The 56875-nt window shown below is 53.2% G+C and carries 35 protein-coding genes; 27 read left to right on the top strand and 8 right to left on the bottom strand.

Translation table 11 applies throughout. The annotated features are described in order from the left end of the window. Nucleotides 1–383: 383 nt before the first annotated feature. From modA to B1748_RS32035, 14 genes are all read left to right on the top strand, one after another. Nucleotides 384–1202: a molybdate ABC transporter substrate-binding protein gene (gene modA / locus B1748_RS32095; protein ID WP_373271316.1), complete on the top strand. Its 819-nt coding sequence runs from the start codon at nt 384–386 to the stop codon at nt 1200–1202. Nucleotides 1203–1207: 5 nt separating this feature from the next. After that, entirely contained in the window at nt 1208–1873 is a 666-nt protein-coding gene (gene modB / locus B1748_RS32090) for a molybdate ABC transporter permease subunit (RefSeq protein ID WP_373271317.1), read from the top strand. Between the two features lie 70 nt (nt 1874–1943). Continuing rightward, the gene (locus tag B1748_RS32085) at nt 1944–2750 is read left to right on the top strand and encodes a polysaccharide deacetylase family protein (RefSeq protein WP_256976073.1); all 807 of its coding nucleotides are present in this window, start codon (nt 1944–1946) and stop codon (nt 2748–2750) included. 14 nt (nt 2751–2764) lie between these two features. Beyond that, nucleotides 2765–2896, top strand: coding sequence for a hypothetical protein (locus B1748_RS37725; protein WP_256976072.1), 132 nt, complete (start codon nt 2765–2767; stop codon nt 2894–2896). 118 nt (nt 2897–3014) lie between these two features. After that, nucleotides 3015–4793, top strand: a complete 1779-nt coding sequence (locus B1748_RS32080) for a sensor histidine kinase (RefSeq protein WP_087572046.1) — start codon at nt 3015–3017, stop codon at nt 4791–4793. Beyond that, nucleotides 4790–6460, top strand: a complete 1671-nt coding sequence (locus B1748_RS32075) for a response regulator (RefSeq protein WP_087572045.1) — start codon at nt 4790–4792, stop codon at nt 6458–6460. The genes B1748_RS32080 and B1748_RS32075 overlap by 4 nt, the downstream gene beginning before the upstream one ends. 167 nt (nt 6461–6627) lie before the next feature. Beyond that, entirely contained in the window at nt 6628–7590 is a 963-nt protein-coding gene (locus B1748_RS32070; protein ID WP_256976071.1) for an ABC transporter permease, read from the top strand. Between the two features lie 13 nt (nt 7591–7603). After that, nucleotides 7604–8500 carry a carbohydrate ABC transporter permease gene (locus B1748_RS32065; protein ID WP_087572043.1) on the top strand — a complete coding sequence of 299 codons (897 nt, stop codon included), beginning with the start codon at nt 7604–7606 and terminating at the stop codon, nt 8498–8500. A gap of 56 nt (nt 8501–8556) precedes the next feature. After that, nucleotides 8557–10200 (top strand): type 2 periplasmic-binding domain-containing protein, encoded by a 1644-nt coding sequence (locus B1748_RS32060; RefSeq protein ID WP_087572042.1) that lies wholly within the window; start codon nt 8557–8559, stop codon nt 10198–10200. Between the two features lie 113 nt (nt 10201–10313). Next, nucleotides 10314–13334, top strand: coding sequence for an FAD-dependent oxidoreductase (locus tag B1748_RS32055; protein WP_179215927.1), 3021 nt, complete (start codon nt 10314–10316; stop codon nt 13332–13334). Further along, a complete protein-coding gene (locus B1748_RS32050) occupies nt 13223–15595 on the top strand; it encodes a heparinase II/III domain-containing protein (RefSeq protein WP_087572040.1) in 2373 nt (790 codons plus the stop codon). Before B1748_RS32055 ends, B1748_RS32050 begins: the two co-directional genes overlap by 112 nt. Before the next feature lie 24 nt (nt 15596–15619). After that, nucleotides 15620–21334 carry a GDSL-type esterase/lipase family protein gene (locus tag B1748_RS32045; protein ID WP_179215925.1) on the top strand — a complete coding sequence of 1905 codons (5715 nt, stop codon included), beginning with the start codon at nt 15620–15622 and terminating at the stop codon, nt 21332–21334. A 21-nt stretch (nt 21335–21355) separates the two neighbouring features. Further along, entirely contained in the window at nt 21356–22585 is a 1230-nt protein-coding gene (locus tag B1748_RS32040; RefSeq protein ID WP_087572038.1) for a glycoside hydrolase family 88 protein, read from the top strand. Nucleotides 22586–22629: 44 nt separating this feature from the next. Further along, nucleotides 22630–24054 carry a family 20 glycosylhydrolase gene (locus tag B1748_RS32035; protein WP_087572037.1) on the top strand — a complete coding sequence of 475 codons (1425 nt, stop codon included), beginning with the start codon at nt 22630–22632 and terminating at the stop codon, nt 24052–24054. A 90-nt stretch (nt 24055–24144) separates the two neighbouring features. Here the strand turns inward: B1748_RS32035 and B1748_RS32030 are convergent, their stop codons facing one another. Then, complete coding sequence (locus B1748_RS32030; protein WP_256976074.1) at nt 24145–25290, bottom strand: ROK family transcriptional regulator; 1146 nt, start codon at nt 25288–25290, stop codon at nt 24145–24147. A 289-nt stretch (nt 25291–25579) separates the two neighbouring features. Here B1748_RS32030 and B1748_RS32025 point away from each other — a divergent pair, with 289 nt between their 5' ends. The 12 genes from B1748_RS32025 to bshB2 all read left to right on the top strand — a co-directional run bounded on the left by B1748_RS32025 (nt 25580) and on the right by bshB2 (nt 43198). Continuing rightward, entirely contained in the window at nt 25580–26167 is a 588-nt protein-coding gene (locus B1748_RS32025) for a YdcF family protein (RefSeq protein WP_087572035.1), read from the top strand. Nucleotides 26168–26360: 193 nt separating this feature from the next. Further along, nucleotides 26361–27827: an ABC transporter substrate-binding protein gene (locus tag B1748_RS32020; RefSeq protein ID WP_087572034.1), complete on the top strand. Its 1467-nt coding sequence runs from the start codon at nt 26361–26363 to the stop codon at nt 27825–27827. Between the two features lie 115 nt (nt 27828–27942). Then, on the top strand, nt 27943–28878 hold the full coding sequence (locus B1748_RS32015; RefSeq protein ID WP_087572033.1) for a carbohydrate ABC transporter permease: 936 nt from the start codon (nt 27943–27945) through the stop codon (nt 28876–28878). A 29-nt stretch (nt 28879–28907) separates the two neighbouring features. Continuing rightward, entirely contained in the window at nt 28908–29744 is an 837-nt protein-coding gene (locus B1748_RS32010) for a carbohydrate ABC transporter permease (RefSeq protein WP_087572032.1), read from the top strand. After that, nucleotides 29741–30505, top strand: coding sequence for a Cof-type HAD-IIB family hydrolase (locus B1748_RS32005; protein WP_087572031.1), 765 nt, complete (start codon nt 29741–29743; stop codon nt 30503–30505). The genes B1748_RS32010 and B1748_RS32005 overlap by 4 nt, the downstream gene beginning before the upstream one ends. A 45-nt stretch (nt 30506–30550) precedes the next feature. Further along, nucleotides 30551–31657, top strand: a complete 1107-nt coding sequence (locus B1748_RS32000; protein WP_087572030.1) for an SGNH/GDSL hydrolase family protein — start codon at nt 30551–30553, stop codon at nt 31655–31657. A 45-nt stretch (nt 31658–31702) separates the two neighbouring features. Beyond that, nucleotides 31703–37885, top strand: a complete 6183-nt coding sequence (locus B1748_RS31995; RefSeq protein WP_256976070.1) for a CehA/McbA family metallohydrolase — start codon at nt 31703–31705, stop codon at nt 37883–37885. Nucleotides 37886–37924: 39 nt separating this feature from the next. Beyond that, nucleotides 37925–38656 (top strand): glycerophosphodiester phosphodiesterase, encoded by a 732-nt coding sequence (locus B1748_RS31990; RefSeq protein WP_087572029.1) that lies wholly within the window; start codon nt 37925–37927, stop codon nt 38654–38656. 91 nt (nt 38657–38747) lie between these two features. Continuing rightward, on the top strand, nt 38748–39551 hold the full coding sequence (locus B1748_RS31985; RefSeq protein ID WP_087572028.1) for an MgtC/SapB family protein: 804 nt from the start codon (nt 38748–38750) through the stop codon (nt 39549–39551). Between the two features lie 100 nt (nt 39552–39651). Beyond that, entirely contained in the window at nt 39652–42117 is a 2466-nt protein-coding gene (locus tag B1748_RS31980; RefSeq protein WP_087572027.1) for an ATP-dependent helicase, read from the top strand. Between the two features lie 77 nt (nt 42118–42194). After that, nucleotides 42195–42551 carry a YojF family protein gene (locus B1748_RS31975; protein ID WP_087572026.1) on the top strand — a complete coding sequence of 119 codons (357 nt, stop codon included), beginning with the start codon at nt 42195–42197 and terminating at the stop codon, nt 42549–42551. A gap of 2 nt (nt 42552–42553) precedes the next feature. Further along, nucleotides 42554–43198 (top strand): bacillithiol biosynthesis deacetylase BshB2, encoded by a 645-nt coding sequence (bshB2, locus tag B1748_RS31970; protein WP_087572025.1) that lies wholly within the window; start codon nt 42554–42556, stop codon nt 43196–43198. A gap of 122 nt (nt 43199–43320) precedes the next feature. Here bshB2 and B1748_RS31965 read toward each other — a convergent pair whose 3' ends face one another. The 7 genes from B1748_RS31965 to B1748_RS31935 form a co-directional block, all read right to left on the bottom strand. Continuing rightward, the gene (locus tag B1748_RS31965) at nt 43321–44832 is read right to left on the bottom strand and encodes an ABC transporter substrate-binding protein (protein WP_087572024.1); all 1512 of its coding nucleotides are present in this window, start codon (nt 44830–44832) and stop codon (nt 43321–43323) included. Nucleotides 44833–44861: 29 nt separating this feature from the next. Further along, on the bottom strand, nt 44862–45623 hold the full coding sequence (locus tag B1748_RS31960) for a response regulator transcription factor (RefSeq protein WP_087572023.1): 762 nt from the start codon (nt 45621–45623) through the stop codon (nt 44862–44864). Then, a complete protein-coding gene (locus tag B1748_RS31955; protein WP_087572022.1) occupies nt 45598–47361 on the bottom strand; it encodes a sensor histidine kinase in 1764 nt (587 codons plus the stop codon). Before B1748_RS31955 ends, B1748_RS31960 begins: the two co-directional genes overlap by 26 nt. A 160-nt stretch (nt 47362–47521) precedes the next feature. Beyond that, the gene (locus B1748_RS31950; RefSeq protein WP_087572021.1) at nt 47522–49018 is read right to left on the bottom strand and encodes an ABC transporter substrate-binding protein; all 1497 of its coding nucleotides are present in this window, start codon (nt 49016–49018) and stop codon (nt 47522–47524) included. 97 nt (nt 49019–49115) lie between these two features. Continuing rightward, on the bottom strand, nt 49116–50045 hold the full coding sequence (locus B1748_RS31945) for a carbohydrate ABC transporter permease (RefSeq protein ID WP_087572020.1): 930 nt from the start codon (nt 50043–50045) through the stop codon (nt 49116–49118). Nucleotides 50046–50057: 12 nt separating this feature from the next. Next, nucleotides 50058–51014 (bottom strand): ABC transporter permease, encoded by a 957-nt coding sequence (locus B1748_RS31940; protein ID WP_087572019.1) that lies wholly within the window; start codon nt 51012–51014, stop codon nt 50058–50060. Between the two features lie 256 nt (nt 51015–51270). After that, a complete protein-coding gene (locus B1748_RS31935; protein WP_256976069.1) occupies nt 51271–54873 on the bottom strand; it encodes a glycosyl hydrolase family 18 protein in 3603 nt (1200 codons plus the stop codon). Nucleotides 54874–55335: 462 nt separating this feature from the next. Here B1748_RS31935 and B1748_RS31930 point away from each other — a divergent pair, with 462 nt between their 5' ends. Next, nucleotides 55336–56343 (top strand): RluA family pseudouridine synthase, encoded by a 1008-nt coding sequence (locus B1748_RS31930; protein ID WP_087572018.1) that lies wholly within the window; start codon nt 55336–55338, stop codon nt 56341–56343. Nucleotides 56344–56875: the final 532 nt, after the last annotated feature.

Raw genomic sequence — 56875 nt, 5'->3', positions numbered from 1 at the left:
TCCGCGAAGCCGCACGCGCTGCAATAGCCCGACTTTTTCGGGCTATTGCACTCCGCGAAGCCGCTCGCGCGCCAGTAGCCCGACTTTCGAGACTGCCTAATCGATTAAAAACAATGTTACTTTTTCACCGACTGGGAACTCTCAATAAAAATTGATCGGAGAGAAGGACTGTTGGAATTAATCAACAATCTCGAAAATCAGGCTACAGAAACGCACAACGTTGGCGTGTGGAGCAAAGTAAGGCGTTAGTCCCTCAGCTGCCCTAAAGACATACCTTCGCCAGAGTGATATTACCTCACATGAAGGTTTACATCCAAGCAAAAGCAGAATTATAATTATATCTAGATATAAATAGATATAATTAGATGAAAGGTGTTGGGTGGATGTCGGGGAGAACAGTGAGGTTTCATCCGATTTGGTTATTGGCGTTAGCGATCATGATCATCATGACTGGCTGCGCGTCGGGTTCGAACGAGAAGCAGCAGGAAGCTGCGGGAACGCCAGTCGAGCTGACGGTGTCTGCCGCTGCCAGTCTGACGGATGCACTCGAACAATTAAAAAGCATATATGAGTCCAAAGCTGGAGGCGACGTGAAGATTTTGTACAATTTCGGAGCCTCCGGCGCGCTGCAGACTCAGATCGAGGAAGGCGCGCCTGTTGATCTGTTTTTGTCGGCCGCTACGAAGAACATGAAAGCTCTGGTGGACGGAGGTTACATCGAAGAGGGTCAGCAGAGCAACCTGCTCGGCAACGATCTCGTCGTTGTTGTACCAACAGACAGCAAGCTGGACCTTGCCGCCGTGCAGGACTTGCAGGGAGCTGACGTAAAACGAATCGCGATCGGCATTCCGGAGAGCGTCCCTGCGGGGAGCTACGCCAAAGAGGCACTCGAGCATGCAGCGTTGTGGGATCCCTTGCAGGGCGTAATGGTACAAGCCAAGGATGTTCGCCAAGTGCTAAGCTACGTGGAGACGGGCAATGCGGATGTCGGCTTCGTATACCGAACGGACGCGAAGTCATCGACCGCATCCAAGGTAGCCTTTGCCGTATCGCCGGACAGCTATACGCCGATTCGGTATCCGGTCGGCATCGTGAAGGCGACGGGGCATCCGGAGGAAGCGGCGGCGTTCCTAGAATTTCTGCAGAGCAAGGAAGCGTTGGACGTCTTCGTCCAATACGGCTTCTCCGTTCCGAATCCGTGATCAGCATCGACTGGCAGACATTCTGGCCGCCGATTCGGCTGTCCATCCAGGTCACGCTGCTGTCCAGCATCGTAGCTGCCGTGCTTGGCATCGCCGCGGCATGGTGGATGTCCCGCAGGAAATTCCGCGGACAAACGATGTTGGATACGGCGTTCCTGCTCCCGCTTGTTTTGCCGCCGACCGTTGTGGGCTTCCTGCTGCTTATGCTGCTCGGACGCAGAAGCTGGGTCGGTCAAGCGATCGAATGGCTGTTCTCGTCGCCTGTTATATTTAGCGTGTGGGCGGCCGTCATCGCGGCCGTCGTCGTTGCGTTCCCGCTTGTCTACCAGACGATGAAGGTCGGCTTCGACTCGGTCGACCGCGAGCTGGAGGAGTCGGCGCGATCCATGGGAGCCAGCAACATGCAGGTGTTCCGCATGATTACGTTGCCGCTTGCCTGGCGCTCGCTAGTGACGGCCTATGTGCTCGGCTTCGCCCGCGGCCTGGGCGAGTTCGGCGCGACCCTGATGATTGCAGGCAACATACCCGGCAAAACCCAAACGGTGCCTACCGCGATCTATGTGGCGGTTGACGCCGGCCGAATGACGATGGCATGGGCCTGGACGATTGGCATCGTCATCATCTCGTTTCTATTGCTCCTATTGACGGGGCGATGGAAAGGAAGGCACTAGGCGCGAGCCCCTTGATCCAGTATGATAGAGTTTGATAACGAACAATGCGAGGATGAAAGGGGATAGTCTCTTGGCCACACGCAAAATCAAATTCGATCGTTTCCCGAACGGCAACCAAAAAGCTGTCGTATTCAGCTTCGACGACGGACGCGAGCATGATCGTCGGTTAGTCGAGATGATGAATCGATACGGACTGAAAGGCACGTTTCATCTCAATTCCGGATTTTTTGGACGAGACGGGTATATCCAAGCGGAAGAGGTTCAAACATTATTCGAAGGGCATGAAGTGTCCGCACACACGGTGACGCATCCGTTCCTCGAGCAGTCGCCTTCGGATCAGGTGGCGGAGGAGATTTTGACGGACAGGGCGGCGCTTGAAGCGCTTGTCGGGTATCCGGTTCGGGGCATGAGCTACCCGTTCGGCACCTACAACGACAGGGTGGTGGAGATGTTACCTGCTCTGGGTATCGAGAATGCGCGTACGGTGCAAAGCCACGGCGGTTTCCACATGCCGGCGGACCCATTGCGTTGGCACCCAACCTGCCATCACAAGACGATGGTGGAGAAAGCGGAGGAGTTCCTGGCTTTGCAGTCTCGCCACTCGCGTATGGAGCTGTTGTTTATTTGGGGGCATAGTTATGAGTTTGCCAATGACGACAATTGGGAGTTGGTCGACCGTGTCGGCGAGCTGCTGGGCGGCCGTGAAAATCTTTGGCACACTACAATGTCGGAGCTGATCGCATACCAAAATGCCGTAATCGCACTCCGTTTCTCTGTCGACAGGAGTCTTGTCCACAATCCGTCCGCTACCGATGTATGGATCGGCGTTGACGGGGACTCGGCCATGGTGCCGGCGGGCAAGACGATTAAACTGTAGCAGCTGTTATTGCAATGAACGCCGAAGAACCTCGCCGATCTAATGATCGACGAGGTTCTTCGCTATGGCCGGATTGCATGATCGCGGCCACAATTCCGATTAATCTCGTCAGCTCCGTCAAGTCGTCGGGCCAGATGCCCGGCTAACGATCGGCATGACGGCCGCCGGATTTTTCCAGAGCTGCTTTGACCGATCGTGTCGAACATTGTAGACACCCTTATGGGAAATGCATACAATCAGTAGAAAAAGGAGGGTTGGACGCAGATGAGAACCTTTCAATCCAAGCTGATGCTGTTTTTGGTGCTGGTCACCTTGTTTCCCGTCATGATCATGGGAACCTACGCCTACCATACCTCGGTGAAGACAGTCCGTGCCAACGCTATGCAGGGCATGCAGGCGGCTCTCGAGCAGATCGGCCACAACGTGGATTTCCAGATGACCCTGTACAAGAAGTACATGGACTTCATGGTGGCGTCGGACGAGCTGAAAAAAGTGCTGTTCGGCAATGATTTCGACAAAACGAAAGTGGAGACCCGGAATGCGTATCAGGAGCTGGATACAATTATGAACCGGCTGTTTTTCGAGGAGCAGCTTATCGGCCATGTGGAATTTTACCGCGACCATGAGCTGTTGTACTCCTATTCGGGGACGGGAGGCGTAAGCGGCAGCGGGATCGGAAGTTCGGCCATCTATGACCGCGCAATGGACCAGCACGGCAAGGTATACATGGAGAAGCTGCCATCCGCCGACAATTCCGACGGAGGGTATTACGTATTGGGGCGACGCCTGTACGACAACATGGATCGTCATGAAGACGATTCGTATTCGGCAGGCGTATTCCTGTTCGTACGCGAGACGAATTTCTCGGCGATTATTCGCGAGAGCAACTCGTATACTCGCGGAGCGATGACGATCAGCACGCTGGACGGCATGCCGCTTGCACGTACGGGCGAGCTTGGGATTGCCCAGTCCGAGCTGATCGCGAACGAAACGTTGGGCAATTCGGCAGGGCCTTCGGTAGGCCAACACAGCGTCTCCCTGGGGGGAGAATCCTACATGGTCGGCTACTACCGCCTGCCGCAATGGAATATTCAGATCGTTCAGGTACTGCCTCAGTCCGAGGTGACGGGAGGCATCGCCACGATCGCCAGATCCACCTACTTGTTATGCGCCTTATTGCTCATCGTCTTGCTGACCGCGTCGTGGGTGTTCGCTCGCAAGTTTGCAAGACCCGTGAAAACGATGGTTCATGCGATGAGACAAATTCAGGCCGGCAATTTCAACATTCAGGTCGCAACGAACTTTGATAACGAGTTTGCGGTAATGGCCGGTTCGTTCAACTTCATGGCCGCCAGATTGAAGGAGGTCGTCGGACGGTTGGTCGAAGAGGAGAAGCGGCGGGGCGACACCGAATTCCAGATGCTGCAGTATCAGATCAACCCTCATTTCCTCAACAATGCGCTTGGTTCGATTCGCTTGCAAGCGCTGACACGGGGCGAAAGCGTGCTGGCGGACATGATCCATACGCTCGCGCGAATTTACCAGCGGACGCTGGGCAACGGCAAACGACTCATCCGGTTAAGGACGGAGTTGGCGAACCTGAAGGATTATATCAAGATTCAACAGATGCAATACGCGAATGCGTTACATGTCCAATTTGACGTTGAGGACGAATTGCTTGAATTGTATATACCGGGTCTGCTCATGCAGCCGCTCGTAGAGAACGCGATCTTCCACGGCTTGAACACGGCGGAGAACAATCCGACCTTGCGGATCGGCGCTCGCCGGGAGGGGGAGCAGCTGCTGTTGTCGGTGAGCGACAACGGTGTCGGCATGACGGCGGCCAGAATCAGGGAAGTACTGGCGGAGGACGCGAATATGGCGGATCGGCTGAGCAAGATCGGCGTCCGCAATGTGGATCAGCGGATCAAGCTGCTGTACGGCGAGGATTACGGCATTGTGCTGCATAGCGAAGAAGGCGCGGGAACGGAAGCGGTCATCCGGCTGCCGGCCATGGAGTATGAAGGGAGAGGTTTGGGATGAAAAAAATCATAATTGCGGACGACAACCGGATCGTGGTGGAGTCGGTCGCGCGCCTGGTTCCATGGGAGAGCCACGGCTTCGAGATCGCGGCTACGGCATTTGACGGGGAGCAAGCTCTGGAGGCGATCCGCGAGCGCGGCGCCGATATTGTCATTACGGATATCAAGATGCCGCGCATGGACGGACTTGAGCTGATCCGAAAAATAAAAGAGGAGCTGTCGCTTGACACAAAGACGGTTGTGCTTAGTTCGTATAATGACTTTCAACTGGTGCGAACGGCGATGCGTCTTGGAGCCTCGGAGTATATTTTGAAGACGGAGCTGGAGCCGGAGGCTTTGCTGGAGCTGATGAACGAGCTGTCGGCTGCGCTGGATAAGGAAAGAGCCGACTCCGCCCCATGGGAGGGACGCGAGGACGACAGGGAGGAAGCGGCGTCCGCGTTGCCGGCCGAACTAAGAGAGGAGCTGCGGCAAAGCCGGCGCCATATTCGCAATCAGCTTTTGCGTGAGCTATGTCTTGGTTATGCGAGCGAACAACAATTTATGAAGCGGAAGAAGGACTGGCTCCATATTCGATACCGGCCGGGCGGCCGGCATTATATGCTTTATTTCGCAGTGGATAACTTCCAGAAACTTCTAAATTTGCGTTGGCGAAAGGATGAGCATCTGCTCACATTCGCAATAATGAACGTGCTGGAGGAAATCGCCAACGACTCCGCCGATCTGTTCGACAACGGATCCGGCGAGTTTGCCATGCTCGCTTCCAGCGAAGACGAGAGCGGGACCCAAGAGGCGGAACGCGTATTCGAGCGTCTGGCGCAGGCGCTGCAGCGCCACTTCCAGGTGCAGGTGTCCGCCGGCTTCAGCGAACTGCGCGCGCAGGACGACACGGTTCCGAAGATGTTTATTCGCGCCGTTCAGGCTTGCCAGCTCAGGTTCATGCTGGGCAAGGGCATGCTCATCCATGAACGGGAGCTGGCGCGAAACGGCTATCCGGGCAAACGTCCGGAGCCCGAGCTAGGCAAGGAGCAGGTGGAGCATCTGCGCAATGTGCTGAACAGCTTCCATCCGGTGCTGCTGCGGGAAATGATGAGTTCGCTGCCGGCTCGGCCGGGCGAAACGTCGCGGACGGACTATCTGCGCGTGCTGCGCCAATATGAGAAATATACGTTTGTGCTTGCCGAATTTGCGGACAAGCACGGCTATCAGGATCTCTTCGCGCCCATGCTGGAGAGCTTCAACGAACTGATCTTCGAGCGTGAGTCGATACCTGAACTGAATCGCAGGCTGCTCGAGCTGTTGGAAACGATGGCTAATGCGATGGCGACGGGCAACAGTCTGGTCAGGGCCGTCATTCGCTACGTGCAGCTTCATTACCGGGAGGAAATTACGCTGCAATCGGTAGCGGAGCATATCGGAGTAAGCAGCGCCCATCTGGGCCGGCTTATTCAGAAGGACCAGAACATGAACTTCTCGGAATACGTCAATCAGTTCCGGATCGAGCGCGCCAAAGAGCTGCTGGCGGAGGGACGGCTGCGCGTATTCGAGATTGCGGAAGCCGTCGGCTACAACAGCGTGGAACACTTCGGCCGCATGTTCAAGCGAGTGGCCGGCATGAGTCCGCGGGAATTCGCCACCGGAGAGGGACTGCACAAAAAGCTGCAATAAGAAGCCAGCGATGTACGCAAAGATCAACGATGTACAAAAAGATCAATAAATGTTCGATACGATCATTCAGTCGCCGATTCCGCGATGGTACCATGAGTGCATGGAAAACAATCGAGGACAGGAGTTGCGCCCTGCCCCTGCACCTAAGGAAGAGGAGGAACTGAACCGTGCATACATCAATGGCAGAGACGGGCGCGAATCGGCCGCCTGCCGCCGCGAGCAGGCTGTCGCGCACGATGATCAAGCTGCGCAGGCAAAAATATTTGTTTCTGCTTATGCTGCCGGGCATCGTATATTTTGTAATTTTCAAATACATCCCGATTTACGGCGTTGTGCTGGCCTTTAAGGAATTTAATCCGATGGACGGCATTCTGGGAAGTCCCTGGGCGGGGCTGAAATATTTCGAACGAATTTTCGTCTCCGATTCGGTGCTTCAGGTGCTGTACAACACGCTTCGAATCAGCTTTCTGAAGATCGCGTTGGGCTTTCCGGCCCCGATCCTGTTCGCGCTGCTGCTGAACGAAATAATGAACAACAAGCTCAAGCGAATCATCCAGACGATTTCGTATTTGCCTCACTTCTTGTCCTGGGTCGTCATCTCCGGGCTGGTGTTCCAGCTTCTGTCGCCGAGCTACGGGCTGTATGGCTACATCTACGACCTGATGGGATGGAAGACGGAGGTGCTGCTGTCCAAGCCGGGATCGTTCCTGGCTATCATCGTAACCTCCGACATCTGGAAGGAGTTCGGCTACGGCAGCATTATTTATTTGGCGGCGATCGCCGGCATCAGCAGCGAAATGTACGAGGCGGCCAAAATCGACGGAGCGGGTCGTTTCAAGCAAATTTTCTATATCACGCTCCCCAGCCTGCTGCCGGTCATCAGCATCATGTTCGTCCTGCGGCTCGGCAACGTGCTGGATGCGGGTTTCGATCAAATCTTCAACCTGTACAATCCCGTCGTCTACGGGGTGGCGGATATAATCGATACGTACGTCTACCGCATCGGTCTGGCGGATTTCCAGTACAGCTTCGGCACGGCAGTCGGGTTATGCCAGGGCGTCGTCGCTCTCGTGCTGGTCGTATCGGCCAACTGGATCGTACGCAAAATGACGGATCATTCGATCTGGTAGGAGGAAATTCGCAATGGGCATTCGCAAGAGCAGAGCGGAGAAGCTGTTCGATATCGGCAACGCCGCCCTGTTGATTCTGGCATCCGTGACGATCCTGTATCCGTTCTGGCAGCAACTGGTCATCTCGTTCAGTCAACCGGCGGAAGCGCAGAGAATCGGACTTCACCTGTATACGGCGCAGCCGACGCTGGACGCTTACAAACGTATCTTTCAAGGCAACACGATCTTCGACGCTTATTATTGGACCATTCTCAGAACCGTGCTGGGAACCGTTCTGACGGTGCTGGTTACGTCGATGCTGGCGTATCCGCTGGCCAAGACGTATCTGTGGGCGCGCAAGTTCTGGATGTGGATGGTCGTGTTCACGATGTTTTTCAGCGGCGGACTGATCCCGATGTATCTGCTGGTCAAAAATCTGCATCTGACCAACACGATCTGGGCGCTCGTGCTGCCCGGAGTCGCCAGCGCCTGGAATATCATCATCCTGCGAAATTTCTTCTACTCCATTCCCGAGGAGCTGGAGGAGAGCGCGCGGATGGACGGCGCCAACGACCTGTACGTCTTCTTCCGGATTATCGTCCCGCTGTCGGCGCCGGTTATGGCTACGGTGACGTTATGGACGATCGTGCATCACTGGAACGCCTGGTTCGACGCGCTGATCTACATTACCGGCAATGAAATCAAAGTGCTGCAAATCTTGCTTCGGGAAGTGCTTAACGACGCCAGTCAAATGTCGGGGCTAAACCCGCTGCTGGCGGGCTCCGAGGCGGATATGGACGGTCAGCATTACACGTCGGAGTCGATCAAGGCCGCCATACTGATGGTCGTTATTCTTCCGATCGTATGCGTCTATCCGTTCCTTCAAAAATATTTCGTCAAAGGCATCATGATCGGCGCGGTGAAAGGCTGACAGCTGGTCTTGCATATAAAGGTGCAATCTAAATCTATTACTGAAGGGGTAGACTCATGAAAAAAAGACGGTTGTTAAGTTCAGGTTTGGCCTTATGTCTGACTGCGGGATTGCTTGCTGGTTGCAGCGGCGGCAACGGCTCCTCTACATCAAGTCCTTCGCCGACAGCTTCCGCGACTGCAAGCAACGCGGGCGGCAAGCAAGAGCCGGCTGCGGAAGCCAAAAGTTATACGATCAAGCTGTTCACCACCCGCATACAGCCCGATCCGGGGGCTCCAATTCTGAAGGCGATCAACGAGAAGCTGGGCCACACCGTCGAGGTGACGGCCGTTCCCGACGCTAACTATACGGAGAAGCTGAATTTGTATTACGCCTCCAACGACATGCCGGACATCTTCCAGGCGGCGACGGAGGAGATCCGCAAAAACGGCACCGCGAAGTTCACGGAGGAGGAACTGAAGACGCACATGCCGCTCTCCTACGCGGCGGGGCTGGAGCAATTCGAGGAATACGGCGTGACGAAGGAAGCCGCGATGAAACGTTTCTCGGTAGACGGACAGCTCGCTTCTTTCACGATGGGCTCGAAGGAGCTGATCTATCCGTACGGCCTCGTCATTCGTCAGGATATGCTCGATGATTTCGGGCTGGAGATGCCGAAGACGCTGGAAGACTGGGAAGTTTTTCTGAAGGCGTTCAAGGCGAAGTACCCGGACAAATATCCGCTGACGTCAAGAGGCAAGGACTCGATTACTCAATCGTTTTATCCGTTCCTTTCTGCATTCGGCACGACGTACGGCAACTGGCAGCTTAAGGACGGCAAGCTGGTATACGGTCCGTTTATGCCGGAGATGCGCGACGCGCTGGCGCTGCTCGCCGATTGGTACAAAGCCGGCTATATCAATCCGGAGTGGATCACGATGGACAACGCGGCCGTCAACAACGACTGGATCAACGGCAATAGCGCTTTAATGCAATGGGTCAACCTTGGCAACGCCATATCGGCTCCGTTCTCTCCGGGCTCCATCTTTGAGAGCCTGTCGCTAGGCAATCCGAATGCCAAGATGGCATGGGCGCCGTTCCCGGTCTGGAAGCCCGAGGTGCTGCCAGCCGTGCCGACCTATGAAGGCATTACGAACTACGGCGTAAGTTTCGGCAAACATCTGGAGCAGGATCGCGAGAAACTTTATGCGGCTATGAAAGTCGCGGACCAGTTGGCAAGCAACAAGGATACCTGGATGATGCTGACCTACGGCATCGAAGGCCAGACCTACGATATGGTTGACGGCCTGCCGGTTATCCGCAAGGAGGTCAACTCCAATGAAGGCCGGGTGAAAGAAGGGTTCGGCTGGTACTTCCTGGCGATTCCGGGTCGTAACTGGGCAGTGAATGAAACGACGAAAACCCAGGTGTACAAGGAGCAATTCGGCAAGTACGCGCAGAACGACGACGGCATGTATTCGCGCAAAAATACCGATTGGGCGTTTAATCACGTCAACGGCGTGTTAACCTCGCCGTCCGGCGAGAATCTCGACGTGAAGGGCAAAGCCAAATCCGAGGAATGGGGAACGATATTCGCCAGCGTTATCATCGGCAATAAATCGTTGGAAGATTTCGACACTTTCATCGCCGCTTGGAAGAAGGAAGTCGGCGACGAAATGACGGAAGCCGCCAATCGGCTTTATTTGGAGCAATGGCTATAAGAAAGACATAGACGTTCGGTCCGAATCCTGGGCGGCTAGCGAGCCGCCCGGGATTCTGCCTGAAGGGGATTATTGCAGATCCGGCCATGCAGCCGGGAGAGCAGGAGGAGCATATGGTGAAAACGGTAGACATCGTCGTATTGGGAGGCGGACTGGCAGGCTGCGCCGTCGCGCGAAGCGCCGCCGCGCAAGGGCTGAAGGCCGCAATCGTGGAACGCAGGGCCTCGCTCGGACATGAGCTGACCGCCACGGGGAGAGCATGGATTCGCAACGGAACGTCGGAGAGTTTGCTTCCCTTGCCGGGCGGCAGCTTGAAGAAACGGCTGTTGCAGGAACTGCTGGATGACGGCAATGTTCCGCTATTCTGCGCGGCGCCGGCCGCCGTCGCCATGCGGGAGGACGTCGTGGCGGGCGTCGTCATCGGCAATAAATACGGCTTGCAATGGCTGCCCGCGAGGGCGGTCATCGATACGACCCCCGGCGGCGCGTTCGCCGGGTTGCTTGGCCATGCCCGCAAAAGCGGCGGGGAGACCGTCGAGGTCGCCTATGTGCTGGAGATGGAAGGAGTCGGCTATTATTACGAGCCGGTGCAGCGGGTTCCCGCATCGTTTGGTTTCCTCCGGGACGAGGCGATCCTGCGTGACGGGCTGAGAAACAGGACGTTGCTCGCGGAGTTTGCTTTCACGATGACGCTGCCCCCGGGCATTCGCAACGGGAAGGCCGTCGCGGCAAGCGTGGCGAAGCGGCGAGCCGGCGAGCTTGCCGAATGGCTGCGAGGAAATGTGGAGGCTTTCGCCGACGCAAGGTTAATCCATCTGCCTCCCGAAGCGTTAATCCGAAGCCGGGAGCCGGAGGAGACCGAAGCGGGAGAACCGGCTTGGCCGGGATTGCTTATTCCGCAGAACGGCATGACGGAGGAAAATGGCAGCGAGGGACGCTCGAAGCAGTCGGCCTACGCGGGACTATACGCCCTGCCGGTGTCGATCGGACGCGAGCTGAGCACGCGCGATCTGGAGCGGTTGTCGGAACGGGCGGATCGACTGATCGAAACCGTGTTCCGCGAGCTCCCCGAAGCACAGCCGGAGCCGACCGAATATCGTTTCGGAGAGTCGACGATTGCCGCGGCGGACTGCTTGTCCTCCCCGTTCGAGGATCGGGGGATGGACGTGGCATTGACCCGCCTCTCGATCGACGGCGCGGCGATCTTCGACCGGATGACGGCCCCCGCGCTGGTGGCAGGGCTCGGCACCTCCGGGATGATGGCCGCGAGGGCGCTGATCGAGCAAGGCGAGAAGCCGGTAATGCTGGAGTCCAACAGCGAGCCGGGCGGCACAAGCGTGGTCGGACAGGTGCACGGGTATTGGAACGGCTACCGCGACGGGATCAATGCGGTTCGCGACAAACAAGTGAAGGAGATCGCGCGGCGCATCAGCGGCAAAGGCAATGCGACGGACGGCGTAGCGGCGGTTCTGTATCAGCAGGAGCTGCTGCGGGAACATGCGGAGCGTTGCTTCACGGGGACGCTGCTGTGCGGAACGCTCACGAAAGGCAACCGGGTGACGGGAGCGTTGGCGGTCGACGAGCTGGGATTATTCGCCATCGACGCGGAGGTGACCATCGATGCGACGGGGGATGCGGACGTCGCTTATCTCGCGGGCTGCGAATACGAATTCGGAGATCCGCGCGACGGCGTTACCCAGAGCTCCAGCCAGTGGGGCGAAGAGCATTGGGACATTCGCACGTTCAAGGATTCGCGTTATTTGTCCGACATCGACGTGATTTATCAGGATCGTTATTCCGAGCTGCTGCGCGGCATCGCCCTGGCCCATCGGAACAATAGCGACTATCGTTTCTCCGACATGCTGACGGTGCGGGAATCGAGACGGATCAAGGGCGAATACGTGCTGACGATGAAGGATATTTATACGAGCTCGGTGCCGGACGACTGCGTCGGAGTGACGCTGACGCCGTTCGACAATCACGGTATCGGCTCCGGTTATTTCGCCCAGATGGGGCTGAACGCGGTTCATGAGAAAAACAAGGCGCGAATCCCGTATCGCGCTTACATTCCTAAGAGGCGCGAAGGGCTGCTCGTGACGGGCAAGTCATTCTCCGCCACACGGGACGCCGCCTGCATCTGCCGGATGAACGCCGATCTGCGGCATGCCGGCTACACGGTCGGCTTGGCCGCGGCGATGGCTTGCGGCAATGGCGTCGGAGTGAGGGAGATCGATGTGGCGGCGTTGCAGTCCAGGCTGCGAGAGCTCGGCATCCTGCCGGAATGGGCGCTTGCAAAGTCGACGGAGGACGACGCCGACGCTCCTAATATTGCCGGCGGCCGCTACGATTTCCTGCGTTTGCTGTCCGGCCCGAAGGAGACTGCATTGCCGCGGGGGCGCGAAGCGGTACGCTCGGCGGATGAAAAGACGCGAAGCGGAGGTTTCACGGTGCTGGCCTGGCATGAGGAACCGGATGCGCTGGATGCCGTGGCCGCGCGGCTGGAGTCGGCCATTCGCGCAGGCGGGCTTGCGGCATCGCCATTATCGGAGGATGCCGAGGAGAAGGAGCTGGCCCATACCATCAATCGGGACATCGCGCTGCTGGGCAAGGCCGCTCGGCGCGCGGATGCAAACACGATCCGGCTCGCTCTGGAGCGGTCGAGCGCGGGCGGTTCCGTGCAGTACCTGCCGACGGCGTATCATCGCAGCCGGATCGACGGCTGGCGAGTGCCTCATTACATGAGGCTGATGACATTGGCCCAGGCGTGCGAGCGGCTGGCCGATCCGGCGCTGCTGCCCGGTCTGGAGCGGCTGCTGGAAGAACGGGAGCTGTCGGGCTATATATCGGATACGAAACATGGGGCAGTGAAGCCGTTTTTCTGCTCGTATCTGGAGCTGAGCCTCGCCCGGGCGTCCGCGCGCTGCGCGGGCCGCGCAGGCATGGAACGGCTGATCGGCTACCTGGGAGATGTTCGGTACGTGCTCGGCGATATCGCCCGCAGGGAGCTGACGGACATGACTGGATGCGACTTCGGCTTCGATCGCGAGCGGTGGCGCGGCTGGCTGCGGGAGCAGTCGATGTTGACGGCGGTGCCGTACGAGGGGCCGGTCACCGGTTATACGGAGGTGCATTAGAGTTGAAAGTGATGCGCGTAACACCCATAAATATGGCGGAGGCGATCATCGAGCCGTTCTGGGATCCGGGCTTGAGCGGGCTCGACGGCTGGAGCATCAAGGATGGGAGCGGCCATGGGCTGAAGGTGGGGCAGACCTGGTGCAACGTATCCGTGAACTGGGAGAAGCGGCCGCAGGGCGGACCGGTGCTGCGCATGGAGCGAAGCACAGAACTTGACGTATCCGGCTACGACGGTCTTGTCGTGTCGGCGGCGCTTCCGGAGGACGGAAGGCTGCGTATCGAGGCGATGACGGATCGGGGGACGGTTGGCAAAACCTTCGGACAAGGAGGCAAGGTGGAGGATGTGCTGCCGCTGGAAGGCGCAACTACGCTTCTATGGTTTGCGGTAGAGATTCATGTCGGGCGGCCGCAAGCATCGTCGGCCTGGTTCAACTGGATCGGTCTGCAGCATGCCGGACTGCTGGAGCGTTACAACAAGCAGTGGAGCCGGTTCGATGCGCGCTGGGAAGGCTATCTGGTCGACGAAAGCAGCGAGCCGTCCTTCCTTCCGGCCTACGGCATCGCGATCACGCCGGAGGAGCTGGAGCGGAACAGGGAACGCCACGAGGCGGAGTGGGCGGAGACCGGGACAAGCGGTTATTGGGAGCAGGCGAAGCCGTTCATGGACGTAGCCCCCGAAAGCCAGATTCGGGAGTACGCCCGCTTCTGGCAGGATTCCCGCTTCGCCCGCACGAGAGAGAACGATCAGTTCATCGTGTCGCCGGGGATGAAGCTGCTGCTGTACGCGCTGCTAACCCGCGACAAGAAACTGCTCCGCCTGGCGGCTCGTTACGCGTTGTCGTTATGCATGATCCCGAACTGGAGCGACGGTTTTATTACCCGCTTCCCCGGCGGCATCTTCGACCATCGCTGCTTCGTGCAGTCGCTGGTGCTGACCGAGCTGGCCTTTGCCCTGGACGGGGCAGGCGATCTGTTCACGCCGCTCGGCAAGGAGCTTATAATGCGCCGGATGATGGAAGAGGGGCTGGGCGGCGTCAACTGGACCGTATGGAAACATGATTATATTTTCGAATGCAATCAACTGGCTTGGTTCACCGCGGGAAGAATGCTTGGTTACGCCGTTCTCTCCCGCGAGTATCCGCGAATCATTCCTTATATGGAGCAGGCGTATCGGGAAATCTGCGAAAGCATGGAGAGCGTTGTCGCAGGCGACGGCTCTACCGTAGAAGGGCCGATGTACTTTATGTGTCAACCGGGCATGGGCGGCGCCGGCTTGTATTATTATGCTCGCGTTACGGGCAGGCCGTTCGCGGAGGTCGTGCCGGGCAGTCTGCTGCGCACGGCCGAATATGTCGAATCGATCGTTTCGACGGACCGGGGACGCGACTTCATTACCATTTGCGACAGCGGTCCCAATGCCTCGCTGCGTTCGGCGGCCGTGATGGCGCATCTGATGCCGGACAGCCAGTGGGTGACTGTGGCGCGCAAGGCGCTGAAGCGGGCAGGCGGGCGATGCAACGATTTTATCGCCGAGGATTTGCTGAGGTCGCTTCCTGACGCCGATCCGCCGCCGAAGCCGTTCGTCAGTCTGCCGGAGGCCGGATATGCCGCGTCGACCCGCATGCTGCACGGCCGCCCGGCGAAGCTGTTCGTGATGGGCAACAAGGCGGGCGCCGGACATACACATGAGGACAAAGGCAGCTTCGTGCTGGAATACGCGGGCGACACGTTCGCCATGGACCCCGGCGTCTGCTCGTATAATCTGCCGATGTCCCGCGAGTTGCAGCAATGCCAATGGCATAATATGCTGCTGCCGCTCGGCACGCCGGAGCGCCCGCATCCGTCCCATCCGCTGGAGGTGGACGTCAGGCCCGAGGGAGACGGCGACGAGACGCGCGTGCGCCTGCGCACGGAGCTTGCCGCCAGCTTTCCCGACTATTACGGGAGGTGGGAGAGAAGTTATGGTTCGGAGAAGACGGAGGAGCTGATCGTCACGGACGAATACGAGCTGCTCCGAGGTATGGGCGTTGCGTTTCACGTGCATACCTTGCTGCCTTGCGCGCTGCATCAGGGCAAGGTAGTGCTGACCGGCCGCGAGGCTTTATGCGAGATTGGCGTGCCGGACGGCTGCGAGGCCGATATCGAGGAACTGCAGCATCCCGATCTTGGCGTTATCCGCCGCATCCGCATTCTGCGCGAAGGCACGGCGGGGCGGCTGGCGGTATCGTTCCGGCTGGCGGTGCTTCAAGCCGGGGAATAGAACAGTAAAGGGAGGATGAATGTTATGAGCAAAACATGGGCTTGGTTATTGGTTATCGTTTTGACGGTGAGCGCTTTTCCCACGGCGGCATGGGCGGATGATCCCGCCCCGCTCCCGCGAAGAACGCTCGACAACACGGTTTACAAGCTGGAGCATGACGAAGAATTGACGATCGGCTATATAGGCGGTTCCATTACGTTGGGTTCGGGAGCTTCCAATCCGGCATACAGCTGGCGCGCCAAAACGACGAAGTGGTTCGAGGACGAGTATCCGGCCGCGGCGATTACCGAAATCAATGCAGGCATCGGCGGCTTCGGCTCGATCCCGAACGTGTTCCGGGCCAAGAGCCACCTGCTGTCCGGCGAGCCCGACCTGGTCTTTATCGAAGCCGCCGTCAACGATTACGGGCAGAACGAAGCGACGATCAAGGACAGCATGGAAGGGCTGATCCGCCAAATCTACGATGCCAATCCGTACGCCGACATCGTGATGGTGTATACGCTGAACAAGTCCGGCGCGGAGCTGGATTACGACAACGGTCAGCTGATGAAGACGGTGCAATGGCATGAGGAAATCGCCGAATATTACGGCATTCCCTTCATTAATGTCGGCTACGGCTTGTATCAGATCATCGATGCGGGCGTGAACGGAGCGACCTGGGAGACGATGTTCCGCGACAACGAACATCCGTCGGACGAGGGGTATGCCGTCTATGCGGATCTGGTAAGTGAATTTTTGATGGAGGAGCTGGATCTGGCCACCCCCGCCTTGCCGCTAGCCTATACGCTGCCTGCGAAGCTTCGTGTAAGCGCTCTCGATCAAGCCGATATCGTCGACGGGTACGAGCTGGCCGTACACGGCTTCGAGCAGGAGGAGAGCAGCATGGGCGGCCGCCATCCCCATATGATCGTGAGCAAGGAGGAGAACGCGACGGCCGTCGTCAACTTCCGCGGCAGCTCGGTCGGCCTGTATTGGCTGAAGTCGATCGACGCGGGATATGTGGAATGGCAAATCGACGGCGGTCAACCCCAGCTCGTGTCCGGAAGCGACGCCGCCGCGCTGAGCGGCAGCGCAAGAGGCACATTCACGATGCTGGCCCAAAACCTTGCGGACGGCGAGCACACGCTGGTGCTGCGCGTCGTGGGCGAACACATGACGGGCGCGACCGATACATGGGTGCGGATCGGCGGCATCTTCGTTGCCGAACGTTCGATGATTCCGCCGCAGCCGGTCATTATCGAAGAACCTGGCGAGGAAGAAGAGTTAGTGCTGTTGTTCGAAGAGGATTTCAACGCCGCGCCGGCGGGCTGGACGTTCAACAGCGCCTGGACCCGCATTCAGCGGCCGGACGGCGAACCGGGCGATATGAGCATGTATTTGCCGACCAACTCGGCGAACAAAGGCATGGTTCGCAGCTTGGGAGAATACGAGGGGACCATGACGTTCGAAACGGATATCAGGTACGAGGGAGCGGCCAAACAAATCAAAATCCCGGACATTCTGATCAACGGCTCGCAGCAAGGCGTTCTGGCGTCCATTATTAACGGAAGGGTATCCGTTCCCTATTACAACAGCGCGGGAGTCAACGTAAGGGCGACGGCGGAGATCGCCGCGAACGAGTGGCATCGAATCGTCATCGAGCTAAACACGGAGTACGATACCTTCTCCATGTGGGTGAACGGCAAGCTGCTCGTTAGAAACGTTAAATTTTATAATGGCAATAACGCTGCGACGATTTCCCAAATTCGATATTCGGCAACAAACGCGGAGGATCCGGGCTTCTGGGTCGACAATGTGAGAGCGTACGAAGGCAAGGCCCGTTTCCCCAAGGCGGTGCTCACGATCAGCGATTATATGCTTCGTTCCGTCGTGCTTCGGGAGGACGAGGGAACAGCGTATGCGACCAATTACCGGACGGAGCTGTCCGGCGAGCCGTTCCGCCAGAGCGGAACGTTGATGGTGCCAATCCAGGACGTGGCGAGGGGATTCCATGCGGATGCCTCCTATCGCGCGGCGAAGGGCTTGCAACGTATTTCGTTGCATGGCCGCGACATCGAACTGCGGGCGGGAGAGCTTGAGGCGTATGCGGACGGGACGTTGATCAGTTTGTTGACGGTACCAGTCGATCAGGGCGGCGTGCTGTACGCGTCGCTTCAGGATGTCGCGCTTCTACTGGACAAGGAGGCTTATGAAGACACGTCGACGGGCGTGGCGATGATCGCGGAGCAGGGTACGCTGCCGCCGACAGCCAAACGAAGCGGGATCGCGGTTCAGGCGACGCAACTGTTCGAGGAGGCGCCTCTCCCGGATGCGGATATTTACGTGACGGCAAGCGGCTCGCCGGGAGGCGACGGCTCGCTCGGGCAGCCTTACGGCACGCTGGAGGAAGCCAGAGCCGCCGCCCGGGCTTTGCTTCAGGCGGGCAATACGGGCAACATCAACGTCATTCTGCGCGAAGGCGACTATTACCTGAACGGAAGCTTCTCGCTGACGGACAAGGACTCGCCGGCTGACAATTACAAAGTGACGTACAAGTCGTTTCCGGAGGAACGCGTCGTTATAGACGGCGGAACCCGCGTTACGGGTTGGCAGCCTTATGGGAACGGAATTTACGCGGCGCCCATTCCGTCCGGGGCTAATCCCCTGACGTTGTACGAGGACAAGCGGCGCGCGACGATCGCGAGAACGCCGGACGGGGATTATTCGCGGGCGATCGCAGCCGAGCTCAATCAGAAGAGCTCCTTCCGCTTCCAAGAAGGAGATATTCCCGAAGTGGCGCATCCGGACCAGTTGTACGTGTACGCTTGGCCGGGAGGGACTAGCGGCTATATCAATTGGTCGACGGCCAGGTCGCGGGCAACCTCCGTCGACTATGTTACACGGACGGTTCAACTGGACCGCGAACTGATTTACGAGATGGGGACCGGCTCGCGTTACTACGTTTATAACGCGCTCGAATTTCTGGATACGCCGGGCGAATATTATGTCGATTCGGGCGCCGGGATGCTGTATTACATGCCATACGGCGATATCGGCGAAGCCGACATCGTGATTCCTGCCCGCTACGATCTGATCGCGGTCGCGGGCTCCGCGGCGGCGCCGGCCCGCAATATCGTCCTGCAAGGGCTGGGGCTGCGCGGAACCGACCTGAACTTCAGCACCGTGTCGATCGCCGATGCGCATAATATCGAGGTGCGCGAGTCGGAGCTGTACAACAGCGGTCATATCGGCGTCCATATCAAGGAGAACGCCAAGAACAATGCCGTAGAGAACAACCTGATCTATCAAATGGGCTTTTATGGCGTCTTTATTAGCGGCAAAGCCAATACCCGGTCCAACGACACGTATGGCAACCAGATAGTGGGCAATATCGTCCGGGACGTCGGCGAGATGAACGGCAATGCCGCCGGCATTCGCATCATGAACGCTTCGCATAATTACGTCGCGTACAACAAGGTGAGCGGATCGCCGCGCAACGGCATTCATATCTTCGGCATTCCGGATCCCAACATCATGGGCAAAATTCTGGACGATGTCACCGTAACGGCGGGCAATGTCGAGGATTTCAAGATCGCCAAATACAACACGATCGAATACAACGACGTCTCGGAGGTGGTGCAGGATTCTCAGGATACGAACGCGATCGGCATGTGGGGAGCCGGCCGGCGCAACGTCATTCGCAATAACAAGGTGCATGACAACGACTTGCCGCAGCTTACCGTCAACCCGGGACATTCCTTCTGGTTCCCGCTGTATCTCGACGAAAACTCGAACGGTCAGCGGATCGAAGGCAATCTGGTCTACCGCAATCAACTGAGCGGGGGCGGCGTCCTGGCCGCCGGCTTCCATACGAACGCCTCTAAGGATGCCGAGGTGCTGAACAATGTGTTTCTTGACGTCAATTACAAAAACGCTCCGATCAATTCCAATGATATGAACACGTCGGACCGGGTATCGACCGGCTTGATTGCGGAGCGGAACATTCTAAGCAACTTCAACGGCAACGTCTACAATTTCATGAAGTGGACGGACAATATGGTGGCGAGCATCGACTACAACCTGCTGAACAGCGGCAACGGACAATATATGATCGGGGGCAAGGCGCCGGTCGAAACGTATGCGGAATGGCAGGACTACGACGACCGGCATTACGACGCCAACTCGCTGATCGGAGAGCCGAGCTTCGTGTCGGAGGAGGATCACGATTACAGGCTGCGATACGATTCGCCCGCTTACGCCGTAGGCTTCCGGGATATCAACGTCAGCGACATCGGCCTTCGCGGCGATTATCCCTTTGCCGATTCCGCGGATCCGCTGGAATACGTCTACGTGTACGCCGCCGATGATCCGGAGCGGAAGGCATGGGCGGAGCTGGACGAGGCAGATACGTTGCAACTCGGCTTCACTGTCCGTACGCAAGCGGGATATGTGGCGGACCAAACGACGTTGACGTCCGTGACGTATCAAAGCGCCGATCCGGCCGTGGCGTCCGTGGATGCCAGCGGCGTCGTGACGGCGGTCGCCCAAGGCAAGGCGGTCATTACCGTAACGGCGCAGCGTGGTGGAGATACGGTAACTTCGACCTTCGAGGTTGTTGTCGCCGACAATATCGATTCCATTATTTTGTCCGGCGTCAAGCCCGTGTACGAAACCGATGAAAGCTTCGACCCGATCATCTTGTCTGGATCGGAGTTCGGAAGCATTCGCAGATACGATGCGGTCACCCTGTCGGCGAACAGTCCCGATGTGCTTATTCAGGGCTTGACAGTGACGCCGCTCGCTGCCGGAACGTATACCGTCACGGCGGTGTCGAATCAGGATCCCGGGTTAAGCGATTCGGTTACGTTCGAAGTGATGGAGGAGATGCTGGACCGGGTCGAAGTGACGCTGGACCAGGAGATGTATCAGGCCGGCAGCGCGATCGAATGGGATTACAAGCTGATCGGATCGAAGGGCAGCGAGCTCGACAAGGGGGACGCAACCATCACCCTGGGCAGCGACTCCGAAGGCATTGTAACGATAGCGGGACTGGCGGCAACGGCCGCGCAAGAGGGCGTCGGCTACTTGTCGGTCACGGCATCGGTCTATGGAAAGATCCGTACAGGCATCGCCATGGCGGCCGTCGTGCCTGCCGCCGCCGTCCAGCCGCCGGGTTACTCTCTCTATCATTACAGCCGAACCGGCATGCCGCTGACTTCGGGTTACGCTTATCTGATTGACGACGACATTCGGATCGCGACAAGCGGCTTCGATGCCTGGGGAGCGGAGGACAGCATGACCTTGCTTGCCCGAACGATTTCGGACGAAACCTCCATCACGGTAACGGCCTCTGTAAACGAGTTGCAGAATCCGCCGGCGATCGAAGGGACGGGCGAAGTGGCTATACACGCTGCCGCAGGCGTTATGATGAGGGCCGGTGACTCCTCGGACAGCCATAATGTATTCGTGCGTTACCGGTTGAACGGCGATGTCATTATGTCGTACCGCAATAATACGTATCCGGCCACCAGCTATCAGAAGGGTTCGGTGCCGGGACAGCCGGTCGAAGTGAAGCTGGTGAAGGAAGGCAACCTCTTCACGGGGTATTACAAAAACGCCTCGGGTGTTTGGATCAAAATTGCGAGCGTCGTCTGCGAGATGGGTGACGATATTCTCGTCGGGGCAGGGCTTCAGAGCGGCAGCCAGGGCAATATGACCAGCGCCAAGCTAGGCGATTTGACAATAGTAACGGGATCTTAGAAAGAAGGAGCGCGGGGAACGATGAGCTACGGCGAGATACTGAACATGAGCGTGGAGAAAACAAGAAAAAATATGCGGGAGATGGGAAGCGAGTGGCGGGAATTTCCGCTAAAGCCCTGCTTCGACGGGCGTTACTTTGCGGATGCGCAGCAGCCGGGCAGACCGCTAAGCCATGTGTTCTGCTGGACGCAAGGTTTTTTCGCCGGAATGGCGGGCATCTCTTATGCGATTACCAAGGATGAATCGTTTCTGAATTGGCTCCGCTCCGGCTACGATTATTTTCACGATAAGGTCAACCGCGATTCGCTGGAAACGATGCATGACTTGGGATTTCTGTATTCTCCCTACAGTGTGTTCCTGTATCGGCAGACCGGCGAAACGCGAATGAAGGAGCTAAGCGTCAAAGCGGCCGATGAATTAATCAAGCGGTACGTTCCGAACGGCCACTACATTCAGGCTTGGGGCAGAATGGACAATCGGACGCCGGATTATGTGGACGAAGAGCTGGCGAAGGATCATTTTTTCACAAAAAGCGAAGGGCTCGCCATTATCGACTGTATGATGAATTTGCCGCTGCTGTTCTGGGCCAGCCGGGAAACCGGCCATCCCGTCTACGCGAATATTGCCAAGGAGCATATCCGGACGACGATTCGGCATTTCATCAGGGAAGATGGTTCGGTCAACCATGCGTACCGCTTCTCGGTGTTTGACGGGGCGCCTGTCCAGCCGGAAAATTACTGCGGCCACGCCACGGATTCCTGGTGGGCGAGAGGTATGGCTTGGGCCATCTACGGTTTGGCCATCGCTTACGATTATACGCAGGAGCCCGAATATCACGCGCTTGCGGAGCGGCTAGCGCTTCGGTTCGTGGAGCAGGCGGGCGGAGACGGCGTGCCGGTATGGGATTTCCGCTTGCCCGAGGAGACGCCGGCGCTCGCATTCGGCAGCGTGACCGCCTTCCCTTGGGATTCCACCGATCCGAATAATATGGCGTACAACAAGGATACATCCGCGGCGGCCATCGTTGTGTGCGCTATTCAGAGGATGAGCAAACATGGGGAGAATGCGGCGCTCACACGTTACAAAAAAGCGGCGATGGAGTCGCTGGCGCAACGTTACTTCGATCCCGACAAACACGTGAACGGCCTGCTGACGCATTCCAACGGAAAGATGGAATATACAAGCTACGGCGATTATTTCTTTATGGAAGCGTTGGCGTTCGAGGCGCATGGGCTGGAGACTTGCTGGTGATCCCGCGAATGTAAAGAACATTTGAAGATATAGGAGAAGAGGTCATGAGTATGGAGATGCCGGCACTGATACCGTTAACCAAGTCATTTCGCAACAAGCAAGGTTGGACCACGCTCCGTCAGGCGTCAATCCTGGCGGAGTCCCCGGAATTGGCGGAACTGGTTCCCGTCGTGGCCCGGGAAATCGAAATTCTGCTGGAGGGTTCGCCCGAGCCTGCGGCGGATGTTCGAGCAATCGTTCATTTGAGGCTGGACACGGCCCTGAATCGGGAACAATACCGCATCACGATCGAGCGAAACGTAGAGGTGTCGGGCGGCAGCTACTCCGCGGTTGCCGCAGCGACGACCGTACTGCTTCAGCTTATGTCGGATACGGGCGAGCTGCCTTATTGCCATATCGAGGATGAACCCGATCTTCCCTACAGGGGGCTTCTGCTTGATGTGGCCAGACAGCGGCATAGCCCGGATATGATCAGGCAGATGATCGATCTCTGCCGATTGTATCGATTGTCGCATCTGCATCTGCATTTGACGGACAATGAATCCTTTACCTTCCCGCTGGCAGCTTATCCACATATTCCGACACCGAACAGGCATTACAGCCGTCAGGAGCTGACGGAGCTGGTCGAATACGCGCATAAGCGCGGAATTCAGCTAGTGCCGGAGATTGATTTGCCCGGGCATTCCCGGAGGTTGAACGAAGCGGAACCGGGCATTTTCACTTCAGGCTTCGGGGAAGCGCACGGGAATGTGATCTGCCTGGGCAGTCCGGATGTATTCGAAGCCGTTGCAACGATATTGGATGAAGTATGCGAAGTATTCCGATATTCGGAATACGTTCATATCGGCGGCGACGAAACGAACATGAGCTTTTACGACAATTGTCCTGTCTGCCGGAAAGGCATGGAACGATTCTCGCCTTCGAATGCGGAAAGCCTGCTTCGCGATTATGTCATTCGCGCGGCGGAGGTCGTTAAAAGGAACGGCAAAAAAGCAATAGTATGGGAGGGCTTCTCGGACGATGCGGGAATTGAGATCCCCAGCGACATTACCGTGGTAGCCTGGGAGAGCTATTATAATACGCCCGACCAGCTTGACGCAGCGGGTTTTACCTTGATTAACGCGTCATGGAAGCCTTTGTACGCGACGCCGACAAAACATTGGCCGCCTGAGGAGATCTATGCGTGGAACTCCAGAAGATGGGGCAATTATTGGGAGAAGTCGAAGGCATACTTAAATCCCATACAGTTGGACGAAAGCTTCAGGCCGCTTGGCATGCAATTCTGCTCCTGGGAGAACGAGGAGAAACATCAGATCGACCTGTTGCATCTGAGAGTTCCGGCGATGGCGGAGCGAGCCTGGAATGAGCGGCATCAGGTGGACTGGCCGATATTCGCCCAAATGTTAGAGCAGTTGGATCGCAAAACGATCAAGCTGCTGGAGAAGGGGAATAAGCTTCCCGGCAGTTGAATAAACGTTGAGTGTGCGCGTTATAAAGGGGAGAAGGGGCTGTCCGCTTATTGGACAGCCCCTAACCTTTAAACGAGCATTTACCCAAAATCAAAGAGATAGAGTATTAAGCGGAATTTCAAAAGCCCGTTTAATCACTAGACCGGCAGCAAGTTTCGTTTCGTCCGGTTTGTTATACAGGTATGTCATTTGTACGTTATTAACCGTTACCGGCAGTTGATGCATGACTCTGGCCTTGATGTCGCTGAACATCTCGGGGCTGATCGATTGAATGACAAGGCCAGTCATAAGCAGGCTGTCTGGATTAATAAACGTAATAATGTTGGAAAGGGCTACAGATATGCCATCGACAATTTTTTCATACAAGCTAAGGAACTTGGCATCTCCTGTTTTGATGCCTTCCGCAAACTCATCCAGCGTACATTTGATAGACACACCCAGCCCGCTGCTGGAAGCAAGCGTCGTTAAGCATCCGGATCTGCCGCAATGGCAAGGATAAGCGTCTTCCCCATAGAACCCTTTATAATGCCCGAATTCCCCTGCGACAAAGTTGGAACCCGCTATAATTTGTTTATCGACGACAATAGCGCCGCCGGTACCATAATCGAACTTAATCGTGATATTGTTATTCGATTCTTTCAAGCACCCGTTCATGTTTTCGTAAACGGAAAGAAGATTAACATCATTTTCGATGTGCACAGGAATATGATATTTGTCTTCGAGCAGCTGACTGAGCCGCAGACGATGAAAACCTATGCCGGGCGTCCGGAGAACGATGCCATGCTGAGAATCCACCAGGCCCTGTATACTGATGCCAATGCCTTTTATTTTGGAAGCGTTGGGCACTTGACTGATCAGCTCATCAATGACTTCATGGAGCAGTTTCAGCAGTACATCAACGGAGCCATATTTGTTAATCGTGCGTTCGGCTGATGCGACGGCATCTTGACGCAGGTTGTACACTTTCCCGCGAATATATTTGCCGGCGAGCTCAAGCCCAATGGCATAAAAGCTGCCGCTGTTGATATGAAGGCCCACTCTTTTTCTTCCGCTTCCTGCTTCCAGATCCATGAGCTCTCCAGCCACGATTATTTTTTCCTCCAACAGGCGGTTAACGATATTAGTTACGGTTTGCCTGCTTAGTCCGGTCTTTTCTGAAAGCTCTACGCGAGAGATTGGCCCTTCGGAATAAATGAGAAAAAGAACCTTCTGCTGATTAATGGATTTTAGTAACATATGGCTAGTTTTTTTGACCGAATCTCCCACGATATGCATCCTCTTTCCGACAACATATTAGATATGAATCGAGATTCAAAACATTTGATAAATGATACGCATACTTTGCTCTAAGTGTAGCATTAATACGAAGGGAATAAAAGTTGCAAGACAGGCCGGAATGGGAAACTTTAACCCCGCAATACAAAAAAAGCTAAGGATTGTATTGACATTGTTTAAAAAATAGATATGATTAATTTGTAAACTGATTTGATTAAGTGTAGCAAATTGACGACTAGAGGAGCAAGTCATGGTATGGATGGGATGGATAATTGTAGCAGCAGCGATAGCGGTCCTTACTTACATATGCTGGCTGCATGCAGTTAGGTTGAAACCTGGCAAAGCAGATGCGCTTATTGTACTTGGCTATGTATCCAAAGACGGCCGAATACATCCTTTGCTTAAGGAAAGACTGGATGAGGCTTACAAACTTTTTCGGCAATTTGGGCACAAATACATCATTGTATCGGGGGGAGCAGTTGGTTCACGACATTCGGAAGCGGATCTGATGAAAAATTATCTGGTTGAGAGAGGCGTTCCGGCAAAAAGAGTATTGAAAGAAGATAAATCATTGAATACGGTTCAGAATTTAATGTATAGCAAGCAATTATTGGAGCAGCAACGCCTGGAATCCTTTATCATTATAACTAATTTATTCCATATTCGACGGACAAAGTATATTATGCATCGTCTTGGGATGAAAGGCGGTTTCAGTGCTAATCGAAGCTTTAGAAGTATTGCGATATTTCAGTTGAAATTAACCTTTTTGGAAATTCGGGCTTTCAGGTTAACTCTCCCGATTATTAAAAGGGCCATTAATGATTTTCAAAACAATTGATAAGTTGGCTGGCATGCCTTATTAAATAATCAATATGCAAACGCTTACACATCATTTTGGAGGTGAGGCTTAAGGGATCAAAGCCATTATTTATTTACAAAGTATTCACCTTGATTTGATTGATAATTAACAAAACATAGTTATCCTTGAATAGTTAATCCAATTTATTTATTAATTAAGAGGGGGAACAAAAATGTTTAATGGAAAAAGGAATCGATTAATGAGTACGGGTGCTGCGGCAGTATTATCTCTAACGATGCTCGCCGCATGCTCAGGAAACAACGGACCTAGTCCAAGTACGACTCCTGCTGGCTCCGATAAGCCGGGTGCGCCTGCAGAAGCAGAGGTTTATGAGAACGGATTGTCAAAGACTGAGAAAGTAACGCTAAAGGTAGGCTTCTTTGTTGGAGGTTATGGCCGGGAATGGTTCGATTATGCAGTTGATTCGTTCACAGCCAAATATCCGAATGTCAAAGTAGACATCACGGCTTCAGCCGATATGAAGACGATTCTTTCTACAAAAATCTCTGCAGGCAATGATAATGACATGTTTGACCTATTCAATACGGAGCCTTCCGGAGGCATTATTGGGCTCGCCGAAGCCGGTAAGCTTGAACCAATGGATGACATTTGGGATTTCCCTCTTCCAGACGTACCGGATAAAAAGGTCAAGGATCTTATGATGCCCGGCATGTACGAGTCAACGCCGCTGATCAACGGGAAAAGATATGAATTTACGACGGCGAGCAGCTTTGGCGGGTTGTTCTTTAACAAAAAGCTATTCGAAGAGCATGGCTGGAACCAAAATCCGAACACATGGGAGGAATTTAAAGCACTGCTAGCAGACATTAAAGCGGACGGCATTGCTCCAATTACGTTCCCGGGCATTCATCCAAGCTACCATAACTGGGCTTTCGGAACAGCCAAGAACTTTGAGCTGGCTGATATCAATGGCCATGTCGATGAGTTTATCGATAATTATAGAACTTATGGTCTGCCTCAATACACAAATCCAGAGACGGTTGAAACCTGGACGCGCTTCTATGAGCTTGGCAAGCTAGGCTATTTTGCAGAAGGACTTCCGGCATTGAACCATACGCAATCGCAAATGCAAGTTATTCAAGGGCAAGCAGCAATGGTATCTACGGGGACTCATGTCGAGAATGAGATGAAAGAAGCAACGCCTGCGGATTTCGATTGGGGCTACATGGCAGTTCCTTTCAGAGACAACACCGATCAAAAGCTTTGGATTCGAAGCGGAACATCAAACTTCAACTATATTTGGGCCGCTAAGCCGGAGTCGAACAAAAAGTGGGCTAAAGAATTGATCGCATGGCTCGTTACGCTTGATAATCAACAATTTGCTGCCGAAAAAGCAGGCGCTTTGCCAATGCGCAAGGATTTGACGGATGATCCTGCCAAAGCGGCTAACCTTTCCAGCTCTGCCCAATCCGTCCTGAAGTACATTTCGGATAATGATGCTCAAACTTTTAAAGCAAGCCGGTCTATCAACATTTCCGATCCGAATCTTGCTCAGGCGGAAAAATTAATGAATGAGAATATCGCTAAATTTGCTATGGGCATGCAGGATCCGAAACCGATTCTGGAGCAAGCCGAAGAACTGCTGACGAAAGCTCTAGAGGCTGAAAAGAAAAATTAAGACGCGATGGAGCGGGGAGGATTCCTCTCCGCTTCTCCATTGCAGCCTCAGGGTCTTATAGGCTTCGCGCTGAACATGACTTATAAACGTCTAGTAAGATAGGAGTTGACCTCACGTGTCTGATTCAACCGCTGTGAAGACTGTAAGCAAGCTGGGTCTAGATAAAGCGAATACGCAGAAGTGGATATTTCTGTTCATTGCCATCGTGCCTCCCTTTGGCGGCTATTTGCTTTTTACGTTGTTTCCGAACATTCTATCTGTCTATTATGCGATGCTCAATTGGGACGGGTTTACGGATGCTAAGTTTGTCGGTCTGTCCAATTTCATCACCGCATTCCAAGATAAATATGTTTGGCGCGCGCTTACCCATAACTTGATTTTTATGATAACAGTGCCTTTCTTCGTTATTATCATCTCTTTGCTTCTTGCCTACCTGATTACAAATAAAACGTATAAAGAAAATAAATTTTTGAAGGTGCTGTTTTTTTTCCCGAACGTTTTATCGACGGTCGTAGTCGCTCTCCTCTGGGCCTTCATTTATGACGGATCGTATGGTTTGCTGAACGGCATTCTAAAATTCATCGGCATTGATATCGGGAATTTCTATTGGCTGGGCAATGAAAGCACGGCGCTTGCATCCATTATCCCGGCATGGGTTTGGGGAGGCGTCGGCTTGTACGCCATAATCTTTGCCAATGCGATGCTGGCGATTCCAAAGTCTTTGTACGAGGCGGCGATACTTGAAGGAGCCGGCCATATGACGCGTTTGTTTAAAATTACGATGCCGCTCGTTACGCCAATTATCCGAGTCAGCGCTTTGTTCCTCGTTGTCGGCACCATGAAGGGCTTCGAGATCATCCTCATTATGACGAATGGGGGGCCATTTGGTTCGACGGACGTAATCGGCCTCTACATGTTTAACTTAGCCTTTGGCGTAGAGTATCGGAATTACGGCTACGCTTCCGCGGTCGGTATGATTCTGTTCGTTATATTAGTAACAGCCAAGCTGTTAATCGATAAATTTGTGCCGAACAAAGGCTACGAGTATTAGTTTCCATATGAAGGTTCGGAGGGATCTATTTGAAGGAAAAACGAACGTTAATGGACATTGTGTGGCGTGTGGTGCTTTATGCCTGGGCGCTAACCATTTTATTTCCTTTAGTCTGGGTTATTTATGAATCGTTAAAAAGCAATCCGGAATTTTTTCAAGATATATGGGCGCTGCCTTCTGAATTTAGATGGCAGAACTATTCGAAGGCTTGGAATCAATACGGTTTTGGCCAATCGCTCTTAAATACGCTCTACTATGTTGGCGGAAGTCTGGTGCTGGGACTCTTCTTTACGACCATTAACGCTTATGCGCTTACTCGAATGACATTCAAAGGAAGAAAGCTGATTTGGGGCTTGATTATGTTATCCCTGTTCCTGCCCGGCATCAATGCGCTTGTGCCTCAGTATGTCATTATGAGGGAACTGGATTTGACCAATAGCTTAACGGGATTAATACTGTTGTCCAGTTTGGGCGAAAGCGTGTTCTACCTGATGTTGCTCGGAGGATTTATGAGTTCTCTGCCTGTGGAGCTTGAGGAGAGCGCAACGATGGATGGCGCGACATTATTCCAAAAGTTTTGGCGCGTTATTGTACCGTTGTCTACACCGGGAATTGTAACTGTCGGCGTATTCAAGTTCCTGGGCTTCTATAACAATTTCTTGGCGCCGTTCATCTATTTGAGCGATCCTAAGAAATATCCCATTGCGGTACAAATGTATTCCGCCAATAAACAAATGGAATTTACTGCAGATTGGGTAACCTTGTTTGCCGGCGTAACCATTGCAATGGTACCGTCCATTATTATTTATATTCTATTCCAAAGACTGCTTATGGAAGGTGCGACGATGGGCGCGGTGAAGGGATGAATGTCATGCATCAGGTACAAGCGAAGTATAAGCTGATTGCACTGGATCTGGACGGGACTCTCCTGACAGATCGGGAGCAAATAACGGATGAGACTAAAAAATGGATTCAATATGCCGTAGACAACGGAGTGAAAGTCATATTTTCTACCGGAAGAGGCTTGCAAACGGCGAAGGGCATCTGGGATGAGCTTGGTCTCGACTCTCCAATGGTGCTGCTCAACGGCGCTGAGATATGGGAAGGTCCGGGCAAGCTTTATAAACGCATATTTATTCCTAGGGAAACGATTCGACGCATTCACGCAATTGCTGCCGAACGAGGCGATTGGTATTGGGGCTACAGTGTAGAAAGCCTGACAGGCGCCAAGGACTGGACGCCGGAGATGTTCGAGCGGGATTGGATGAAATTCGGCATCGGCTGTCAAGACCAGACGAAGCTTGCGGGACTAAAGGAAGAGCTGCTCAGCTTTGGATCGCTTGAGATTACCCACTCTGCCCCTGTCAATATGGAGATTTCGGTGCAAGGCATTACAAAGGAAAGCGGAGTACGCCAAGTATGTCAGATGCTGGGCTTGTCCATGTCCGATGTCATTGCTATGGGGGACAGCCATAATGACGCGAAACTGCTGAAGGCGGCAGGTCTCGGTGTAGCGATGGCCAACGGAGAAGAGCATATCAAATCCATAGCGGACGTAATCACGGCTACCAACAACGAGGATGGCGTTGCTCAGGCGATTCGGAAGTATATATTCCAAATCGAATAAACGTGGGAAATGTACGCATGTAGAGACAGAGGGGAGAACTTACAGATGAATGTTCAATCGAAAGAGATAAATTTAGATCAACTGGGCGACCCGATATACCAGGAGACAATGGAAGGCGAACAGTTGAGATGGCATTCTCCGCTCGAAGCGCCTTTTCATATAGCGGGCTTCCCTTGGCTTGCGCAGGATGGGATTTACAGACGCCTGCCCCTCGCTTCCGGGGCCGTCTTGCCGCCTGCGGTTGATACGCTTGCTTATTGTACGGCAGGCGGGCAAATTCGCTTTCGCACCAATTCTTCGAGGCTGGTCATAAGGGTGCGTCTTGCCGGACCTTCCAATATGTATCATATGGCGCCTACAGGGCAATGCGGAGTTGACTGCTATCTTGGAGAACCGGGAGAGCAGAGCTTTATCACCGCGGCTAAATTCAAGCCAACGGAAAGCGAATATGAATCAAAGCTTTATCGGTGGGATACAAAAAAAGAAGTGGCCGTCACCTTAAACTTACCGCTCTACCAAGGGGTGGAAGAGGTGTGGATTGGGGTAGATCAGGATGCCGACATAAGCGATGCACCTGCCTATGCTAGCAATAAACCCGTCATTATATATGGAACTTCGATTACGCAAGGGGGATGCGCCTCGCGGCCGGGTATGGCTTATACCAATATTCTCAGCCGCATGATTCCGATGGAGTTCGTCAATCTTGGTTTCTCGGGGAATGGAAAGGGCGAACCGGAGCTTGCGCATATTATTTCGGAAATCGATGATCCGGCGCTTATTATTCTTGATTATGAGGGGAATACGGGCGAGGCCGGCAACATCGCACGAACGCTGCCCGCTTTTATCCAAATATTAAGAGAGCGTCATCCCGAGGTTCCTATATTAGTAGTCTCCAGGATCAGCACTGCCGAAGACCAGTTCTATATGAAGAGAAGGGAGCTTAATGATCGCCGCAGGTTGATTCAGATCGAGAATGTGGAACGGAGGCGGAAAGAAGGTGACCATAATATCCATTTCGTTGACGGTCTTAAGCTGCTGGGCAATGATTCCGCCGAAGAATGTACGGTTGACGGAACACATCCGACTGACCTCGGATTTTTGCGCATAGCACAATCGCTTGCGCCTGTCATTAAGTCATTGTTGCGACTGTGATGAACAAGATAGTTGAGATGAACAGCCAAAAAGGAGAGGATATATGTGAAGTCTCAAAGAAGAAGACTGCCTTTTATTGTGCTGGCCTGTATCATTGCGGGGGTTGTTAGTCTTTGTTACGGCATGTTGGTATTCGCGTCTTCGGAGAAAGGGGAAGTTGTTTCTGTCAAGGAGAGGTCCGAGTACTTGGGAGCCTCTCTGTACAAAGGTCACATGCATACCCATACCTCTCTTAGCGATGGGATATTGCTGCCTAACGATGCTTACAATTTTGTGAAAGCAAATACGGATTTTGATTTTTATGCAGTGACTGAACACGATGTGACTTACGACATCAGTACGGGCAGTGATTTTATTACGAATGTACAGGACTCTTATTCAGAAGAATACAAGCTGCTGCATGAGCAATCCGATGCTCACAATCGCGATAACGAATTTATTACGCTGCCTGGTACGGAAGTGACTTGGTATGATGAATCGGGCCATATTAACTTATTTAATGCCCCATGGTTTGCAAGAACACATGGAGTAGGCGCGGATGGCACTTGGGGCTGGAGCGACATCAAATACGATTTGCCAACCTTTTACGCAAGACTTGCCCAAGATCCTAACGCGATTGCTCAGTTTAATCATCCACGTTCGTCGGGAAATTGGAGCTTTAATGAATTTAAACACTATAACCGGGATGTTGACAGAAACCTGAACATGATGGAATACAAATCCTCCAATGATTTTGCGATCTATACCAAGGCGTTAGATCGAGGCTGGCATGTATCCCCTGTGTTTGGCGGAGACGAGCACAAAGGAAACTGGGGGATGGTACAGCCCCATGTGACCGGAATGTGGGGGGATAATCTCACAAGAGAAGGTCTTTACGAGGCGATGCGAAATCATCGCACCTATGTATCATTTGATCGTAATTTAGAAATGGCGGTTTCGGCAAACGGTCAGATGATGGGGGCGATCCTTCCAGCCGATACAAATGAAATTAGTCTTCATATACGAATAAACGACCCTGATGCCACTGATCATTTGGATAAAGTCGTTGTGTACAAAAACAGCGGCGAAATCGTCAAGGAGTACAGCAATATTGCCAGCAATCCATTTGAAATGCAAGAAACCTTTGCAAGTAAGGATGGGGACTATTTCCTCGTAAGAGCTTTCCAAGGGGACGGCGAAGAAGCTATAAGCGCTCCAATCTGGATTGGCGAGGAAACGAGGGGCACGGTGCATGCGCCTGAAATTACGGTGCAAGGACAATATCCGGATACGATTAAGCTTGGGGATCAAGTAGAAGTGCTTAGCGCTTCGGCGACGGATAATCGCGGTCAATCTTTATCGGTGGAAGCGATCGTTCTTAACGATAAAGGCGAAGTAGCTGTTGCAAATCGGCAATTCAAAGTCGAGATGTACGGGGAATATTTCATTAAGTATGTAGCAACCGACTCTCAAGGAGATACGCGTGTTGAACTTATCCGATTGCTTGTTGATCAACAAACGCTGGATGCCGATAAAATTTTGAATGAATTTCAACCTATTGTTAATGTAGGTGCAAACGAACATGAAGTTGGCATCAATTTGGTGACGGATAAGGCATTAGAAACGTCGTATGTTCAGTTTAAGCCGGAGTCAGAGGCGACGTGGGACAATGCTGAAGCGGTCCAAGCGGAAGTTTCGTATTTTCAAGTCGCCTATGGCGATACGTTTGCAAAGAGCAACTATCGCGTGCTTGCAGCTCATGAAGCGAACTTAACAGATCTCGATTTAGGGACAACTTATGACTATCGATATGGGGCTTCGCCGACTGGACCTTGGAGCAGCGGTTATAGCTTCAGGACCGCGCCAGCTGCAGAAGAAGCCGTCATGTATGTGATGGGGGATCTTGAAGTTCCCGATCGCAATCCGGAAAGTTTCCAACTCTTTACGGATATGCTGGACGTTCTGCGGGAGAAAAATGCAAACGGACAGACCGTGATTCAAGTCGGCGACTTGGCCTGGCTAGGCGGCAATCATTATGCTTGGAATGATGTGTTTAACACCATTTACAACAACGATTTGGGTCTAGTTTCTGCCCATATTGTCGGGGATCGCGAACATGCGACGGAGCGGAAATTCGGGCCGTACTCCGGATTTTTTAACCTGCCGAAGAATGGCGGAGGCAGTTATCGGGAAACGAATTATTCATTTGACAATGGCGATATGCATATTGCTGTTCTGAATTCTATGGTGGATTTCGACAAGCAGCTGTCATGGCTGGAAAAAGATATGCGGGCAACCGATAAAAAGTGGAAAATCGTCATGGGGCATTATCCTTATTATGGCGGTCAATCCGGCGATGAGACCGGGATGGATATGATGAGAGCGAAATTGTCTCAAGCATTCGAACGGCTTGGCGTTAGCTTGTACATTGGCGGTCATGATCATCTGTATAAACGGACAACGATACGAAACGGTGTAAAAGATATTTCGGAAGAAGCGATGAATCTGGGAACAACTTTTGTGACGGTTGGTTCATCAGGTCCAACGTTCCATGATAATCAATCATTTGACTGGGATCATATCGTTTACGATGAAAATAAGCAGACAGGCGTTATTTTAGAGTCAAACGATCAATCCCTCGCTTTGAAAGCTTACAATAGCGACGGGGTAGAAATTGATTCATTTACGATAAAACAACCTGAAAATGTTTTGAACTTAACGAGCGCCATTATAGAAAATAATGTCTTGAAGGGCGTTGGGGTTTTGAATTACCCGAGCGGGGTTGAACGTGTCACCGTTATCGGGGAGAAACGTGATCATACAGGCGAACAGCTGTTGGAGACGGTTATTCAGGAAGCGACACTAGAACATCTCGGTCGTGAACAAATCATCCTATTGGACAACCCTCTTGCATTTGGCGATGAACATACGATCGTCGTAAGATTGGTTAATAATCCAATCGATAGAGAACCGTTAACGGACCCGTTAATCGCTAAAGAAGGAATGCTGGGCGATGGTTCGGTAGACAACCCTTATCAAATCAAAAGTGCCGGCGGACTTCATAAAATGCGTGAGTTTCCGGACAAACATTTTATTTTAGATCGGGACATTGATGGCAAGGGTATGTTTTTTGAAGCAATCGGCGCGAATGACACCCCATTTACCGGGACGTTTGACGGGCGGGGACATACGATTACAGGCGTTGTTGTCTCCTCGGGCGGCGCGGGTCTCTTTGCTATTAATGAAGGGACGATTCGAAATGTAGGAATAATCAATGCCGACATTGATGTACGCCGAAGCAATGTTGGGATCCTGGTCGATCAGAATGACGGAATCGTGGAATTTGCTTACAGCACCGGATCTATTAGAGGCAATTCTACAGTTGGCGGGCTAGCGGGCTTCTCGAGCGGTATCGTAAAAAACAGTTATTCTACAGCTCGCGTCAGCGCACGAGGCAAGCAAGCCGGCGGTATCATTGGGATTACCAATCGGGGCAGCGTAACGGAACAGGTCTATGCCATGGGAGCCGTTATAGCAGAGGAGTCAAATGCCGGCGGTATCAGCGGATACGGATATAACAATACGGTCATTCGAAATAGTATGGCATTAAATCCGTCAGTTGTTACAGGTACGGCATCCAATCGAATTGTCGGCAGAGTGTTAGCCGGGGATACAGCCACTTTAGTCAATAATTACGCCGATGAAAACATGTTCGTTAGCAGCGAGAATGTTACAGTGAATGATCCGAACAATGAAAAGGGTCAAGGGGTCGGTTCACTCGTATTCGCGAAGCCATCCTTTTTCATACAGACCTTAGGTTGGGATTTCGATTCGATCTGGACCTGGAGTGAAGAGGCCAAACGTCCATTGCTGCAAAGCAATTTGGAACAAATTAACGAGGACGATATTCCTAAGCCGAAGCTTGATCAGAACGAAGACGGATATTTTATCATCCGTTCAATTAGCGACTTGGGGATTATTTCTGAATTTCCGAATGAAAATTATAGATTGGAAAACGATCTTGATTTTGAAGGGAAGCTTTTTGAACCCTTGTTTAAGGGGACGCCTTTCCTTGGCATTTTTGATGGAAATCATAAATCGTTATACAACTATAAATCAGAAAGCGGCGGCTTGTTCCATCTAAATGGCGGGACGATTAAAAACATCGCTATGGTAGATGCAAGCGTCACTGGCGGGAGTAATATAGGCATACTCGTTAACACGAACAACGGAACGGTAGAAAATAGTTATGCAACGGGTTCGATCGAAGGCTCCAGCACAGTGGGCGGTCTAGCGGGCTATTCCAATGGCATCGTGAGAAACAGCTATTCGACTGCAGATGTAACGGCCCAGCTGAACCAGGCTGGCGGTCTGATCGGAATTACAAACGCAGGCAGCTTGACGGAAAACGTGTATGCATCCGGAGCCGTTCAGGCGCTTAGAAGCAATGCAGGCGGAGTGACTGGCTACGGCTATAATGATACGGTCGTCAGAAACGTTATGGCTCTTAACCCTTCAGTCGTGACGCCGACGATGGCGAACCGTGTGGTGGGACGAGTTCTTGCCGGGCATACCGCAACGCTTGAGAATAATTATGCGTTCGATGGCATGATCGTGGATAAAGAAGGAGAAAGTATCGCCGCTGCCAATAATAGAAAGGGTTTAGGGCTATCCCAACAGCAAGTCGAAGACCCTATTACGTATACCGATAGACTGAATTGGGATTTTGAGTCGGTCTGGATGTGGAGCGATACGTTAAAGCGTCCGGTATTAAGCAGTAATCCTGAAGAGGCGAAAGAGCCTGCCGTGCCATTGGAAAGAAATGAAGCAGGTTATTACAAAATCAAATCCATAGCTGATCTGAACGTGATGGAAAGCTTCCCGGCGGAAAAATATATTTTGGATCAAGATTTGGATTATTCCGGACAACCGGCCGAATCACTGTTTAAAGTGGTTTCCTTCACCGGCGTTTTCGATGGCGACGGGAAAAAAATAGTTAACTTTAATTCCGCGAGCGGCGGCTTATTCCATCTCAATGGCGGAGTAATTAAAAATATCGCTATGATAGATGCTAGCGTCACTGGCGGGAGCAGAATAGGCATACTCGTCAACACGAACAATGGCGAGGTAGAGAATAGTCTTTCAACAGGCTCCATTACGGGCTCCAGCACAGTGGGCGGGCTAGTTGGCTATTCTAACGGTATCGTCAGGAACAGCTACTCTACCGCGGATGTAACCGCTCAGGCAAGTCAGGCCGGCGGACTAATCGGAATAACGAACGCGGGCAGCTTGACGGAAAACGTGTATGCGTCCGGAACCGTTCGGGCGATTACGAGCAATGCGGGCGGAGTGACTGGTTATGGATACAATGATACGGTCGTCAGAAATGTCATTGCTATAGGTCCTTCGGTTACGGCGCCAACGATGGCGAACCGTGTAATGGGACGGGTTCTTACTGGGCACACCGCCACTCTCGAAAATAATTATGCATTTGACGGCATGATGGTAAATAAAGAAGGTGTTGCTGAGGGAGCATTAACAACGCTTAAAGGATTAGGTCTATCTGAAACGGAGATAGAGACTCCATCTACCTATACAGACAGATTAGGGTGGGACTTTAACGCGATCTGGAAGTGGGATGATGTTGCTAAACGTCCTGTGTTACAATCGGTATCGGAAGGCGACGAAGGAGAGCCCGTTACCCTGATTGAGCTTGAGCTCGAAGGAGCGGCTGTGCTGATCGCTGGAGAGAGCGATCAAACGACGACCACTGCAGTATACAGCGATGAAAGCCGGGAAAAGGTAGAGACGGACGTCATCTATACAAGCAGTGATCCAAGTATTGCGGAGATCAGCGCGAGCGGTGCAGTAACGGCAAAGGCGGAAGGAATCGTATTTATAACGGCAGAGTATAAGGGCCTGATTTCATCCTATGAGCTAATCGTTCTTAAGAAGGAAGTTCAGCCTGAGTTGATTCGGTTGGAGCTTAGCGGAGCGGATCCGCGTATGCAGGCGCATTCTACCTTAAGTTTAGTCCTTACCGCAATCTACGAAGATGGAACAAGGCAAACGATAAGCGATGGCGCAATGTATACAAGCGGCAAGCCGCGGACGGCATCTGTATCTGAATCTGGCGTTGTAACGGCTCACCGTCCAGGTGCAGTAACGATTACCGCATCCTACCAAGGAAAAACGGCTAGCTATAAGGTGAGAATCAACGCAGCGGGCGGTATTTCCTTTACTCCGTAGTTATGCCCCATTATTGCTATTTAAAATGGAGGAAACAGAATGAAAGCGGCAAAGCCACTTGTAATCGCGCATCGCGGCGCTTCGGCGGAGGCACCCGAAAATTCTTTAGCGGCATTTATGCTAGGTGTCAGGCAGGGATGCGGTATGATCGAGCTGGATGTTCATCTTACCAAGGATAAGCAGGTCGTCGTTATTCATGACCACACATTAGATCGCACGACTAATGGCGCAGGCGACATCGCTAATCTTAATTACAAAGATATTAAGGGTTATGATTGCGGCAAGTGGTTTAGTCATCAATATGCCGGGGAATATGTTCCTCTGCTTGAAGAAGTGTTGACGAAAGTTCCTGCAAATGTACAGTTTAATGTGGAAATAAAAGCTGCCGAAACGCCCGGGATGTTAGATCGCTTAATTGACGTATTAAAAAAAACGGACCGGATCGGAGGTACAGTCGTATCATCGTTCCATTATGGATGCTTGGCAGAGCTAAAAGTATTATTGCCTGAAATTCGAATTGGCTTGCTTTACGATCTCGAGGCTGCAGATTTCAAAAAGTTCGAGAACGAATCGGGAGTCGAGGTGTTTTCGCTGCATCCGCACCACTCGCTTGTAACAGAAGCCTTTATGGACATTGCAAATCATGCGGGCAAAACCGTTTATACGTGGACAGTGGATGAAGAAGCGGATTTGAAAAGACTAATTGAATTGGATGTAGCAGGCATTATTACAAATAAGCCCGAGCTATTAAGAAGGGTGCTGGAACAATAATCGAGCATTAGAAGAAAGGGCCATCTTATGGCCCTTTTCTACTGAATAAATCCCCATTTCCGTGTAGGCAATGGCGAAAGGGTGATAGGCGATGTTAATGGAGATGGAAAGCGTGTGGGAGATATCCTGGCTGGATTTATCAATCCGTATGGTTTTATCGGCGCTGCTGGGCGGCCTGATCGGCATAGAACGCGAATGGAGCAACCATGCGGCGGGCTTCCGTACGCATATTTTGGTCTGTCTCGGCTCTACAACCATCATGCTCATGTCCAGCTACGGCTTTGGTCAATTTATCGACGAAGCCAATGTCCGGGTCGATCCTGCAAGGCTGGCGGCGCAAGTGATTAGCGGCATCGGTTTTCTGGGGGCCGGCGCGATATTGCGCAATGGCAATGTGATTAAAGGATTGACGACGGCGGCATCGATCTGGACGGTGGCTGCGATCGGTCTCTGCGTAGGCGCAGGCTTTTATACAGGCGCGCTGGTGTGTACGCTGATGGTGCTGATCAGCTTGTATGTTCTTAACAAGTGGGAGAAGGTGCTGCTGCGCAATCGTCGGTACCAGTCAATCGAACTGAAGGTGATGGACAGCCCCGGATTGTGGGGGCGAATTGCCATGGTGTTCGAAGAGAATAACATTCGAATATCGAATCTGATGATCAAGCAGGAACGGAGAGAGTTCCGGCTCAGCGACGAAACATCGGATGCGGAGGGGGATTGCACAATGCTTCAGTTCAAATTGAAAGGTTTCAAGGCCAGCGATTTTCTCAAGGCGATGGAAGAGATCATGAAGCTCGATGGCGTTCTGGAGATCGATTCTGAAAGCGTGCTCTTTGTGGACAAGCAGGCTGCCAAGCTCCGGGGCAAGGGCAAAAAAATCCCGGTTTCTTCGTAGCGATATCCGCAAAGACTCCCACCCGTTCAGCCCCCGGGCGCCGATTGTGATACAATAGTGCAACAAGCAAGTCTGAGGGCGGAAAGAGGGCAAGGGGAGCATGAAGGGGAACAACGATTTTCTGTCGCGCAAAAAAAGGGAGCTCGGCGTCGAGCTAAACGAAGTGCAGCGGAAAGCCGTCCTGCAGACGGAAGGACCGCTGCTTCTGCTGGCTTCGCCCGGATCCGGCAAGACGACGACGATGATCATGCGCATCGGCTACATCATCGAAGAGAAGGGCGCGGACCCTTCGCGGATCAAGGCCGTGACGTTCAGCCGGGCGTCGGCGAGGGATATGAGGGACCGGTTCGCCCGGTTTTTCCCCGCGCTGCCTCCCGTCGATTTTTCTACCATTCATAGTCTCGCGTTCGAGATTGCGAGAGAACGGCTGTGGAGAGACGGCACGTCTTATCAGATTATCGAGGGCAGGACCGAAGAAGAAGAGGACGGGGAGGCGCTCGGCGAAGAAGGGCTTCCGCTGCACAAGCGGATCATTCTGCGCAACCTGTTCAAGCGCGTAAACGGCGAGAATATAACGGATGATCAGTTGGAGGAGCTTACGACCTTTATCAGCTACGCTAAAAATCGAATGATTCCCGAGGCCGACTGGGACTCCGTTAAGACGGATGTCGCGAATGCCGGCGATATAGCGAGGGAATATGAGACTTTCAAGCGGACTGGTCATGCAAAGAGGCTCATCGACTTCGACGACATGCTGACGATCGCCGAGGAGTCGCTGGAGCGGGACGCCGCCATGCTGGCGAAGTACCAGCGGCGCTACGACTACGTGCTGACGGACGAAAGTCAGGACACGTCCATGGTGCAGCATGCGATCGTCGAGAAGCTTGTCCGGGGTCATCGGAATCTGTGCGTCGTGGCCGACGACGATCAGTCGATCTATAGCTGGCGGGGGGCGGAGCCGTCCTATTTGCTTAATTTCAAGGAGAGCTACCCCAAGGCCGCGATCCTGTTTATGGAGCAGAATTACCGGTCGGACGGGGGGATCGTGGAGGCTGCGAACCAGTTTATCAAGCGGAACAAGAACCGTTATCCCAAAAATATGTTCACGAAGAACGGGGCGGGGGACAAGCCCAAGTTCAAGCGATTCTCGGACTACCGCAAGCAGGCCAAATATCTCGTGAAACGGCTGCAGCGGGAAGAGAAGCTGTCCGAGACGGCGGTGCTGTTTCGCAACAATGCTTCGTCCATCGTGCTAATGAACGAATTCGACCGCGCGGGCATCCCCTTCTATATGAAGGATGCGGACAACCGCTTTTTCTCCCACTGGGTGGTGGAGGACGTGCTCAACTTTATGCGGATGACGTTTACGGATCGGCGCGCGGATTTGCTGGAGCGCATTCATCTGAAGCTGAACGGTTACATCAGCAAACATCAGATGGCGGTGCTCAAGGAAATTGACAACAACGAGTCGGTGTTCGACAATCTGCTGCGGTTCGTCAAGCTGCATGACTACCAGACGAAGCCGATTGCGGATGCCAAAGAGACGTTTCAGGGCATGCGGGGCATGCCGCCGAAACAGGCGATCGCGGTCATTCGCGGACGTCTGGGATACGAGAAGGCGCTGGAGAAAATGTGCGAGCGACTGGGCTTCCGCAAAGAGTATTTGATCGGCATTCTAAACACGCTGGAGGAAATCGCCGACGGGCTGGAGAGCATGGAGGACTTCGCGGCCAGGCTTAAATATTTGGAGACGTTGCTCCGTACCGCCAAGGGCAGGCGGGGGCAAAATGCCGTCACCTTCTCGACGTTTCATAGCGCCAAGGGGCTGGAGTTCGACCGCGTCTATATGGTGGATCTCATCGACGGCATCATCCCCTCGTCGGAAGATGCCAAGTATGCCGGACCGCACAAGAAGGACGGCGGCACGGGCGAACAGCCTCTCATGGAAGAGGCGGTGCGGCTGTTCTACGTAGGCATGACGCGGGCGCGCCATCATCTGGAGCTGATCTCGTACAGCAAGCGGGACGGCGAAGAGACGGCGGAATCCTCCTTCATGGAGGCGATGCGCGATATCGTGGAGCCGGAGAAGCGTGCGGCGGAGGCGAAAGCCGTCGTGGCCAAGCGGCTGGCGGCGGGCGGGGAACTTGCCGGCGGCGGTCTCGGCCGCGAGGGAGCGCGCGGGTGGGATTCCGCGGGCGAAGAAGGCGCCCGCCGCTGGGCGGGTTCCGGGGGAGGAGGCGCGTCCGCCCGCCGACTCAAGGCGTCGCTGGCTCCCGGCGTGCCGACCGTGACGACGACGGAAGGACGGCCGGGCGGCTCGGGAGCGCAAGGCTCGGGTCGCGTCCGCGACAGCGCGTCGGCTTCGTCGGGGAGCCGGGACGGCGGGGCTTTACGCGACCGAACCCAGCTCAAGGCGGGTTTGTCCGTGCATCATCGCGTGTTCGGACCGGGCATCATTGCCAAGGTGGCGGGAGACGGCATCGAGATTCTGTTCGGCGAGACGAACATGAAGTCGCTGTCGGTCGCGATGTGTCTGAACAAAGGACTGCTGGAGCCAATCGACTAAGTTGTAGTACACTAATAGAGCGAGTCTTGCCACGACCACGACGGCAGACCATAGATTAAGAAAGCGAGGTGCTGCCAATGCTTCCGATCGACCCATCGGTCATTCAGCAACGAATTGATAGCATGACGGGAGATCCTCTATATCTCCATTTGGAACAGACGACGGGCGCATATGCCGCACATTTCGATAGTTCCAAGCATCCTGCCGCAAGCTTCATCAGCAATATCATCATCGTTTATTCCCATGGAGGCATCTCCGGGGGCGGCCCTTACCGGGTCGGGCTTAAGATGGCTCAAGGCTGGGTGTATTGCGAGGGTCTGACCCATTACGAAGAGACGGAATCGGATCGGCTGATTTTGGCCGGCCATGACAACACGGGCAAGCTGGTCGTTGCGCTGCAACTGAGCCCGAAGCCGTTCGGAAGGGAGAGATAGACATGGCAGAAAGGATATTAGTGCTGCTGCCGCATCCGGACGACGAAGCGTATGGCATGTCCGGGACGCTGGCGCTGTACGTGCGGGAGGGTGCCCAAGTCACTTACGGCTGCCTGACGCTCGGAGAGATGGGCCGCAACATGGGCGTTCCGCCATTTGCGAGCCGGGTAACCCTGCCGGCCATCCGCAAGCTGGAGCTGGAGGAGGCTTGCCGTGCCATCGGCATTCAGGATCTCCGACTGCTCGGTTTCCATGACAAAACGATCGAATTCGAAGAGCCGGAGCTGCTCGAATCGGTCATCGCGGGACTGCTGGATGAGGTTCGCCCGACATTGGTCTTTACCTTCTATCCCGGCTACAGCGTCCATCCCGACCATGACGCCACCGGTGCGGCGGTCGTACGGGTAATTGGCAGGATACCTGCCGAAGATCGGCCCAAGCTGCTGTGCGTCGCATTCTCCAAAGACCATGTCGTCGCGCTGGGCGCGCCCGATGTTCAATACGACGTACGGGAGACCTTGCCGCAGAAGGTGGCTTCCATCTCCGCGCATCGATCCCAGTTCCCGTCCCCGGCCAAGATGTCGAAGGCCGATTTGGTGGAGAGGTTCGGCACGGAGCGGTTCTATACGTACAAGTTTCACGATTAAGTCTTTGCACCAAAAAGCGGGTTATCCCTCCGTTTTTGATCATCGCGTCGAGACGGAGAGATAACCCTTTTTTTCGTAACGGCTCGCAAGCGTACTCGGCGTTTCGGATTTTGGAATCACCTTCAGGTGTTTGTAGGCCGCGCATCCAGCTGCTTCTGTACGTTCATCCTTACTTCTTCGATGCCTGCTTGCTTTAGCTCTTCATTAAACTTGGGGAGGATCGAGTCGACATCGACGGTACCGGTCATTAGACTGGAATAATATTTCCTCCATACCCCTTCGATGTTTTCGATTTGGACGGTCAGCTCGGATAGATCGGGAGTAAAGCCGAGCACGGCAGACTTGACGGTTTCGGCATTGTATTCACGAAATTGGTCCCATTTATCGAGGGGTTCCGGACTATCGCCCCCCATGGTTCTCAGGATAAACCAGTTGCCCTGCGTATATTGGACTCCCGCATAGCTCGCCGGCGCATCCGGAATCGGGTTGCCGCGGCTGTCCCTGCCGGGAATCGGGATCGCTTGCCCTTGTTCATTGAGTCTGTAATGCACCCCTTCGATCCCGTAATTAAATAAGTTTCGAATTTCGGGATCGGTATTGAGCAGATTGAGAAACTGGATGCTTTCAATGGGATGTTTGGTGTTTGCATTGACGGCCATGATGCCTCCGCGTACCGCTTCTGTCGTGACGACGCTGGGGGTTACGGGATTCGATACCACTTTGTAGCCGCGATCCTTGCTCCAGGTCGTCTCCGAGAGCGGCCCGCCGCCGGAGGACTTCCAAAATACTTTTTCCCCGCGCTTAAGTCCGCCAGGCTCCCGGAGAGCCGCGTCTTTGTTAATAAAACCCTCTTTATAATAACGCCGCAACGTATCCAAAACCTGCCGGGCTTCCTTTGTTTCGAAGATATTCACGACCTCGGCGTTTGGATCCAGCGATTTCACCATTAAGGGAATTTTATGGTTCATGACGTATTCGTAGCCATAGAGAGCAAAAAAGTTGTGCGAATCCCGATCCAGCTCCATGGGGAGGTATGCAGGTTCATTTTGCTGTATCATCCGGAGCAAAGGTTCAAGCGATTCCAGCGTATTGTACTTCGTAATGTCGATATCGTATTTTTGTACGATGGAAGCGGGGTACATCCAATGATCGCGGACGGCCAGTTCTTTATTGGTGGGCACGCCGTAGATGCCTCCGTCGTTCATTTGCGCTCCTTGCCAAAAGGTAGGGTCTATGGTGTCGTACAAATCCTTGCCCAGGCTTGCGAGATAGTCGTCAAGCTTTAACCATGCGCCGCGCATGGCGGTAGCCGCATAGTTGGGCGCAAAAGCAATGTCGAAAGGAGACCCGGCGGATATAAGCGTGTTTAATCGTTCTTCATACTCCTGCCAACCAATCTTGATATAAGTGATCGTCACGCCGATTTTGCGTGCCATGATTTCGTTTATTTTATCGTTTACGAGCTTTAGATCCTTGTCGGGTTCGCCAATCGTGTAATAAATCAGATTAACGGTTTCGCCGTCATAATGATCGTAGTATCTGCCAGACTGCCTGGAGCAACCGGTCGAATACGCTGCAAGCAGCAGGATAAGACCGATTGTCAACATACATTTGCGGGTAGAGTGCGTGAGCATCGATAATCTCCTTTCCGCCAAGCTCGTCGTTAACCTTTCCCCCGCAGATCCGAGGGAGATTTTCCAAAATAGCTATGAAAGTGCATATAGAAATAATTGAGATTGTTATAGCCGACAGAAAGCGCGATAGATGAGATCTTTTCATCCGACGCTTGAATTCGTTCTTGCGCGAGGAGCATTCGGTAAGCCATAAGATATTCCGAAAATTTCATTTCCGATTCTTTGAGAAATAATTGTCCAAGATAGGTGCTGTTCATCTGAAAACGCTCCGCGATCGATTTTAAGGTAATATTTTGCGTATACTCCGTCTTGATCATCAGCAGAATGCGGTTGAGCAGCTTGGATAAGCTGTCATAGCTTACTCCCAGCACGGGATCCTTGTTCAAGCTTTCGTTTCTTGCATTGCCTATCGTGCCATGGAGATCCTCGACGATAATTTTTTCTATCACCCGCTGCAGCTTTGTACGATCTACGGGCTTGAGCAAGTAGTCTTTGACGCCGCAACGAATCGCTTCTTGGGCATACGTGAATTCGCTATACCCGCTCATGATGACATATTTGGTCGGGATTTGGAGCTCATTGAGTCGGAAGATCGCTTCATAACCAAGATTTTTGCCAATGCATACATCAAAAATAGCGACATCCGGCTGCACATCTACGACCATGGACATAGCTGCCTCCGTGGATTCGCATGTATCGATCCGACTGAACCCGTATTGCTTCCAGTCCAAGATGCGCTTCATTCCCTCCAAAATCTGAGGTTCGTCATCGATAATCAACAGTTTGTACATGTTCGATCACCTCTTTTGAAATCCGTGCGGAAATTTTAACGCCAGCTTCCTCGTTATTTTCGATTTCGATAGAAAAGCTTTTGCCATAAAAGAAGTGAAGTCTTGTATAGACGTTGCGTAAACCGATACTGTCGGAAGAAGGATCGTCATGGCTCGAAAGCGTTTTTTGAACCGCATGCAGACGGTCCGCATGGATACCGTGCCCGTTATCCACGAACTCCAATACATAATGTTCTTCGGCTTCCCAGCCGTTAACGACATACAAGTTAAACTCGCTGTTGGCGTTAAAACCATGGACGAAAAAGTTTTCAGCCAATGGCTGCATCCAAAATTTTACGGTAGGGATCGAGAGCAAGGCCTGGTCTACATTCACTTGATAAAAAAAACGTCCCGGATACTTAAACTCCATAATTTCCAAGTATTTCTGCAACAATTCGAGTTCGCTTGCAATCGGGATGATATTTTCCTTTTTGACAATTTCGCGAAAGAGCGCTCCTAGCGTGGCGATGGCATCGGCGGTGTCCCTGTCTTGATTAACAAGGGCGGTAGAACGGATAACCTCTAACGTATTATAGAGAAAATGAGGGTTGATTTGGTTCTGAAGCGCTTTCATTTCGGTTTCTTGCTGTTTGAGCTTTAACAAATATTCATTGCGGATATGTTTATCCAATTGTTGAATCATATCGTCTAATTCCCTTGCGATCATGCCGTATTCGTTGCGACGGTAACGGGCAGGGCGATTGGGAGTGAAATTGGCCGTTTTTACGCGTCCGATTGATTGAATGATACGGTGCAAGAAGCGGGAATCATCTCGCAGATTGTACACGATGAGCAGCAGCACGCTGATCATGGTCGTTAAGACGATTAGAAAGACGGTAATCAGCATGTTGGCATGCTGCCTGATGAGCATAGATAAATCAACGATGCTGACGAATTTGAAATTGAACTTGGTGGACGTAAAGGTGATAAAAAAGTTATGATCTAAAAATCCTTGCGAGATATAACCATGACCGGGGCCGTTCGCCGCTGCCAGACGGGATAATTCCTTTAACTCCTGGTCCTGTTCGTTGCCGATCAGGTAGATTTCGCGGGAGGCGCTGACTGCAGCGGCCTTTCCCAAACGATAATTGGCTACGGATTTAAAGATTTGGTCACTGCTGACCAGGAACCGAAGCTCCCCTAATTCTTTAGAGCCCTGTGCTGGATCCGATAATTTTTTGCGGTATACGAATCCTTTTAAAAGGGTATCGCGGAAAGCTTCGTCCGTGTTGGGGATCCCGAACTTGTAGCTTGCAATTCCGTTATCGCTAAAGTGTACGACATTGCCGTATTGGTTCGTATGCAGACTTACCTGCGTGATCCCGCCTTGCGCCCAGTGGTACAGGTAGGTTTTAATATCCTCCGGGAAGGATACCCAAGGCTGCGAGAATTGGCTGTTTTGCAGACTGTCGGTTAAATAACCTTCGACGCTGCTGCTTAAAAAGCTGCGAGCATCTTCCATCAGACTATGATTGGAGTAAATGCGCTGCATGTAAGCCTCGATTCGGTCGGCATCATACTGGAGCTCGTTCTCTACGCTCGCGAAAGCATTAGCGGCCTCTAGCCGGGCATCGCCGATCCATTGATTCAGCAGCATTGCGCAGGTCAGAAGGCCGAGCGCGAGACCAATGATCACGACAAAGATGACATAGGCAATAAACTTGTAACGATAAATTTTTATTTGCAGAAAAGAGCCCATAGAACACCTCGTTTGCGGCAACTCACAGGAAGTAAGTATTTACCATACTACTTTATCATGATTAACGGAAGCTTCATAGACAGCACGGTAAACAAGAAATAAGAACAAGAAACAAGCATCCCATACAAAGTGTCTTCATATGGGATGCTTATTCATTCAATTATTTGAAGTAGGCGTTAATTTGCTCTTGAGCGGCTTTCATAATCGTGTCCATGCCGGCGGACATTAATTCCGCAGTAATTTTTGGAATCATTTTCTCCGGATCGGATGCGCCCGTAATGAGTTCATATTTGTATTTATCCCATACCGCTTGGCTATTTGCCAGCTCGGTCTGAATGTTGCTGATGTCCAGCGCGAATCCGAGTACAGTGGAAGAGATCGCCGCATCGTTGAGCTTTTTAACCTGATCCCATTGATCCTCGGGAGCGCCTTTGGTAACCGCCAGGTTAAAGAAGGTGCCTTGGGAGTAAGCAGCCAGCGGCCAAGTATCCGAAATACGCTCGATTACCTTTTCGCCATTGACGTTATTATAGTCTACGCCTAACTCGCCGAAAGCCAGCATATTGCGCAATTTTGGATCCGTATTGACCAATTCGAGGTACTTCAGAGCTTCTTTTTTATATTTCGAATTGGCGGAAATCGCGTTCAGGGAGCCTTGGATCGTGCTCGTTGTATAGATCGGCCCGAAGTGCTGAACCATACTATACTTTTCGACAGCATCATTGATTTGCCAGCTTACTTCTGCACCTGGGAAAGCCTGAGCGGCAAAAAATGCTCTGCCTTTGTCATTTTCGGTTTTGGTCGGAGCATCCGGATTGATAATGCCATCTTGATACCATTGATGCAGGAGCTTTAAATTGGCCATAATGTCAGGCTGCTCGAGAACGGAGACGACCGTGCGCGATTCATCGTCTGTTCTTACACCAATTGGAGCGAAGCCCAGCGTTAAATCGTCATAAGTGTTAAAAAATCCGTTTAAGCCTTCGCCTTGCGTCATTGGCAACGGGTAGAAGCTCTTGCCTTCGCCAGACTTCATGCTGCGCAGCGGCCCGTCAAGGTCCTGCAGCGTTTTGATGCTGTTAATATCGATATTGTATTTTTGCACGTACTTGTCGTCGTACACCCAATATTGCGTTAGCGATGAATCCTTATAGGTGGGAACGGAATAATATTTGCCGCCGATTTTCGTGCCGTCCCATACCTTTTCGGGAATCAATTTGTATAAGTCGGGCGTTTCGCTTTGAACCAGATCCGTGATATCGGCAAAAGCCCCCATAGCCACCTGTTTGCTGTATTTGCCGCTGTTTGTGAACATGATGTCAAAGGGTTCGCCCGTATTCACGATCGTGTTTATTTTGGTATCCCATTCGCCCCAGCTGGCTACTTTGATATCGATTTTTACGCCGATTTTTTCGGCCGTGTACGCATTCATGGCATCGACGGCTTTGTCGAAGTTGTTAGGGACTTGGCCGCCGATGAGCCACCAGACCAATGTCGGAATTTCCTTGCTGGGCGCATCGGTTTTCTTAGGCGCGTCCGTGGCCGACTGCGGTTCGTTTGTTGCGGAAGGCGTGTTCGAGCCGGAGCAGGCTGCCAAGGCGGCCGCCATCAGCGTGAGAATGCAAAGCGTAGAGACGAGCTTCCAAGACTTCTTCATTTCATTTCCCCCTTTTGGAAGTGGTATGGCTGTAACGGTCGTGCGTTGATCTATGAGAAATCCTCTATCGAGGCGTCTCAATGATGTGGATTCTTTTTTATCCTTTGACGGCGCCGATCGTTAGTCCGGAAATAAAATATTTCTGAAAGAACGGGTAGGCGAAGGCTACAGGCAATACGATAATAATGGCTACGGCCATGCGCGCGGATTCCTTCGGCATCGTTGCGACAAGCACGGCGTAGCTGACGCCCATGCTCGCGGCATTTTTGGCAAGCGCGTCCACATTGCTCATCAAGCTATTTAACAGCGCCTGCAGAGAATAGAGGTTCTGGTTGTCGATATAGAGCATCGATTGGAACCAATCATTCCAATAAGAGAAGCAGAGGAACAGTCCGATGGTAGCAATGACCGGCAAGGAAATCGGAAGGATGATGGAAAAGAAGATCCGCTGTTGGCTCGCGCCGTCTATTTCGGCGGATTCGACCAGTCCGTCGGGAATCGTGCTTTTAAAAAAGGTTTTACAAATGATCACGTTGAATGACGACACGGCCAGCGGCAAAATAAGCGCCCAGACGCTATCTTTTAGCCCTAATAAATTGGTGTTGATGAAGTAGCTGGATACCAGGCCGCCATTAAATATCATGGGGATAAAGACAACCCAAGTCAGGAAGCCGCGCAGCTTGTAGGATGGGCGAGAAAGCGCATAGCCCATAGTGGTGGTAAGCAGTACACCAATCACGGTGCCTGCCACGGTAACTAGCGCGGATACGCCGAAAGCCCGCAGAATCATGGTTCCTTGCTGGACGACAAAGGCGTAGGCCTCTCCCGACATGGCAACCGGAAACAAGCGGTAACCCGTCTCGCGTATGGAGTTTTCGCTGGATAAGGAGATGGATAAAACTACAATGACGGGTATGACGCAGAGCAGCGCCAAGATGATAAAGTTCAGGTTAAAGAGGATGTCTACGGCTTTGCTGGTACGGTTGAATTTTTCGAGGCCCGTTTCGTAAGTCGTTCTCGTCGCCAATGTCTTACCTCCTTACATCATCGCGCTATCCGGATCTATTTTGCGGACGATCCAATTAGCGGCCAGAATCGTTGCGCAACCCAGTACGGACTGCACGAATGCGGCAGAGGCCGCCATCCCCAAGGTAGCGGACTTGAGTTGTTTGTATACCATGACATCGATTGTTGTAGACACGTTGAACAGCGAATTGGAATCTCGCGTGACCTGGTAGAACAGGCCAAAATCGGTGTAGAATATACGTCCGACCGCCAAAATGAACAGCATGACGATAACGAGCTTGAGCATCGGCAGCGTAATGTACCTCGTCTGCTGCCAAATGGAGGCGCCATCAATAACGGCCGCTTCATAATAGGTGCTGTCAAGGCTTGTGATCGTTGCCAAATAAATGACCATGCCATAACCTAAGCCCTTCCAAACATTAAGCAGAATCAGAAAGTACGGCCAGTATGCCGGTTCCATGTACCAGTTAACGGGATCGCTGCCTGCACTCGCAAGCATTTGGTTGAGAATCCCTTTATCGAAACTGAGGAACGCCCAGCCTACGGCGGATACGACAACCCAGGACAGGAAGTAGGGGAGGAACATCATGGTCTGATAGATTTTGCTTGCTTTGCGATTGTGGAGCAGGCCGATCATAATCGCAAACAGAACGGGAAGCACAATGCCTAGAACGATAAAAATAATGTTGTATCCGATCGTATTTCGAATAATGATCCAAGCGTCGTTCGACGTAAATAAAAACTCGAAGTTTTTGAAGCCGACCCAAGGGCTGTTAAACACGTTGCTCAAGAAGCCGCCGCTAATCTTGAAGTTCTTGAAGGCGATAATGATTCCAAACATAGGCAGGAAACAGAACAATAGGTACCAAATCGTCGTGGGCAGTGCCAAGAGTGTCAGTTCCGTATCCTGCTTGCGCCAACGAAATTGCGAACGCTTTCTTTTGTTGCGGCGTTCGGTTGCCATACTCATGTCTGTCGCTCCTTCCGGTGTTTCTCCTGCTTGCCCCCTATTGTATAATGGATGGATTCGATGCTTCTAGACAACAAACTTGATACTATAGTCAACAAACGTTATGTACTTGTTGATTATGGACGTGGGCGGCTGGTCGGAGACTGCTGTAAATCAAAAAAAAGCGGTGCAGGGATAGTCTCCTGGCACCGCTTTTTTTAAATGATTTTCGATCAAGGTATGCTGCATGTTAAGAAGACGAACCTGCCGTCGAGAGCTACTTCAAGCTCTCCAGCATTCGAATGACGGCCACGGTCGCCTGTGCCCTGGTGACGTTCGTCGTTGGACTGAACGCCGTCTCGGAGACGCCTCTCAGAATGCCCAGCTGCGCAAGCCATGCGGCCGCATCTCGAGCATATCCCGCGATAGCGTCGCGGTCGCCGAAGCGATCCAGTCGGGCGGGGTCTGCGCTGCCCACGAGTCCGGAGAGGGAAAGCGCCCGTCCCAGCACGACGGCCATGTCTTGGCGTGTTATGGCGCGATCGGGATGGAAGACGTCCGACGTCTTGCCGGCGATCAGCCCCGCCGCTGCAGCGGCGGCAATGTCGCCGGCGAATGCGGAGCCGGGATCTACGTCGCCAAAGACGTGTTCCCCTTGACTCGGCAGTATGCCGAGCGCTCTTGTGACCATGGAGACGAATTCCGCGCGGGTAATGGCATCCGCCGCTCCGAATCTCGTCTCGCTCTTGCCGGCGATGAGCAGACTCGCCGTTGCAAGCTCAATCGCGTCTCGGGCCCAGTCCATGGCGACGTCCTCGAATTCGAAGCCGGTTGCGGCTACGGTGTAGATGCTGTTGCCGTCGCGAGTCAGCTCCACCGTAATCGTGCCGTCCTCATTCTCCGTCGCAGTAGTGGCGACGGGACGGAATTGTCCGCTCTCCGGCAAGTAGAGGACGCCGATGAGTCTGTTGCCGTCCGCGTCCGCGCCATCCAGCGTGAAGCTTCGCTTCAACAGGCTGCCGTCGAAGTCGGTGATTTCCTCATACTGGCCATCATCCTTCTTAGCTGCGATGATGAAGTCGATCGGCTCCGCGAGGAGCCTGATGCCAGCAGCTTTCGCATCTTCTTCGATGTTTCCCGCTGCGTCTCCGGCTGGCGGGGCAAGCGTGATGCGAATATCCGCTCCATGCTGCAGTGCGCTGGCCGGTATGGCATAGGCGACGCCGCCCCAAATGATTGTCAGCCCCGCGTCCTCGCCTTTGTCGGCAATCGCCTCCGCGACGGCTTTCGGCAGAAGCACCTCCACGCTGTCCGCCGCGGCGTCGGCCGTTATTTTAAATGCAGCGGATGCGTTACCCTTGATAGTATTAAGAGCCAGATATTCCTGCACCGAGATCGTCAGCTTGCCGTTCTGCTTCGATACGCTGCCGTCGAGTTCGTTCTTATCCTTGGCTGGCGGCGCAGGCGGCACGTAGGAGACAGGAGCATCCGTCGTAACGGTTATCACGCTTGCGGGGGATACTTCTCCGATGCTCTCCCCATCCTTAGAAACGGCGAGGACATAGACGGAATAGCTCGTGCTTGCCGACAGGCCTTCAAGATTGAAGGATGTGCCTTCCGTCGCGTCGATATATTTGCGGTTCACGAAAATCTCGTAACCGTCGGCTCCATCGACGGCGTTCCACTTCAATTGCGCGTGGCTGCTGCCTTTGCCCGCAATCGCAAGTCCGGCCGGCGCCGGGAGCGCTTCCTCGTTCGCCGTCCCGTCCAGGGGCAGATCATGCGCCAGCTGATTTTGCAGCGTGCGGTTGCGGTCGCCGCTCACTTCCCAGCTCATGACGCCCGCGAGATTCAGAGATTTAACGAAGGAGGCGTTGTATTTCATGGACGTTTCATCGTTGTAGGTAATGAACGTGCCGTTCTCCTCGTTCCAGAGGTAGGCTGTTTTGGACGCGGCGTTCCAGTGTTTCACGTAACCGTTTTTGCCGGCGTAATTGTTCTCCAAGTCCGCTACATCGAAGACGCCGGCTTCCCAGGTGCCGCTCGGAATAGTCGTGCAGGTGCCGTACTGGCCTCCGTCGGAGCAGCCCGCCCAGCCCTTGCCGTAGAACGGAATGCCCAGTACGAGCTTCTCGGCCGGAACGCCGCCGTTAAGATGCCCGACCGCGCCGCCGCTTACGTTGTTGCGCGCCGCGTAATCCATGGGATGGCTGCCGTCATGATAGAGCGGAGCGTTATGATGCGCGAACAGCTCCCAGTTGCCGCTGTAGTCGTAGGTCATGATATTGATATAGTCCAGATAGACGGAAGAGTTTTTCAGATCCGCGTTCACGACGAAGTTGTCGCCTTGGCCGGAAGCGATGGTGAGCAAATAATAACGACCGTCCTCGGAGCCCGCGGCGTCGAACGCTTCGCGAATGGTCTTCATAAGCAAGGTGAAATTGACGTTGTCCTCGGGAGAGTGCGCGTTATCCTCTTCGCCGCCCTCCACGGGGTACTCCCAGTCGATGTCGAGGCCGTCGAGGCCATATTCCCGGATGAAATTCACGGCTGAGTTCGCGAAAGCGCGTCTGGTCAGCTCCGTTGCCGCTACGGGCGAGAAGTTGTTCGACCACGACCAGCCGCCGACCGAGACCAACAGCTTTAAGTGAGGGTTCTCCTCTTTGATGGTTTTGAAGCTCGCGAAGTTTCTAGGATCAAAGTCGGCGTCGCCAAGGATCACTTCGCCGTCATGAACGTAGTCGCTCTGCAGCGGAATATTCTCATTTTGGCACGCCGTCGCGCCGGAGCCGAATTTCTTCCAGCACAGATCGGCGAATGCGTAATTGATATGGGTGAAGTTGTTGTAATCGACATCCTCCGGCCTAAAGTTGCGTCCTTGCTCGGACAGCGACCAGGCCGTGTAATACGTGACGTTGGTGTATTCCGCGCCGGGCACGGCGGAGAGCGTCTCGCTGATCGGGGATTCCCAGAGCTGGTTCGCGGCCCGCACCGTGAAGTCGTAGGACTGTCCTTCCGCCAGGCCGGAGGCTGTCAGCCGAGGCTCGGATGTCGTGCCGATAACCGTGCCGCCCTGATAGACGGTGTATAACGTCGCGCCGGGAACGGGCGCCCAGCCGAGATTTACCGTATCGCGGTTGGCGGTGACGACTTGCAGATCGGACGGCGCGGCGAGCTCGCCCCAGATCAGGTCGATCTCGTTGCTGTTCGCGGAGACTCGCGCGTTCGCGGGATCCTGGGCGCCGAGATAGAAGCTGAGCGAAGCGCCGGCGACCCGTTTCTCCTCGGGGATCGTGTAGGTCATGGCGTTGTCCGTACCGTTCCATACGCCGGCCTTCCAGTCTCCGTCCATGTAGAGATCATAACCCGTTGCCTGGGGGCTGGTCGTCCAGCCGAAGGTGATGCCGGTTTCCGTAATGTCGGATACCTTAAAGTTTTGCGGCGGCGTCAGCGGCGCTTCCTTGTATTCGCTCATGTCGGCCGTTGTCGTGAATTCCAGCACGTTGCTCTTATGCGCAAGCGTTGCGGGCCGTTCGTACCATGTGATATAGATGCGGTAAGTGGTCTCGGGCGTCAGTCCGCCTAACGCGTGCGTCCAGCGGTTGCCCCAAGTCAGATAGGAATTGGTATCGGCATCCCAAATGTCGATATCGTTAGGATGCTGAGGATCCTGATCGTTGCCGATGAAGTCCCATTCGAACGTTGCCATGTTGTGGGACAAGTCGACGATGCGGAGATTTTGCGGTGCTGCGGGATCTTGCCCGGGCGGTTCGTCTGCGGCATTAATGGCGGCGGGGACGTAGAGGAGGCTGATTAGCAAAGCGAGACATAACGACAGGACGGTCGGCTTCGCGAACAGTTTGCGGGTTGACGTATACACCAGATCACCTCGAATGTTTTTTTTCGAAAGGATGTTGCAGCCATGCTCAGGCTTGCGCAAGATCTAGGTGAGAGGATTGATTGGGAGCGGTCTTGTGGTCTTGTGGTCTAGTGGTTACGGCCTCCTTTGTTGGCAATTTGCAAAATAATTGTGGTCACTTCTATCATGGGACGAAGAAACGATTTCAGGAAGGGGGAGATTTCCATAATGAGAGGGAGAAAATTTCGTGATACGCATATTTATGATCAATACAATCTAAATAATGATTAAAAATTCGACTTTCGACGACAGAAGTCGGCACAATATGTGAAAACTATGGCGTTAAAAGAGAGGAGGAGGATCATCGATTTTGCCGGGATGGATAGCTTGCCCCAGCCAGCCCGCCATAGCATTCGCGGCGCGAAAATGATATAGTTGACACGAATCAAGACGAACGTTTTTTTGGAAGCAGGAGGCCCCCCCATGAAGCAGAAGAACAGAAGTAACCCACCTAAAGCCAGCCGCCCGAATACCAGCCGCCAGGGTGCCAGCCGTCCAAGTGCGAGCCGTCCAAGTGCGAGCCGCCCGAGTGCGAGCCGTCCGAATGCCAGCCGGTATACCGTGAAGGAAACGACGGAGCTGCTGCTTTTTCTCATCCATACATCCAAGCTTGGCCGCAATTCCGCGAAATCGATGCTGGCCCGCGGGCAAGTTTCGGTCGACAACGTGGTCGTAAAAGAGTACAACCATCCTCTTGAGCCCGGGCAGACCGTCTCCGTCAGCAGGGAGCGCGTGGTGGAGGAAACGCCTCTCGTCGGTCTCGACATCCTGCATGAGGACGAGGACATTATCGTTATTCGAAAGGATGCCGGGCTGTTGTCGATCTCGACAGGCCAAGACAACGAGATCACCGCCTATCGCCAGCTTATGGCGCATGTCCGTGCCAAAGATCCCAAGAGCCGGATCTTCGTCGTGCACCGCCTGGATCGAGACACGTCGGGCGTGATGATGTTCGCCAAAAGCGAGAGGATCCAGCAGCAGCTTCAGAACGCTTGGCAGGAAGCCGTCAAGGAGCGCTCGTATGTTGCTTTGGTCGAAGGCAATGTAAAAAAAGCGGAGGGGACGATAACGTCCTGGCTGAAAGAGAGCAGCACGCTAAAGATGTACTCCAGCCAGCGGCAGGGCGACGGGCAGCATGCCGTGACGCATTACAAAACGCTTCAAGCCGGCAGCGCCTGCACATTACTGGAGGTTCGGCTCGAGACCGGACGCAAAAATCAAATTCGCGTCCATATGGAGGATCTCGGGCATCCCATCGTAGGTGACAAAAAATACGGCTCCCGCTCCAAGGTGCTCGGCAGGCTGGGCTTGCACGCTCGCGTGCTGGCTTTCTCCCATCCGACTACGGGCGAGCTGCTGCGGTTCGAAACGGATATTCCGAAATCGTTTCTGGCGCAGCTCAAACCATCGTCCTCCGAGGGGAGGAGATAACGAAGAGAGCCGCAGCTGCCCTCAAGTTACAAGCAAATAGAGGCAGTATACAAGCCCATAATAAATCGAGCTTCTGATCCATGTCAGAGGCTTTTTTTGAATTATAGGAAAGTATAAGTTTTCTCCATACTTGCCCTATAATTCTCGGAATGAAACGCGCTGCACCGCCAAAGGACGGCGACAGCAGTTTCACCTTGTTTTAGGACAAATTCGACTGCATAGCAGCAGCAAGCTTGCTGAAGCTCGGCATCATGGAAAAAAGGGTTAAACATGGAGAAGGAGAAGGAGAAGGGCTGCAGCTAATCCGAGGTACACTATAGGGGATGTGCAGCTGTAATTAGGAGTTTACTGGGTTCGTCGAAAAATTTGTGAAAGGTGAAGGATAGCTCCCATTGGGATTATCGTGACTCGTTTCCCGGTGTGTCTACCCCAAGCTAATAACGGGAAAAAGTCCCGTTAATTTGGTGTCAGTATCCTGATCTGCAGCAATAAGGGGAAATCCTCAGACTGTTGAGAAACCCACCAATCTTTA

This window comes from Paenibacillus sp. MY03, assembly GCF_002165585.1.
GTDB lineage: Bacteria > Bacillota > Bacilli > Paenibacillales > Paenibacillaceae > Pristimantibacillus > Pristimantibacillus agaridevorans.
Note: the sequence above shows the minus strand (reverse complement) of the source record. Positions and strands in the feature narration are given on the sequence as shown.

Excerpts from the sequence above, each read along its gene's own strand:
- B1748_RS32035 (WP_087572037.1), top strand. The coding sequence starts at position 22,630 with ATGAGTATGGAGATGCCGGCACTGATACCGTTAACCAAGTCATTTCGC.
- B1748_RS32075 (WP_087572045.1), top strand. The coding sequence starts at position 4,790 with ATGAAAAAAATCATAATTGCGGACGACAACCGGATCGTGGTGGAGTCG.
- B1748_RS32005 (WP_087572031.1), top strand. The coding sequence starts at position 29,741 with ATGAATGTCATGCATCAGGTACAAGCGAAGTATAAGCTGATTGCACTG.
- B1748_RS32025 (WP_087572035.1), top strand. The coding sequence starts at position 25,580 with ATGGTATGGATGGGATGGATAATTGTAGCAGCAGCGATAGCGGTCCTT.
- B1748_RS31980 (WP_087572027.1), top strand. The coding sequence starts at position 39,652 with ATGAAGGGGAACAACGATTTTCTGTCGCGCAAAAAAAGGGAGCTCGGC.
- B1748_RS31985 (WP_087572028.1), top strand. The coding sequence starts at position 38,748 with ATGTTAATGGAGATGGAAAGCGTGTGGGAGATATCCTGGCTGGATTTA.
- B1748_RS32045 (WP_179215925.1), top strand. The coding sequence starts at position 15,620 with ATGAGCAAAACATGGGCTTGGTTATTGGTTATCGTTTTGACGGTGAGC.
- B1748_RS31950 (WP_087572021.1), bottom strand. The coding sequence starts at position 49,018 with ATGAAGAAGTCTTGGAAGCTCGTCTCTACGCTTTGCATTCTCACGCTG.
- B1748_RS31955 (WP_087572022.1), bottom strand. The coding sequence starts at position 47,361 with ATGGGCTCTTTTCTGCAAATAAAAATTTATCGTTACAAGTTTATTGCC.
- B1748_RS31960 (WP_087572023.1), bottom strand. The coding sequence starts at position 45,623 with ATGTACAAACTGTTGATTATCGATGACGAACCTCAGATTTTGGAGGGA.
- B1748_RS32080 (WP_087572046.1), top strand. The coding sequence starts at position 3,015 with ATGAGAACCTTTCAATCCAAGCTGATGCTGTTTTTGGTGCTGGTCACC.
- B1748_RS32000 (WP_087572030.1), top strand. The coding sequence starts at position 30,551 with ATGAATGTTCAATCGAAAGAGATAAATTTAGATCAACTGGGCGACCCG.
- B1748_RS32060 (WP_087572042.1), top strand. The coding sequence starts at position 8,557 with ATGAAAAAAAGACGGTTGTTAAGTTCAGGTTTGGCCTTATGTCTGACT.
- B1748_RS32030 (WP_256976074.1), bottom strand. The coding sequence starts at position 25,290 with ATGTTACTAAAATCCATTAATCAGCAGAAGGTTCTTTTTCTCATTTAT.
- B1748_RS32055 (WP_179215927.1), top strand. The coding sequence starts at position 10,314 with ATGGTGAAAACGGTAGACATCGTCGTATTGGGAGGCGGACTGGCAGGC.
- B1748_RS32040 (WP_087572038.1), top strand. The coding sequence starts at position 21,356 with ATGAGCTACGGCGAGATACTGAACATGAGCGTGGAGAAAACAAGAAAA.
- B1748_RS31990 (WP_087572029.1), top strand. The coding sequence starts at position 37,925 with ATGAAAGCGGCAAAGCCACTTGTAATCGCGCATCGCGGCGCTTCGGCG.
- modA (WP_373271316.1), top strand. The coding sequence starts at position 384 with ATGTCGGGGAGAACAGTGAGGTTTCATCCGATTTGGTTATTGGCGTTA.
- B1748_RS31975 (WP_087572026.1), top strand. The coding sequence starts at position 42,195 with ATGCTTCCGATCGACCCATCGGTCATTCAGCAACGAATTGATAGCATG.
- B1748_RS37725 (WP_256976072.1), top strand. The coding sequence starts at position 2,765 with ATGAACGCCGAAGAACCTCGCCGATCTAATGATCGACGAGGTTCTTCG.
- B1748_RS32020 (WP_087572034.1), top strand. The coding sequence starts at position 26,361 with ATGTTTAATGGAAAAAGGAATCGATTAATGAGTACGGGTGCTGCGGCA.
- B1748_RS31940 (WP_087572019.1), bottom strand. The coding sequence starts at position 51,014 with ATGAGTATGGCAACCGAACGCCGCAACAAAAGAAAGCGTTCGCAATTT.
- bshB2 (WP_087572025.1), top strand. The coding sequence starts at position 42,554 with ATGGCAGAAAGGATATTAGTGCTGCTGCCGCATCCGGACGACGAAGCG.
- B1748_RS31930 (WP_087572018.1), top strand. The coding sequence starts at position 55,336 with ATGAAGCAGAAGAACAGAAGTAACCCACCTAAAGCCAGCCGCCCGAAT.
- B1748_RS32065 (WP_087572043.1), top strand. The coding sequence starts at position 7,604 with ATGGGCATTCGCAAGAGCAGAGCGGAGAAGCTGTTCGATATCGGCAAC.
- B1748_RS32050 (WP_087572040.1), top strand. The coding sequence starts at position 13,223 with ATGCGACTTCGGCTTCGATCGCGAGCGGTGGCGCGGCTGGCTGCGGGA.
- B1748_RS31965 (WP_087572024.1), bottom strand. The coding sequence starts at position 44,832 with ATGCTCACGCACTCTACCCGCAAATGTATGTTGACAATCGGTCTTATC.